This is a genomic window from Streptococcus equinus (assembly GCF_900101445.1).
GTDB classification, from domain to species: Bacteria; Bacillota; Bacilli; order Lactobacillales; family Streptococcaceae; genus Streptococcus; species Streptococcus equinus_B.
In genome coordinates this window covers 1,309,200-1,366,870 of the sequence record NZ_FNKE01000001.1, presented here as the reverse complement: position 1 = coordinate 1,366,870, position 57,671 = coordinate 1,309,200, and the positions used below count along the sequence as shown (strand labels likewise).

Annotated in this window: 55 protein-coding genes and 2 pseudogenes (1 of these 57 only partly in view); 49 read left to right on the top strand and 8 right to left on the bottom strand. The window is 37.3% G+C overall.

Translation table 11 applies throughout. The annotated features are described in order from the left end of the window. The 16 genes from BLR83_RS06820 to bglS (BLR83_RS06750) all read left to right on the top strand — a co-directional run. On the top strand, positions 1-731 hold the 3' portion of the coding sequence (locus BLR83_RS06820; RefSeq protein WP_074560971.1) for an aldo/keto reductase. It extends 196 nt beyond the left edge of the window; only the last 731 of its 927 coding nucleotides appear in the window; its start codon lies off the left edge, out of view; its stop codon occupies positions 729-731. A 38-nt stretch (positions 732-769) separates the two neighbouring features. Beyond that, positions 770-1,267, top strand: coding sequence for an LURP-one-related/scramblase family protein (locus BLR83_RS06815; RefSeq protein ID WP_074560970.1), 498 nt, complete (start codon positions 770-772; stop codon positions 1,265-1,267). 122 nt (positions 1,268-1,389) lie between these two features. Then, positions 1,390-2,847: a glutamate--tRNA ligase gene (gene gltX / locus BLR83_RS06810; protein ID WP_074560969.1), complete on the top strand. Its 1,458-nt coding sequence runs from the start codon at positions 1,390-1,392 to the stop codon at positions 2,845-2,847. A gap of 254 nt (positions 2,848-3,101) precedes the next feature. Next, positions 3,102-4,268, top strand: a complete 1,167-nt coding sequence (locus BLR83_RS06805) for a CynX/NimT family MFS transporter (RefSeq protein WP_074560968.1) — start codon at positions 3,102-3,104, stop codon at positions 4,266-4,268. Between the two features lie 218 nt (positions 4,269-4,486). Next, the gene (locus tag BLR83_RS06800; protein ID WP_074560967.1) at positions 4,487-5,677 is read left to right on the top strand and encodes an argininosuccinate synthase; all 1,191 of its coding nucleotides are present in this window, start codon (positions 4,487-4,489) and stop codon (positions 5,675-5,677) included. A gap of 349 nt (positions 5,678-6,026) precedes the next feature. Next, complete coding sequence (gene argH, locus BLR83_RS06795) at positions 6,027-7,421, top strand: argininosuccinate lyase (RefSeq protein ID WP_074560966.1); 1,395 nt, start codon at positions 6,027-6,029, stop codon at positions 7,419-7,421. Positions 7,422-7,561: 140 nt separating this feature from the next. Continuing rightward, positions 7,562-7,921 (top strand): ribonuclease P protein component, encoded by a 360-nt coding sequence (gene rnpA / locus BLR83_RS06790; RefSeq protein ID WP_006531772.1) that lies wholly within the window; start codon positions 7,562-7,564, stop codon positions 7,919-7,921. After that, entirely contained in the window at positions 7,905-8,720 is an 816-nt protein-coding gene (locus BLR83_RS06785; protein ID WP_039696185.1) for a YidC/Oxa1 family membrane protein insertase, read from the top strand. The genes rnpA and BLR83_RS06785 overlap by 17 nt, the downstream gene beginning before the upstream one ends. A 12-nt stretch (positions 8,721-8,732) precedes the next feature. After that, positions 8,733-9,740, top strand: a complete 1,008-nt coding sequence (jag, locus tag BLR83_RS06780; RefSeq protein ID WP_074560965.1) for an RNA-binding cell elongation regulator Jag/EloR — start codon at positions 8,733-8,735, stop codon at positions 9,738-9,740. A 123-nt stretch (positions 9,741-9,863) separates the two neighbouring features. Beyond that, a complete protein-coding gene (locus BLR83_RS06775) occupies positions 9,864-10,715 on the top strand; it encodes an ABC transporter ATP-binding protein (protein ID WP_074560964.1) in 852 nt (283 codons plus the stop codon). Further along, positions 10,716-11,555, top strand: a complete 840-nt coding sequence (locus BLR83_RS06770; protein ID WP_074560963.1) for an ABC transporter permease — start codon at positions 10,716-10,718, stop codon at positions 11,553-11,555. It begins immediately after the preceding gene. A gap of 13 nt (positions 11,556-11,568) precedes the next feature. After that, entirely contained in the window at positions 11,569-12,024 is a 456-nt protein-coding gene (locus tag BLR83_RS06765; RefSeq protein ID WP_074560962.1) for a LytTR family DNA-binding domain-containing protein, read from the top strand. Between the two features lie 10 nt (positions 12,025-12,034). After that, positions 12,035-12,436: a DUF3021 domain-containing protein gene (locus BLR83_RS06760; protein WP_074560961.1), complete on the top strand. Its 402-nt coding sequence runs from the start codon at positions 12,035-12,037 to the stop codon at positions 12,434-12,436. Between the two features lie 192 nt (positions 12,437-12,628). Next, complete coding sequence (rpmH, locus tag BLR83_RS06755; protein WP_002885866.1) at positions 12,629-12,763, top strand: 50S ribosomal protein L34; 135 nt, start codon at positions 12,629-12,631, stop codon at positions 12,761-12,763. A gap of 268 nt (positions 12,764-13,031) precedes the next feature. Continuing rightward, a complete protein-coding gene (locus BLR83_RS09970; protein WP_200769383.1) occupies positions 13,032-13,205 on the top strand; it encodes a hypothetical protein in 174 nt (57 codons plus the stop codon). Between the two features lie 392 nt (positions 13,206-13,597). Then, complete coding sequence (bglS, locus tag BLR83_RS06750; protein WP_074560960.1) at positions 13,598-14,311, top strand: beta-glucanase; 714 nt, start codon at positions 13,598-13,600, stop codon at positions 14,309-14,311. 378 nt (positions 14,312-14,689) lie between these two features. Here the strand turns inward: bglS (BLR83_RS06750) and BLR83_RS06745 are convergent, their stop codons facing one another. Both BLR83_RS06745 and BLR83_RS06740 read right to left on the bottom strand, forming a co-directional pair. Further along, positions 14,690-17,101 carry a glycoside hydrolase family 94 protein gene (locus tag BLR83_RS06745; protein WP_074560959.1) on the bottom strand — a complete coding sequence of 804 codons (2,412 nt, stop codon included), beginning with the start codon at positions 17,099-17,101 and terminating at the stop codon, positions 14,690-14,692. Positions 17,102-17,121: 20 nt separating this feature from the next. Then, positions 17,122-19,821, bottom strand: a complete 2,700-nt coding sequence (locus tag BLR83_RS06740) for a GH36-type glycosyl hydrolase domain-containing protein (protein ID WP_074560958.1) — start codon at positions 19,819-19,821, stop codon at positions 17,122-17,124. A 379-nt stretch (positions 19,822-20,200) separates the two neighbouring features. Here BLR83_RS06740 and BLR83_RS06735 point away from each other — a divergent pair, with 379 nt between their 5' ends. The 13 genes from BLR83_RS06735 to dltD all read left to right on the top strand — a co-directional run bounded on the left by BLR83_RS06735 (position 20,201) and on the right by dltD (position 33,226). Beyond that, complete coding sequence (locus BLR83_RS06735) at positions 20,201-21,568, top strand: ABC transporter substrate-binding protein (protein WP_074560957.1); 1,368 nt, start codon at positions 20,201-20,203, stop codon at positions 21,566-21,568. 159 nt (positions 21,569-21,727) lie between these two features. Beyond that, a complete protein-coding gene (locus BLR83_RS06730) occupies positions 21,728-22,672 on the top strand; it encodes a carbohydrate ABC transporter permease (RefSeq protein ID WP_074560956.1) in 945 nt (314 codons plus the stop codon). Continuing rightward, entirely contained in the window at positions 22,672-23,517 is an 846-nt protein-coding gene (locus tag BLR83_RS06725; RefSeq protein ID WP_074560955.1) for a carbohydrate ABC transporter permease, read from the top strand. Before BLR83_RS06730 ends, BLR83_RS06725 begins: the two co-directional genes overlap by 1 nt. A 24-nt stretch (positions 23,518-23,541) precedes the next feature. Then, the gene (gene bglS / locus BLR83_RS06720; RefSeq protein ID WP_074560954.1) at positions 23,542-24,969 is read left to right on the top strand and encodes a beta-glucanase; all 1,428 of its coding nucleotides are present in this window, start codon (positions 23,542-23,544) and stop codon (positions 24,967-24,969) included. Positions 24,970-24,996: 27 nt separating this feature from the next. Beyond that, on the top strand, positions 24,997-25,638 hold the full coding sequence (bglS, locus tag BLR83_RS06715; protein ID WP_074560953.1) for a beta-glucanase: 642 nt from the start codon (positions 24,997-24,999) through the stop codon (positions 25,636-25,638). A gap of 157 nt (positions 25,639-25,795) precedes the next feature. After that, positions 25,796-26,581 (top strand): helix-turn-helix domain-containing protein, encoded by a 786-nt coding sequence (locus BLR83_RS06710; protein WP_074560952.1) that lies wholly within the window; start codon positions 25,796-25,798, stop codon positions 26,579-26,581. A 326-nt stretch (positions 26,582-26,907) separates the two neighbouring features. After that, the gene (locus tag BLR83_RS06705; RefSeq protein WP_074560951.1) at positions 26,908-27,597 is read left to right on the top strand and encodes a response regulator transcription factor; all 690 of its coding nucleotides are present in this window, start codon (positions 26,908-26,910) and stop codon (positions 27,595-27,597) included. Next, complete coding sequence (locus BLR83_RS06700; protein ID WP_200796322.1) at positions 27,591-28,751, top strand: sensor histidine kinase; 1,161 nt, start codon at positions 27,591-27,593, stop codon at positions 28,749-28,751. Before BLR83_RS06705 ends, BLR83_RS06700 begins: the two co-directional genes overlap by 7 nt. 9 nt (positions 28,752-28,760) lie before the next feature. Further along, positions 28,761-28,883, top strand: a complete 123-nt coding sequence (locus BLR83_RS06695; RefSeq protein WP_020917506.1) for a teichoic acid D-Ala incorporation-associated protein DltX — start codon at positions 28,761-28,763, stop codon at positions 28,881-28,883. 15 nt (positions 28,884-28,898) lie between these two features. Continuing rightward, the gene (gene dltA / locus BLR83_RS06690) at positions 28,899-30,437 is read left to right on the top strand and encodes a D-alanine--poly(phosphoribitol) ligase subunit DltA (RefSeq protein WP_074560949.1); all 1,539 of its coding nucleotides are present in this window, start codon (positions 28,899-28,901) and stop codon (positions 30,435-30,437) included. Continuing rightward, on the top strand, positions 30,434-31,696 hold the full coding sequence (dltB, locus tag BLR83_RS06685) for a D-alanyl-lipoteichoic acid biosynthesis protein DltB (protein WP_074560948.1): 1,263 nt from the start codon (positions 30,434-30,436) through the stop codon (positions 31,694-31,696). Before dltA ends, dltB begins: the two co-directional genes overlap by 4 nt. A 32-nt stretch (positions 31,697-31,728) precedes the next feature. Continuing rightward, positions 31,729-31,968, top strand: a complete 240-nt coding sequence (gene dltC / locus BLR83_RS06680; protein WP_015695707.1) for a D-alanine--poly(phosphoribitol) ligase subunit DltC — start codon at positions 31,729-31,731, stop codon at positions 31,966-31,968. Continuing rightward, positions 31,961-33,226 (top strand): D-alanyl-lipoteichoic acid biosynthesis protein DltD, encoded by a 1,266-nt coding sequence (dltD, locus tag BLR83_RS06675; protein ID WP_074560947.1) that lies wholly within the window; start codon positions 31,961-31,963, stop codon positions 33,224-33,226. The genes dltC and dltD overlap by 8 nt, the downstream gene beginning before the upstream one ends. Before the next feature lie 61 nt (positions 33,227-33,287). On the opposite strand, the gene BLR83_RS06670 is transcribed toward dltD, so the two are convergent. Next, positions 33,288-34,169: a LysR family transcriptional regulator gene (locus BLR83_RS06670; protein ID WP_074560946.1), complete on the bottom strand. Its 882-nt coding sequence runs from the start codon at positions 34,167-34,169 to the stop codon at positions 33,288-33,290. 157 nt (positions 34,170-34,326) lie between these two features. Here BLR83_RS06670 and BLR83_RS06665 point away from each other — a divergent pair, with 157 nt between their 5' ends. Continuing rightward, on the top strand, positions 34,327-35,949 hold the full coding sequence (locus BLR83_RS06665) for a malolactic enzyme (RefSeq protein ID WP_039696204.1): 1,623 nt from the start codon (positions 34,327-34,329) through the stop codon (positions 35,947-35,949). Positions 35,950-35,970: 21 nt separating this feature from the next. Next, on the top strand, positions 35,971-37,242 hold the full coding sequence (locus tag BLR83_RS06660) for a 2-hydroxycarboxylate transporter family protein (protein ID WP_074560945.1): 1,272 nt from the start codon (positions 35,971-35,973) through the stop codon (positions 37,240-37,242). Positions 37,243-37,365: 123 nt separating this feature from the next. Here the strand turns inward: BLR83_RS06660 and BLR83_RS06655 are convergent, their stop codons facing one another. Both BLR83_RS06655 and BLR83_RS06650 read right to left on the bottom strand, forming a co-directional pair. Next, on the bottom strand, positions 37,366-38,571 hold the full coding sequence (locus BLR83_RS06655) for an L-lactate MFS transporter (protein ID WP_074560944.1): 1,206 nt from the start codon (positions 38,569-38,571) through the stop codon (positions 37,366-37,368). 140 nt (positions 38,572-38,711) lie between these two features. Then, positions 38,712-40,277, bottom strand: coding sequence for an ATP-binding cassette domain-containing protein (locus tag BLR83_RS06650; protein ID WP_200796321.1), 1,566 nt, complete (start codon positions 40,275-40,277; stop codon positions 38,712-38,714). 164 nt (positions 40,278-40,441) lie between these two features. Here BLR83_RS06650 and BLR83_RS06645 point away from each other — a divergent pair, with 164 nt between their 5' ends. The 8 genes and pseudogenes from BLR83_RS06645 (at position 40,442) to BLR83_RS06610 (ending at position 45,717) form a co-directional block, all read left to right on the top strand. After that, a complete protein-coding gene (locus BLR83_RS06645) occupies positions 40,442-41,212 on the top strand; it encodes a TatD family hydrolase (RefSeq protein WP_074560942.1) in 771 nt (256 codons plus the stop codon). Then, positions 41,205-41,774, top strand: a complete 570-nt coding sequence (rnmV, locus tag BLR83_RS06640) for a ribonuclease M5 (RefSeq protein ID WP_074561113.1) — start codon at positions 41,205-41,207, stop codon at positions 41,772-41,774. The genes BLR83_RS06645 and rnmV overlap by 8 nt, the downstream gene beginning before the upstream one ends. Then, positions 41,771-42,295 (top strand): annotated as a pseudogene (locus BLR83_RS06635) (DUF1697 domain-containing protein). Before rnmV ends, BLR83_RS06635 begins: the two are co-directional and overlap by 4 nt. Positions 42,296-42,383: 88 nt before the next feature. After that, complete coding sequence (gene rsmA / locus BLR83_RS06630; RefSeq protein ID WP_074560941.1) at positions 42,384-43,256, top strand: 16S rRNA (adenine(1518)-N(6)/adenine(1519)-N(6))-dimethyltransferase RsmA; 873 nt, start codon at positions 42,384-42,386, stop codon at positions 43,254-43,256. Between the two features lie 369 nt (positions 43,257-43,625). Then, entirely contained in the window at positions 43,626-43,808 is a 183-nt protein-coding gene (locus tag BLR83_RS06625; protein ID WP_074560940.1) for a ComC/BlpC family leader-containing pheromone/bacteriocin, read from the top strand. After that, positions 43,802-44,491, top strand: coding sequence for a CPBP family intramembrane glutamic endopeptidase (locus tag BLR83_RS06620; protein ID WP_074560939.1), 690 nt, complete (start codon positions 43,802-43,804; stop codon positions 44,489-44,491). Before BLR83_RS06625 ends, BLR83_RS06620 begins: the two co-directional genes overlap by 7 nt. A 32-nt stretch (positions 44,492-44,523) precedes the next feature. Then, positions 44,524-45,198 carry a CPBP family intramembrane glutamic endopeptidase gene (locus tag BLR83_RS06615; protein WP_074560938.1) on the top strand — a complete coding sequence of 225 codons (675 nt, stop codon included), beginning with the start codon at positions 44,524-44,526 and terminating at the stop codon, positions 45,196-45,198. A gap of 339 nt (positions 45,199-45,537) precedes the next feature. Then, positions 45,538-45,717 carry a hypothetical protein gene (locus BLR83_RS06610; protein WP_074560937.1) on the top strand — a complete coding sequence of 60 codons (180 nt, stop codon included), beginning with the start codon at positions 45,538-45,540 and terminating at the stop codon, positions 45,715-45,717. Positions 45,718-45,742: 25 nt separating this feature from the next. Here the strand turns inward: BLR83_RS06610 and BLR83_RS06605 are convergent, their stop codons facing one another. Beyond that, entirely contained in the window at positions 45,743-47,125 is a 1,383-nt protein-coding gene (locus tag BLR83_RS06605) for a bacteriocin secretion accessory protein (protein ID WP_074560936.1), read from the bottom strand. A gap of 9 nt (positions 47,126-47,134) precedes the next feature. After that, entirely contained in the window at positions 47,135-49,282 is a 2,148-nt protein-coding gene (locus BLR83_RS06600; protein ID WP_074560935.1) for a peptide cleavage/export ABC transporter, read from the bottom strand. A gap of 239 nt (positions 49,283-49,521) precedes the next feature. On the opposite strand from BLR83_RS06600, the gene BLR83_RS06595 reads away from it, so the two are divergent. The 5 genes from BLR83_RS06595 to BLR83_RS06565 all read left to right on the top strand — a co-directional run bounded on the left by BLR83_RS06595 (position 49,522) and on the right by BLR83_RS06565 (position 53,659). Continuing rightward, the gene (locus BLR83_RS06595; protein ID WP_074560934.1) at positions 49,522-49,686 is read left to right on the top strand and encodes a Blp family class II bacteriocin; all 165 of its coding nucleotides are present in this window, start codon (positions 49,522-49,524) and stop codon (positions 49,684-49,686) included. 40 nt (positions 49,687-49,726) lie between these two features. After that, a complete protein-coding gene (locus BLR83_RS06590; RefSeq protein WP_039696224.1) occupies positions 49,727-49,936 on the top strand; it encodes a hypothetical protein in 210 nt (69 codons plus the stop codon). A gap of 259 nt (positions 49,937-50,195) precedes the next feature. After that, positions 50,196-50,810, top strand: a complete 615-nt coding sequence (locus BLR83_RS06580; protein ID WP_074560933.1) for a thioredoxin family protein — start codon at positions 50,196-50,198, stop codon at positions 50,808-50,810. A gap of 787 nt (positions 50,811-51,597) precedes the next feature. Continuing rightward, positions 51,598-52,329 (top strand): response regulator transcription factor, encoded by a 732-nt coding sequence (locus BLR83_RS06570; protein WP_039696227.1) that lies wholly within the window; start codon positions 51,598-51,600, stop codon positions 52,327-52,329. Between the two features lie 4 nt (positions 52,330-52,333). After that, complete coding sequence (locus BLR83_RS06565; protein WP_074560931.1) at positions 52,334-53,659, top strand: sensor histidine kinase; 1,326 nt, start codon at positions 52,334-52,336, stop codon at positions 53,657-53,659. Positions 53,660-53,675: 16 nt separating this feature from the next. On the opposite strand, the gene BLR83_RS09920 is transcribed toward BLR83_RS06565, so the two are convergent. Next, positions 53,676-53,825 carry a hypothetical protein gene (locus BLR83_RS09920; protein WP_159427755.1) on the bottom strand — a complete coding sequence of 50 codons (150 nt, stop codon included), beginning with the start codon at positions 53,823-53,825 and terminating at the stop codon, positions 53,676-53,678. A gap of 313 nt (positions 53,826-54,138) precedes the next feature. Here BLR83_RS09920 and BLR83_RS06560 point away from each other — a divergent pair, with 313 nt between their 5' ends. The 5 genes and pseudogenes from BLR83_RS06560 to BLR83_RS09915 all read left to right on the top strand — a co-directional run. Then, positions 54,139-55,449, top strand: a complete 1,311-nt coding sequence (locus BLR83_RS06560) for a sensor histidine kinase (protein WP_074560930.1) — start codon at positions 54,139-54,141, stop codon at positions 55,447-55,449. A 244-nt stretch (positions 55,450-55,693) separates the two neighbouring features. Further along, entirely contained in the window at positions 55,694-55,843 is a 150-nt protein-coding gene (locus BLR83_RS06555; protein WP_074560929.1) for a bacteriocin, read from the top strand. A 12-nt stretch (positions 55,844-55,855) separates the two neighbouring features. Continuing rightward, complete coding sequence (locus tag BLR83_RS06550; protein ID WP_074560928.1) at positions 55,856-56,161, top strand: bacteriocin immunity family protein; 306 nt, start codon at positions 55,856-55,858, stop codon at positions 56,159-56,161. Between the two features lie 27 nt (positions 56,162-56,188). Continuing rightward, entirely contained in the window at positions 56,189-56,482 is a 294-nt protein-coding gene (locus BLR83_RS06545; RefSeq protein WP_074560927.1) for a bacteriocin immunity protein, read from the top strand. Positions 56,483-56,838: 356 nt separating this feature from the next. Next, a pseudogene (locus BLR83_RS09915) lies at positions 56,839-57,671 on the top strand (hypothetical protein); the annotation flags it as partial.

Sequence of the window (57,671 nt, the reverse complement as noted above, 5' to 3'; positions counted from 1 at the left end):
AGCGCCGCCCAGACTTGCGTGAGAAGATGTGGATTCAATCAAAATGTGGTATCCGCATGGAAGAATTTACTTATTTTGATTTTTCAAAAGAGCATATTTTAGAAGCTGTGGATGGTATTTTAGAGCGACTTAATGTTGATTACATTGATTCCTTGCTGCTTCATCGTCCAGATGCCCTTATGGAATCTGCAGAGATTGCAGAAGCTTTTGATTTGTTGAAGTCACAGGGAAAAGTTATTGATTTTGGTGTCTCAAATCAAAATCCGATGATGATGGAATTGATTCAAAAAGATGTCAAACAACCTTTGGTGGCTAATCAATTGCAATTGAGTGCAGCTTTTACTCCTAGTTTTGACGCTGGTTTTCATGTCAACATGAAACAAGAGGCTGGGATTGTTCGCGACAGCAGTATTTTTGAGTATTGCCGTTTGCATGATGTGGTGATTCAAGCTTGGTCAGTACTTCAGTTTGATTATTTTGGCGGTGTTTTCTTGGGTTCTGAGAAATACCCTGAGTTAAATCAGGTTTTAAACCGTTTGGCTGAGAAATATCATGTCAGCCCGTCAGCGGTTGCTATTGCTTGGGTGTTGCGATATCCGGCAAAAATACAAGCTGTGATTGGAACAACCAAAAAAGCTCGTGTAGCTGAGGCAGCTAAGGCGGCAGAAATCCAGTTGACACGAAAAGAATGGTATGAAATCTACTTGGCTGCTGGCAATGACTTGCCATAAAAATATCTTTAGTGTTTTGAGTAAATTGGGAGAAGTTTATGCGAAAATTTGAAATCAGCCAAAAATTCTGGTCGCTAGCTGGCAAGTTTGACATCTTTGATGAGGATGGTCGTTTGGCTTATCAGGTTCAAGGTTCTTTTCTGAAACTATTTAAGGAATTTACCATTTTTGATGGGCAAGGAAAGACTGTCAGTCATATCAAGCAGCAGTTTAGTTTTCCATTTCCAAAGTTTATGGTGACTTTTGCGGATGGTAAGGAAATCACGATTCAAAAACGTTTTTCATTGTTGAAAGCTAAGTATGATATTTCTGATTTTGGTTTAGAAGTAGCTGGGGATATTTGGAATATGACATTTAGCCTTCTTGACCAGGGCCGTGAGGTGGCTAAGATTCATCAAGAATGGTTTAAATTTCCTTCAACTTATCGAGTGGAAATTGCTGATGATTCTTTGTCTGACCTTGTCATTTCTTTGGTTATTGCTATTGATTATATCAAGGAAAAAGAGTCCAGTGCTGCTAGCTCAGCATCCAGTTAAAGCTTAATCGCTTCAAATCTTAAATATAAGAAGGAATTCAGCTGATTTCAGCTGAATTTTTTGTTCCAAGACTCAAGATTGTGCTATAATAGAAACGATTGAAATTTTAACAGGAGACGAAAATGCCTAAGAAAATTCGCGTGCGTTATGCACCAAGTCCAACAGGACTTCTACACATCGGAAATGCGCGTACAGCGCTCTTTAATTATCTTTACGCTCGTCACCACGGTGGTGATTTTGTAATCCGTATCGAAGATACTGACCGTAAACGTCATGTCGAAGACGGTGAACGTTCACAATTGGAAAACCTTAAATGGTTGGGAATGGATTGGGACGAAAGCCCACAAACTCACGAAAAATATCGCCAATCAGAACGTTTGGATATTTACCAAAAATACATCGACCAATTGCTAGCTGAAGGTAAAGCTTACAAATCATACGTTACTGAAGAAGAATTAGCTGCAGAACGTGAACGCCAAGAAGCTGCTGGTGAAACTCCTCGTTACATCAACGAATTCCTTGGTATGTCTGAAGAAGAAAAAGCAGCATACATCGCAGAACGTGAAGCAAAAGGAATCATCCCTACAGTTCGTTTGGCTGTTAACGAATCAGGTATCTACAAATGGCATGATATCGTTAAAGGCGACATCGAGTTTGAAGGTGGAAACGTCGGTGGTGACTGGGTTATCCAGAAAAAAGATGGTTACCCAACATACAACTTTGCCGTTGTTATCGATGACCACTTGATGGAAATCTCTCACGTTATCCGTGGTGATGACCACATCGCAAACACACCAAAACAATTGATGGTTTACGAAGCTCTTGGTTGGGAAGCACCAGAATTCGGTCACATGACATTGATTATCAACTCTGAAACTGGTAAAAAATTGTCAAAACGTGACACTAACACACTTCAATTCATCGAAGACTACCGTAAAAAAGGTTACATGCCAGAAGCAGTCTTTAACTTCATCGCTCTTCTTGGTTGGAACCCAGGTGGTGAAGATGAAATCTTCTCACGTGAAGAATTGATCAAACTCTTTGATGAACACCGTTTGAGCAAATCTCCAGCTGCCTTTGACCAAAAGAAAATGGACTGGATGAGCAACGAATACATCAAGAACGCAGATTTCGATACAATCTTTGCAATGGCTAAACCATTCTTGGAAGAAGCTGGTCGTTTGACTGATAAAGCAGAAAAATTGGTTGAACTTTACAAACCACAAATGAAATCTGTTGATGAAATCCTTCCACTTACTGATTTGTTCTTTGAAGATTTCCCAGAATTGACAGATGCTGAAAAAGAATTCATGGCTGGTGAAACAGTTCCAACAGTTCTTGAAGCCTTCAAAGCTAAACTTGAAGCAATGAGTGATGAAGATTTCAAATCAGAAAACATCTTCCCACAAATCAAAGCTGTTCAAAAAGAAACTGGTATCAAAGGTAAAAACCTCTTCATGCCAATTCGTATCGCCGTTTCAGGTGAAATGCACGGTCCAGAACTTCCAGATACTATCTACCTTCTTGGTCGTGAAAAATCAATTGAACACATTGATAACATGCTTAAAAACTTGAAATAATAGATAAAAAAGTCTGAGGTATTCTCAGGCTTTTTATATTTTCCTTTAGACGGTATGTCAGAAAAAGGCGCTGTTATTTTAGAGTAAATCAAGCAAATGTATTAAGTTGTATTTTTATCTAAAATTATGAATTTTTAGAAAGATTTTAATTGCTTGTGAAAAACGTTTTCTTTGCTATTACCTATTCTAAAGTCACTTACTTCTTGTTATAATAGGCTTTAAAATTTTGTTATTTATAAGTTAAGAGGAGTTACATGAAAAAAGACTATTCTATCTTTTTCGTCCCAGGAATTATTCTTGTGGGCGCTGTTATGCGTATCCCATTTACGACAATTCCAACTGTCCTTAGTTACGTTGCGGATGGTTTAGGTGTTTCAGTCAATTCTTTGGGTGTTTTGACAAGTATTCCGTTGATTATGTTTGCCTTTTGTTCATCTTTGGCACCACGTTTAGCGGATAAATTTGGACTTGAAAAATTATTCACCATGGTTCTGATTGCCATGTTTATCGGTTCAAGCATGCGCGTGCTTAACCTTCCAAGTCTTTACATCGGAACAATGATTATCGGAATCAGCATTGCCATGATGAACGTTTTGTTCCCAAGTATCATTTTGGCAAACCAACCTTTTCGTATCGGATTGTTGACAACAATTTATACAACAGCTATGGGGCTCTCATCATCAGTTGCCGCTTCAGTTGCTGTTCCGATTGTTAAAGCAACATCTTGGAAAGGTTTGATTCTGATTCTTAGCTTCTTGATTTTGGTAGCTTTGGCAGTTTGGTTCCCAAATACTTTCCACAATCACATGACAGAGCAAGATGAAGAAAAACGTTCAACATCACTTTGGAAAAATAAAGCCGCTATCGCGCTTCTTGTCTTTGGTGGTTTGCAATCTCTTCTTTTCTACACAGGAATGACATGGTTGCCAACAATGGCTAGCCAAGCTGGTCTTTCAAGCGAAGCAGCAGGTATCTTAGCTTCAATTTATTCATTGATTAGCTTGCCGTTTTCATTGACAATCCCTACTTTGACAACAAATCTATCAAGTAAAAACCGTAAAATCATGCTTGCGATTGTGTCAGCTTGTGCCGTTGTAGGTACAGGAATGCTTCTCTTCCAAACAAGCAGCTTTGCTTATTGGTTGACAGTTAATATTTTAATCGGTATTGCTGTTAGTGCCTTGTTCCCATACTTGCTTGTGACATTCTCAATGAAATCACATACACCAAGTCAAACAGCACAATTATCAGGTATGGTACAATCAGGTGGTTACTTGCTAGCAGCCTTCGGACCAACGCTCTTTGGTTATAGCTTTGACCTTTTTGGTTCATGGACAGTAGCAGCACTTTGTCTATTCATTTGTACAATTGTAATGACAGCAGCGCTATTCTACACAGAACGATTTGAAAAAATTCTATAATTAAGATAATACATATCTCCCTAGCTCAGCTGGGGAGACTTTTTTTGCATAAAACCATTGAATATTTGTATATATACTGTATATTTGTTATAAAATCATAAAAATCGCAAGTTTTTTGAAAAAATATTCAAAAAATTCTTGACAAGGATATTTGGTATGTGTATAATTATACACATAAAGTTGATAAAAACACAAAAATAAGAAAAGAGAGTAGTCCTATGTCAAAAGAAAAAGTTATCCTTGCGTACTCTGGTGGTCTTGATACTTCAGTTGCTATTACTTGGCTTATGAAAGATTATGACGTCGTTGCTGTTTGTATGGACGTCGGCGAAGGTAAAGATCTTGATTTTATTCATGATAAAGCTCTTAAAGTTGGTGCAGTTGAATCTTACGTTCTTGACGTTAAAGATGAATTCGCTGAAGAATATGTGCTTCCAGCACTTCAAGCTCACGCTTACTACGAACAAAAATACCCATTGGTATCAGCACTTAGCCGTCCAGTGATTTCTAAAAAATTAGTTGAAATTGCTCATAAAACAGGTGCGACAACAATCGCTCACGGTTGTACTGGTAAAGGGAATGACCAAGTTCGTTTTGAAGTGGCAATCGCTGCGCTTGACCCAGAATTGAAAGTCATCGCGCCAGTTCGTGAATGGAAATGGTCTCGTGAAGAAGAAATCGAATACGCTAAAGCAAATGGTGTACCAGTTCCAGCTGACCTAGACAACCCATATTCAGTCGACCAAAACCTTTGGGGTCGTGCAAATGAATGTGGTGTTCTTGAAAATCCATGGAACCAAGCTCCAGAAGATGCTTTTGGTATCACAAATTCTCCAGAAGAAGCTCCTGATACACCAGAATTCATCGACATCGAATTCAAGGAAGGTAAACCAGTTGCTCTTAACGGCAAAGAAATGAAATTGGCTGACCTTATCCAAGAAGTGAATGCTATCGCAGGTAAACATGGTGTCGGACGTATTGACCACGTTGAAAACCGTTTGGTGGGTATCAAATCACGTGAAATTTACGAATGCCCAGGTGCTATCACACTTTTGACAGCTCACAAAGAAATCGAAGACATTACATTGGTACGTGAAGTATCTCACTTCAAACCAATTCTTGAAAATGAATTGTCAAACCTTATCTACAACGCTTTGTGGTTCAGCCCAGCAACAAAAGCAATTATTGCTTACATTAAAGAAACACAAAAAGTGGTTAATGGTACTGCAAAAGTTAAATTGTACAAAGGTTCAGCAAAAGTTGTTGCTCGTAAATCACCAAATTCACTTTATGATGAAAACTTGGCAACATACACATCAGCTGATAGCTTCGACCAAGATGCAGCTGTAGGCTTCATCAAACTTTGGGGACTACCAACTCAAGTTAACTCACAAGTTAACAACAAATAAAATATCTGCTTAAGCATTCGATTATGAAAAAGAAAAGAAAAACATGGGCGTGAACAAGTCACAGCCAAATAAACAATAAAAGTATAAAAAGGAAAGAAAATTTCAGATAAAAGGGGACAGGGAGCCCCATCTGAGACTCTTTTCTTATAACTTACCAAACCCTCGTTAATGTCAACAGAGAGTGGCATCGAGCTTAAATAATGATATCCTGTGAGAATCATTTAAGACATTCGCCCCGTGAGGCATCACATCATAAGTCCTTGGTAGCTCCTAGGACTTATTTGTTAATTGAAATAAGAAAAGAGAAAGGCTTTGAACGCCAGCTTTGGTGGTTCATTGTATCAGTGTTATGACAACAGAAAATCATAAATTATGGGGCGGGCGTTTTGAAGCTGGTCTTGAAAAATGGGTTGAAGAATTTGGTGCGTCCATTTCTTTTGACCAAAAAATGGCAGAGTTTGACTTGAAAGGCTCAATTGCACACGTGACTATGCTTGGTGAAACAGGCATTATCACCAAAGATGAAGCCAATCAAATCAAAGCTGGTCTTGAAGAATTGCTTGCTGAGTACAAGGCTGGAAAAATCGAATTTGATGTGTCAAACGAAGACATTCATATGAATATGGAAAGTCTTTTGACCGCTAAAATCGGTCCAGTTGCTGGAAAATTGCACACAGCGCGTTCACGTAATGACCAAGTCGCAACTGACATGCACTTGTATTTGAAAGCCAAGCTTGATGAAGTCATTGCTAAACTTGTAAACTTGCGTAAAACTCTTGTTAGTTTGGCTGATGAGCATGTTTATACCATCATGCCAGGTTACACGCATTTGCAACACGCACAGCCAATTTCATTTGGGCATCACTTGATGGCTTATTACAACATGTTTACGCGTGATAGTGAACGTTTTGAATTTAACATCAAGCATGCGGATATATCACCGCTTGGTGCGGCTGCTCTTGCTGGGACAACCTTCCCGATTGACCGTGAGATGACAGCACAACTTATGGGCTTTGAAAAACCATACAGCAACTCTCTTGATGCTGTGTCTGACCGTGATTTTATCTTGGAATTTTTGGCAAACAGTTCAATTTTGATGATGCACATGAGCCGTATTTGTGAAGAAATCATTAGCTGGTGTTCAAATGAATTTAAGTTTGTGACACTTTCTGATACGTTCTCAACAGGGTCATCTATCATGCCACAAAAGAAAAATCCTGACATGGCGGAATTGATTCGTGGAAAATCAGGTCGTGTTTATGGGAATCTCTTTGGTCTTTTGACGGTCATGAAATCTTTGCCACTTGCCTACAATAAAGATTTGCAAGAAGATAAAGAAGGAATGTTTGACACCGTTGAAACCATTACGGTAGCTATCGATATTTTGGCTGGCATGCTTAAGACCATGACGGTCAATAAGGAACACATGGCTGAATCAACTGAGAAAGACTTTTCAAATGCGACTGAATTAGCTGACTATCTTGCTAGCAAGGGGCTTCCTTTCCGTCAAGCTCACGAAATTGTAGGAAAATTAGTCCTTGAATGCACTAAAGCTGGCTATTATCTGCAAGATGTGCCATTTGAACGTTACCAAGAAATTTCTGATTTGATTGAGGAAGATATTTATGAAACTCTCAAATCTCATACGGCAGTTGAGCGTCGTCATTCTCTTGGTGGAACAGGATTTGACCAAGTGAAATGGCAGATTGCATTAGCCAATGAAGCCTTGCAAAACTTAGATTAATAGACACTTAGGCTTTTCAAGATTTTTAAGCGTATTTTCCAATAAAAATATTTTAAAGATAATGAGCCCAAACTCCTTAGAGGTTAGGGCTTTTTTGAATTTTATGGTATAATAAAAATAATTTAGAATGGAGTCGTACGTTGAAGAAAACCTATCGTGTCAAAAGTGACAAAGATTTTCAGGCGATTTTTAGCAAAGGTACAAGTGTTGCTAACCGAAAATTTGTCCTTTATCATTTAGAAAAAAATCAGAGCCACTATCGAGTAGGGCTTTCTGTGAGCAAAAAACTTGGTAACGCGGTCACTCGCAATAGTATTAAGCGAAAAATTCGACACGTTATCATGGAACTATCACCAAATTTGCTTAATCAGGACTTTGTCATCATTGCGCGTAAAGGTGTCGAGGAACTTGATTACCATGAAGTGAAGAAAAATCTATTGCATGTGTTAAAACTTGCTAATTTATATCAGGAAGGTCTCAATAGTGAAAAGAAAGATTAAATTATTAGGATTAAGTAGTCTTACTTTAATGCTTTTGGCTGCTTGTGGGCGCAGCGAAGTAACCGCTTCATCAACTAACGGTTGGGAACAAATTGTTTACTTCTTTGCCAAAGCTATTCAATGGCTTTCAATTAATGGTCGTATTGGTGTGGGGATTGTTCTCTTTACCATCATCATTCGTGCCATCATGATGCCACTTTACAACATGCAAATCAAATCAGGTCAAAAGATGCAAGATTTGCAGCCAGAGCTTAAAAAATTACAAGAAAAATATCCTGGCCGTGATACAGACAGCCGCATGAAATTGACTGAAGAAAGCCAAGCACTTTATAAAGAATATGGTGTTAACCCATATGCGACAATGCTTCCATTGGTTGTGCAATTGCCAATTTTGATGGCTTTGTACCAAGCATTGACTCGTGTTGCTTTCTTGAAAACAGGTACTTTCTTGTGGATTGAATTGTCACAACCAGATCCATATTATATCTTGCCTGTTTTAGCAGCTCTATTTACATTCCTTTCAACTTGGTTGACTAATAAAGCTGCGCGTGAGAAAAACTTCGCGATGACGCTTATGACCTACGTGATGCCAATCATTATCTTCTTCTTTGGTTTCCGTTTGGCGTCAGGGGTTGTGCTTTACTGGACAGTATCAAATGCCTTCCAAGTGTTCCAAATCCTTTTGTTAAATAATCCATTTAAGATTATTGCAGAACGTGAAGCTAAGGAACGTGCTGAAAAAGAACATGCGGCTAAAATTCGTCGTGCTAAAAAGAAAGCGCAAAAGAGAAGAAAGTAAGAGGATAAAACTATGGTAATATTCACAGGTCGAACTGTTGAAGATGCTATTGAAAAGGGCTTGAAAGAGTTAAACTTGTCACGTCTTAAAGCCCATATTAAGGTTGTTTCTCGTGAGAAAAAAGGTTTCTTTGGCTTTGGTAAGAAACCAGCTCAAGTAGATATTGAAGGAATTAACGAAGTCACTGCTCACCGTGCTAACCAAAAAGCAGTTAAAGGTGTACCAGAAGAAGTTAATCAAAAAAATGAGCCCGTATCATCAAAATTTGAAGATACTATGGAGCTTCGTAAAGTAGCCAGCATCATTAAAAAAATGGAAGAACGTGGCGAAGTCATCGATGATTCTGTCAAAGAAGATATCGTCATGCACAAGAAAAAAACACAAACCATTCTTGAAGAAGCTGGACATACAGAAGTTTTAGAAGCACTTGGAAAAACAGACGATGCTAACGAAGTAGTTGCAGAGCCAAAAGAAGTTTCAGACACACCGAAACCTGTTAACACAGACCAAAGTTTTGAAGAATTTGTGGCCAGCGAATTTCCAGCTCAACGTGAATTGAGTAAAGATATCGAAAAAGCGACAGAAGAAGTGGCTGATTATGTTAAAAAAATCATCTACGAAATGGATATTGAGGCAACTGTGGAAACAAGCCACAATCGCCGTCAAATCAATTTGCAAATTGAAACACCAGAAGCTGGTCGTGTGATTGGCTATCACGGAAAAGTGTTGAAATCACTTCAACTACTTTCACAAAATTTCCTACATGACCGTTATTCAAAGAATTTCTCTGTGATTTTGAATGTTCATGATTACGTGGAACACCGTACAGAGACATTGATTGAATTTACCCGCAAAGCCGCAAGCCGTGTGCTTGAAACTGGTAAAGATTATGTCATGGACCCAATGAGTAATAGTGAACGCAAAATTGTTCATAAAACTATCACAAGCATTGAAGGTGTTGATAGTTATTCTGAAGGGAACGATCCAAATCGTTACGTGGTCGTAACACCTGTTCAATAAGACTTAAAAGCCCATTCGGGCTTTTTTTTAATACCATTTACCGCTTATTTTTAACCGCTTACCAAAAAAGGCTTTATTTCAAGCCTTTTTTTGATAAAATAATGTCAAAAGGGAGGGTTAATTATGCTAATTAGAACAAAAGATTTAATCAAAACCTTCGGAGATAAAACGGTGATTGACCACTTGAATTTGGAAGTGGAAGAAGGGAAATTGCTAGCTTATATTGGGACAAATGGTGCTGGGAAATCAACAACTATGAAGATGTTAACGGGGCTCTTAAAACCAACGTCAGGTGAGATTGAATTGGCAGCAGATTTGAAGATTGGAATGGTTTTTCAAGAGAGTGTTCTTGATGAGGAATTGACGGTTTTAGATAATCTGAAAAGTCGCCAAGCGCTTTACCGTAAACAGGATAAAGCTTGGTTAGAAAAACTTATTCAGCTGACAGGTTTGGATGCTTTTTTGAACCAAACGTATGGCACGTTATCAGGTGGTCAACGTCGTCGTGTTGATATCGTTCGTGCCCTTTTGAATAAGCCTAACTTACTTTTCTTAGATGAACCAACGACAGGGCTTGATATCCAGACACGTCGCGCGATTTGGGAGATTTTACGTCGCTTACAACGTGAAGAAAACTTGACTATCTTTTTGACTACTCACTATCTTGAAGAGGCTGAGAATGCGGATATGGCTTATATTATTGACCATGGGAAGGTTTTAGCCAAAGGCTCTGCTAAGGAACTGAAAGAAAGGTATTCAAAACCATATCTACTGCTTGAAACCGATAATCTTGCTGCCTTTTCGGATATTGATTACAAGCTTTTAGAGAATGGCCAGATAAAAATTTTTGTGGATGATTCAGCGAAAGCTTTAGCTATTTTGGCTGATAAGCGTGATAAGATTTGCGATTTTGAGTATGTAAAAGCAAATATTAATGATGTCTTTTTGAGCATTACGGGAAGGGAGATGGCTTAAATGTGGGCGATGACCAAACGCAATTTAAAACTCTATTTTTCAAATAAAGCGAGCGTCTTTTTCTCATTACTTGGAGCCTTGATTGCATTTATTCTTTATGTTGTTTTCTTGCAAAAAAACATGCAGGATTCATTTGCAGGAACACCGAATTTGGAAGAATTGCTCGATAATTGGGTTCTAGGTGGAACGTTAGCTGTTACGAGTATTACAACAACGTGGACAGGTATTTCTCGCTTGGTTCAAGATAAGGTCAGTCATAAGTTGGAAGATTTTTTACTGACTGATATTTCGCGACTAAAACTTTATCTTGGTTATCTCATTTCATCTAGTGTGATTGGCTTTATCATGCAGCTAGTCATGTTAGTTACCATGAAGCTTTATTTCTACTGGCAAGATGGCATTGATTTTGGTTTTACTCATTTACCTCAGCTGCTTTTAATCATGCTTTTAAGTTCAATCATGGGAGCTGGTTTTGCCCTTCTTGTCTTGCAATTTGTCAAAACACTAACGACAAATGAAGCTTTATCAACTATTGTCGGAACAGTTTCAGGTTTTCTTGTGGGAGTTTACATGCCAATTGGGGCGTTGCCTGATTTTGCACAAAAAGTGGTTAAATTAACGCCAGCAGCTTACGTATCAGCAGCTTATCGTCAGCTTTTGATTGCAAAAGATGCTGTTAACACAGATGCAAAAGAATTTTTAGGCATTGGGTTGAAATTAAAAAACTTAACAACCTTGAATCAAGAAATGCTTTTGGTGAGTTTTGTCATCTGTGGCATCATCGTTCTTTTGGCACTTAGCTTGTACCTTGAGCGATTTTCATTGACTAAGAATAAATAAGAGGAGTTAAAGGGTGCACTACCAGTTTGAAGAGGATAGCAGCTTACCAAAAGAGGCTATTGAAGTTTTGGTACGAAGTGAAAAATATGACCAAGCTGTTCAGGATGTTTTAGATTATTTAGCGAAATTTGAGCAGGACAGAGTGGAGATTTTACCAGTAAAAACAGCTGTTTGTACAGAGTTATTACGCGTGTCAGATTTGATTCTTGTGGATGTTGATGGGACTTCCTTGATTTTGGAGACGACAAAGGGAAGATTGATTACCACCGAGCGTTTGTACAAGTTTCGTGAGCGTCTATCAAATCCAGACTTTGTTCAGGTCTCAAAGCATGCTCTGATTAATATTAATCATTTAAAATCTTTGGAGAATAGCTTCTCGGGAAATATGTTGGCCATGCTTACAAATGATGTGACGACAAATGTTAGCAGACGTTATTTGTCAGCTTTGGAAAAAGCTTTGGGATTGTGAGGTATGATTGATGACTTTTTTGAAACGAGGAATTGTCTATTTTCTAGTTGGCGTAGGATTTGGAGGTCTTCTTTACTTATTCTTTTTATGGCAAAATAACGTGGCTACACAGACGACTCAGCAGATTACCTGCGTTGTTTTGGTCAGTGGTTTGATAGGAATTGTCAGTATGATTTTTGAAGTGGACGCTATTCCGATTACTTGGGAAGTTCTGATTCACTTTTGCTTAGTTTATGGTTTGAATAGCTGGTTAAATATGTTAATTGGCACCACAACATCCTTTATCTGGTCACTACCATTTTTAGGTGAGTTTGTCCTAATTTATTTGATTATTTGGCTCGTGATTTATATTAGCTTTAATAATCGCGTGAAAAATATTAACCAGAAACTACAAGAAATAACTAGAAAATAAATTTCAACTTATTATTATCAGAATTCAGGACCTTTTCTTCTATCTGACAGCTCAAAAGAAAGTCTTTGAAATTAAACAAAAAGTAGAGCTTGACAGTTAGACGGACTTATTATAAAATAGTATGGTATGTTTAGTAACTGATCAAATATAGCCGGCTAAACGAATACGAAAATCTATTAGGAGGTATTCATCGTGAAACGTACTTATCAACCAAGTAAAATCCGTCGTCAACGTAAACACGGATTCCGTCACCGTATGTCAACTAAAAACGGACGTCGCGTGCTTGCAGCTCGTCGTCGTAAAGGACGTAAAGTTTTATCTGCTTAATGATAGACTATCCGCCAGTGCTCGAGTCTGGCGGTCTTTTTTTACAAAAATTGCTTATTGAAAAAAGTCTTTAATTGGGCTACCCGTAGCAACAAGAAAGCACGTGATAAGAAAAAATAGTCTTTAAACCACAGTTTCATGTTGAAATTGTGGTTTTTTATAAAAATTTTTTAAGATTTTATGAAAAAACGGCAAAAAATGTAGTATAATATAGATGAAAGCGGTTTTATAAAAATACATGGGATAAAATAAAGGGAGGTTTTTGTCGATGAAGGAAATTAGCATTTATGTCAGAATTATTGATTTGATTTTGCTGGTTCTAGCATTTTTAGATAGTGGTGTGAAAAGTGTCTTGATTTTAGCTGCAGTTATTTTCATTTTATCAGCATTAATGCAAGTCATTATGTCTTATAAACGAGTGAAATTGAGTCACCATATCTAGTAGATGATTTGTCTTTCTTTATTACTAAGAGGTCTTCTTAGAGCTATTTTTTAACAAAATGGTTCTGAGAAGACTTTTTTAATTTTCTGCCTTCAGGTCACAAATCTGATATTTTTTGTGGGAATATAATATATTATCTAAAATGAAAGCGCTATACTTAACTCATAACGGTGTAAGGAGGATTTTAAAGAGAAACATTTATCGTGTGACTAGCATTCTTTTCGGAATTATGAAAAAGAAAAAATTGCCCCATTTTTGAAGTAACAGTTACTGAAAAGAAAAAGTGAATTTAGCTACGATTGATTAGGCGTTTTCAATCTGTAGTAGAGGAGATTAGTTCTCTTTTTCTGACAGAACTCCTTTTTAAAAATGATTAAAATTGAGGTATTATTATGTGGAAAAAAGTTAGTTGTTTAATTGTTCTCTTATTGGCTTTCTTTGGTTTTCAACAAGGTGTTGATGCGCAAAGCAAATACCACTATAGTCAAGAACTAAATTACTATAATGGTAATGCCATGGAACTTCGTAATGGTTCTAATGGTGGTATGTTTAACTGTAATTTTGTCCCTGGAAATGTCGGCTTTAATAACGGCTTGATGAGTCTTAAAATTGGCAGTGATGGTCGTGGCGGCTACACTGGGGGCGAATGGCGTAGTAAAGAACGCTTTGGCTATGGTCTTTTCCAAGTAAACATGAAACCTATTAAAAATCCAGGTGTCGTTTCTTCATTCTTTACTTATACTGGACCAAGTGATGGTACAAAATGGGATGAAATCGACATTGAATTTTTAGGGAAAGATACAACAAAAGTTCAATTCAACTACTACACAAGCGGTCAAGGTAATCACGAATACCTTTACAATTTAGGATTTGATGCATCTCAAGGCTTCCATACTTATGGTTTTGATTGGCAAGCTGATCACATTACTTGGTATGTTGATGGAAGAGCTGTTTACACTGCTTACAACAATATTCCTAGCACACCTGGTAAGATTATGATGAATGCTTGGCCTGGAACTCATGAAGTGGATTCTTGGTTGGGTGCTTACAATGGTCGAACTCCTTTGTATGCATATTATGACTGGATTAGCTACGATAAATTTTAATTAAGCTAGACAGTAACCAAATAACAATTTGTTTTTACTTAACTGATTATAACTACACTCCCCAAATAAATCGGTTAAAATCTCTCTCAACAAAATAACTCTTTAAAATTCTTTCTTTTTAAAACGTTAAAGATAAAAGGAGCTGAGCTTGTCTCAGTTCCTTTTTGTGATGAGTAAAATCAGTTGATTGGTGGCTTGATAAGTTTAATAAGCTTGTGTAAAGCAGCTATAAAAGGCGATTTGAAGCAGTAATTGCCTTGGCTGAATAAAATGATGCAATCATTCTTAGCAGCTCTTATAGGAGCTGATTTTGCCTTAGAAAAGGGACGTTTTTTTTAATGAAGCCATAAAAAAACTGGGAGCAAGTCCCAGCTTTCTTTATAGAGTAAGAGTGATTTGGTTAGTGTCTTGTAAGAGGTCTTCAGGAAGATAGGCTTGGTCAAGCTCTTGTCCGTTTAGGATGAGTTTTGTGAAGCCTGTTTCCTTGTGATTTGGATTTTCCACAGTGATGTGAAGTTCTTTGCCACGGAAAATCTTAGTCATGCTGAAGTTATCCCATTCTTTTGGAATGGCTGGTGAGAGTTTTAAGCCGCTTAAGTCAGGTCGAAGTCCCAAGATACCTTCCACACAACCAACCATGACAGTTGATGCTGTACCTGTGAGCCAGTGAACGTGTGAACGTCCGAAGTGTGGACTAGCAGGACCTTCTGTGAATTGACCATAGCAGTAAGGTTCTAGTTGGCGAATCTCTGCACGGTCATTCTGACCAGCTGGGGCATTTTCCATAAAGTAAGTAAAGGCTCGTTGACCTTGTCCGCGTAGGGCTTCAGCTAGGATTAACCAGCCTTGTGATTGTGAGAAGATACCTGCATTTTCTTTTGTCCCTTGGTTGTAGATAACGGCAAGGGCTCCATCGAATGCGTGAGCGTGATATGGTGGGTTCATGAGGATGGCACCATAATCAGTGTTAAGTTGCTCGTAGACATTGTTCATGGCAAGTTCAGCTTGTTCTTTATCAGCAAAGCCACTGATAACAGCCCAGCTTTGAGGGTTAAGCCACATGTTAGCTTCTGGGTCATCAGCTGCCCCGATACGTTCGCCAGCTTCGGTAAAGCCGCGAATGAAGCGGTCATTATCCCAGCAGAGGTCTTGAATTTTTTGTCCCATTTTCTCTTGCTCAGAGTCGAGGAAAGAAAGGTAGTCAGTGTCTTCTTTGGCTTTGGCAAATTCGCGCAAGACGCTTAGGGCATAGTAGAATTGCAAAGCAACGAATGATGATTCACCATTGGCACCGAGACGAAGGCAGTCATTCCAGTCGGCGTAAAGTCCAGCAGGCATGCCGTGTGGGCCGAGGTGGTCAAGTGAGAATTGAACAGCGCCTTTTAAGTGTTCGTAAACACTAGCCTCACCTTTATTTGCAAATGGAATCACTTCATCAAGGAAAGCAAGGTTTCCTGTTTCAGAGATGTATTTGTAAACTGTTGGGAAGAGCCAGAGAGCATCGTCAGCACGGTAAGCTGGGTGTCCAGTTTCTTGAACGTAAGAAGCGTCATCTGGTGTGTCTTCATGTCCTGGGTTATGAGTGAATTTTACAAGTGGAAGTCCACCACCATTGTCAACTTGGGCTGACAACATGAAACGAATTTTTTCGGCAGCCATTTCAGGTTTCAAGTGAATGATACCTTGAATATCTTGAACAGTGTCACGGTAACCATAACCGTTACGAAGACCACAGTAAACAAATGATGCTGCGCGTGACCAGATAAAGGTCATGTAACAGTTATAAGCATTCCAAGTGTTAAGCATAGTGTTGAATTCAGGGCTAGGTGTGTTGACTTGCAGGTTAGTCAAGCGGTCTTCCCATTCTTTGCGAAGTTCTTGGATTTCTTCTTCAACGGTTTCTGCAGGGTGTTTGTAATGTTCTAGAATTTCGGCAGCTTCTTGTGATGATTTTTCACCAAGGAGAAAGACAAGGGTTTTGCTTTCTTGAGGTTCAAGAGTGACTTTACTTGAAAGGGCACCACAAGCATTTTCGTTGTAGCTTGTTTGATTGCCGAGGTCTCCTGATGTGACACCAGCAGGTTTGTCGTAGCCGTTGTAGCCACCTAAGAAACCTTTTTTATCTCCACAATATGAGCTGACGCTAGCACCGCCAAGGCCGAAGAAACGTTCGGTAACGTTCTTTTCGTCAACTTGTTCGCTGTCATCAAGGGTATCAAGATTGCCGTGGATTTGTTGGATGATGCGGTTATCTTGGAAAAGTGTGCGTGTGATGAAAAGTGAATATTGTAGGTTAACTTGGTCTTGTTCGTAGTTGCTGTGGTTGGTAAATTCAGCGTAACCTGTTAGTGTTAAATGACGAGTTTGTTCAGAGCGGTTAGTAACGGTAATTGCCCAAACTTCATAGCTTTTATCTTTTGGCACATAGTAGCTGGCTTTTGAATGAATGCCAGAGTAATCAGCAATCATTTTAGTGTAGCCCATACCATGGTGGCATTCGCTGTGGTAGTCTTTAAGGTCTTTACCAACAGGTTGCCATGAGGCAGACCAGAAGTCTTTAGTATCATCGTCTCGAAGGTAGATGTAGCGACCGGGTTGGTCAAAGTTATTGAAGACGTAGCGTAAAATACGTCCGTTTGCTCCTGATTTAGCAAAGCTGTATCCGCCAGCGTTGTTTGAGATAATAGCACCATATTCTGGTGACCCAAGGTAGTTAACCCAAGGTTTTGGTGTGTTTGGGTGGTCGATGACATATTCGCGATTAGCGTCATCAAAATAACCGTATTTCATGAGTGAATCCTTTCTTTTTCTTAATCTAGTGTAATGACAATTTCATGAACCTCGTCGTTTAGGTTAGCAAGATCAGCTTTTGTGATAAAGGCAAAAGCATCATCCGTAATATCGATTTCTTGGTTATCACAAGTAGCTTTTTTGATAATGTATTTTCCAAAATCTTTTTGATTTGGATTATCGTAGTGAATTTGGAAGGTTTTATCAGCAAATTGAGTTGTGATACTTGCACGTCCATTTTCGTCAAATTGTTCTGCAAGAAGTTTTGGATAAAGGACAAGGTCACCAGCTTTACCGTGAACACCAAATGCTTCAGTAACCATTGTCAACATGTACCAGCTTGCTGCGCCAGTTAGGTAGTGATAAACTCCTCGACCATCTGCACGGAAGTATTCAGGAATACCTGGATAGATACGGCTAGTTTCAAAGTTTAGAGCTGTGTCAGACAGTGTCTTAAGAGCTTTCCAACCTTCTTTGGCAAAGCCACGACGGTAAAGTGCATTAGCATACATAACAGTCATGTGAGAGAAGACGGCACCGTTTTCTTTTTCACCGTAAGCAAAACCAAACATACGTCCAAGGTCTGTTTTGATTTCTTTGAAATCTGTATTGAGGCGGTAGCCACCGATTTCTGGGCGGTAGAGATAGTGGTCAGCGCTAGCAGTGATTTTACGGATTTGTTCATCTGTAGCAACGTAGTTCATGATAGGGAAGACTTGTCCAGTCAACATCATGTGCATACGATCATTGTAGAAGCCGTCCGTTGGTTTGCTGCTGTTGTCATAGTAGCTATTGTAGCAACCTTCTTGATCGTTGAAGTCAAGCCATTCTTGTTGTTGAAGGTGTTGACGCAACCAAGCCGCTTTTTGAATAAGGTTGAGAGCAAGTTCAGAAAGTGAAATTCTGATTTTACGTCCTTTGACATTGTGAAGACATTGGTTAGTGTAAGCATCAAGAATTTGGTGTTTGCGTTCGATATTATCGTAGATGTCAGAATCTTTTTTGAGCAAGAGTCCGATTTCTTCAAGGATTTCGACAGATTCTGTATTTGTTTCGCTTTCTAGGAGACGAATAAGGCTTGCTAATTCCATCAAGTTACCAGAGTAAGCAGCGGTAAAAGCAACACTTTCACCATTTTCATCTGCCATATCAAGGGCGTCATTCCAGTCAGCACCGCGAAGACGGTAGATATTGTGCTCACCAACTTCATAGAATCCAGTCAAATGTTGGATTAACAAGTGTTCTAGGATGCTACCAGTGTAGATTGCATCAGTAGAAGTACGCTGTTCATTGCCGTAGGCATCGTTCCAGTCTTGGTCGATTTCAGTACCACGTTTGACGTGTGGGTCTTTAAAGTAAGAAACTTCTTTAGTTAAGATATCGATATCACCAGTTTGGTCGATATAAAGTTTTGTTGTCATCAAAGGCCAAAGCGCGTGGTCCATCCAAACACGAGTGATACCGTTACGGTCAGCAAGGAAGTTACCATCACCTTCACCAATGATTGTAGCGTTGGTACCATCAAGACGAACCCCTTTGTAGTTGTTGACAATCATATCACCAACTGTTTTTGGTTCCATTAAAAGTAGTGACAAGCAGTCTTGCCAAAGGTCACGCCAACCGCGTCCGCCACGTCCATAGTCATGGTGTGGAAGGAATGAACAACCAAAGAGACGACGTAGGAATGGTTGGAAGCATACCCATTTCATATAGCCATCAAAGTCGCTGTCGCCAGTTTTGAAATCAACCCCAACTTTTTCTTGCCAGTAATCTTTTGTTTCTTGCAATGTTTTTTCGACAGTCGCAAGATTTTTATATTTTTGAGCGACTGCTTGGATGTGCTCTTGGTTTTCGTTGATTCCCATTAATAGGATGAAAGTTTTACGTTGACCAGCAGCTAAGGTGAATGGTTCAAATTTGAAGGCACCCATGGCTTCGCGTCCATCGATGCGACTCTCGCTTGCTACGCCGTTTGTTTCTTTATAAACGGCAGCTGGATGAGTAAATGTTCCTCCTTCACCGATAAACATTTCTACGGTTGGATAGAATGTTTCAGGTGTTTTTTCGTTATCATCAAAGCCAAGCACGTAGTAAATTTGGTGGTTGAGTTGGTGACCGCGTTCATCAAATGACATGGTTGGACACACCAAGACACCTTCATCAGTTGTTTTAATACGGTGAAGCATAGATGTTACATTTCGGTGGTCACGGATATTATCAGCACTGCGACCAAAAATTGGAACAGCTCCATAAGCTGTTAAAGTTTGGTCAGTGTCAGATAAGTTTTCAAGTGTTACGAGCATAACTTCAACATTTTCATCTCGTGGAACAAATGATGTAATTGTAGATTTTAAAGGTAGGTCAGCTGATTGACGTTCAATAGTGTGCCACATAAAACCAGCTTCTACAGTATTTTCTTCTTCTTGATCTGAGAAACGAAGAGCTTCTTGTTTGGCAGAAGCGCCTGTTGTAGAATAAATATTTCCTTTGTTGTCACGAACCCAGAAATTTCGAGTTGAACGATTGTTGTGGAGGTTATCCACACTAACAGGTTCTAATAGGAAAGTTTCTTGATTGATTTTTGAATCGCCACCCAAGTTAGGAGTGACTGCACTTTTTAGTCCAACTTCTGATGCAAGTGGAAAGTACAAAGAACTGATATTTTCTGCTTGGGAAAGTTTGAAATCTCCCTTGTTATTAGTAAATGTTAATGGCTTCATAGTTATCTCCTTTATCTTCTGCCCCATATTTTAGTCGAAATTGGCTTTTGAGAAAATAAAAAAGAAGAGAAAAATATCATAATTATGATATTAACTCAAGAAGTGTCATTTTTTTTACATATGGCGTTTTATTAGGGAAGTAGGTGATATAAAGTTAGAAAATCACCTCTAATGCTTGGTATTATAGGAAAAACGCCACTTTTGTTGAAAGGGTTTACCTATTAAAAAGATTAGAAAAACATAATTTTTTGTAAAAATTTTTTCAAACAAGGTCATAAAACTGATATTTTTTAAAATATTATAATATAACACTTCTCGGAATCGCGTTATAATGCAGTTACAAAAAACATGAGGGGAAACCTCAAAAAGGAGAAGGATTATGAACAAAAAAGTAAGCGCTTTTATAGCGATTGCTCTTGCAGCAGGGACAATGGTTGGTTGCTCTTCTAAATCAAGCACATCAGCTTCAGGTGCAGAAGGCAAAGTCATCAACATCTACTCTTGGAATGATGAATTCCGTCAACGTGTGGAGGCTGTTTATCCAGAAGTTAAATCAACTTCTAAAGATGGAACAGTTACTAAACTAAAAGACGGTAGTGAAATTCACTGGATTATCAATCCAAACCAAGATGGTGTTTACCAACAAAAATTGGATGAAGCGCTTGAAAAACAAGACTCAGCTTCTGCTGATGACAAGGTTGATATCTTCTTGTCAGAAACTGACTACGTTACAAAATACACTTCTAAAAAAGCAAACGTTGCGATGCCTTTGAAAGATTTGGGAATCAATCCTAAGAAAGATTTGGCTGACCAATATGATTTCACTAAAGAAACAGCTTCTGATGAAGATGGTGTTCAACGCGGTTCAACTTGGCAAACATGTCCAGGTGTTCTAATCTATCGCCGTGATATTGCAAAAGATGTCTTTGGTACTGATGACCCAACAGCAGTTGGTGAAAAAGTTAAAGACTGGGATACTATGAAAGCAACATCACAAGAACTTCTTAATAAAGGTTACTACACATTTGCATCATATGCTGATACATTCCGTTTGTATGGTAACAGCATTTCTAAACCTTGGGTTGAAAAAGGTTCAACAACTGTACGTGTAGACCCTCAAATCATGAACTGGGTTAAAGATTCTAAAGAATGGCTTGACGCTGGTTACTTCAATAAAACAGTTAAAGGTCAATGGACAGATGACTGGAACAAAGCTATGGGTTCACAATCTAAAGTCTTTGCATTCTTGTTCCCAGCTTGGGGTATTGACTTTACTTTGAAATCTAACTGGGATGGTGCTGATGGAGACTGGGCAGTTACTAATCCACCACAAGAATACAACTGGGGTGGTTCATACATCCACGGTGCCGAAGGTACTGATAACCCTAAACATGTTAAAGAAATCATCAAAGCTTTGACAGCTGATAAAGATAACCTTTTGAAGATTTCTAAAGATTACCAAGACTTCACAAATACTAAATCTGGTATGGAAGCAGCAGCTAAAGATGATAGCTTCAAATCAGACTTCCTTGGTGGTGAAAATGCTTATTCATACTACGCACCAGTTGCAGAAAACATTAAGATTGCACCATTGTCATCATATGACCAAGGTTGTGTTGAATTGATTCAAAATGCCTTTAATGATTACCTACAAGGTAAAGTAAGCTACAACAAAGCTAAATCAAACTTTGAAACAGCCATTAAAGAACGTTATCCAGAAATTACAGATGTTAAATGGCCAGACTAAAAGTAGCTTAATCGTCCTAGACTTAAGTACTATTTAAAAAATTGAGGCATTTAATTGGGATTTTAGAATTTTGGTAGACCTTGCGGGGGCGAGTTAGAAAATCGATTCCAGATGGAAGGTATTCTGACTTGCTCCTCGTATTTTGGAGGAGTGATAAAGATGAAAAAAAGACGTAAGCGTATAGATTATGGGAAATGGGGATATATTTTCATCCTTCCCTTCTTCCTAATTTTCTTCATTTTCTCTTTTATACCTTTGGTGGACACCATTCGGTATAGTTTCTTTGAATATTATCGTTCAGGGATGACAGAGATTGGGCCTAATTTCGTTGGGCTAAAAAACTACGTAAGCTTACTGCATTCAGATATGTTGAAATATGCGGCAAATACCATGATTATGTGGTTGATTGGTTTTATTCCACAGATTGTTATTGCCTTGCTACTTGCCAACTGGTTTGTTGATGCAAGACTTAAAATTCGTGGTCGACAATTCTTTAAAGTTGTCATTTACTTGCCAAACTTGATCATGGCGTCAGCCTTTGCCATGTTATTCTTCACACTCTTTTCAACAAATGGTCCTATCAATTCTATCTTGGAATCACTTGGTTGGATTAAAGAACCGATTGATTTCATGGGATCTGCTCTTGGAACACGTTCATTGGTTGGTGTGATGAACTTCTTGATGTGGTTTGGTAATACCACAATCATGTTGATGGCAGCTATCATGGGAATTAGCCCAGATATTTTTGAAGCAGCTGAAATCGATGGTTGTAACAGTCGTCAACGTTTCTTCTATATCACTTTGCCAATGATTCGACCTATTTTGGCTTATACCTTGATTACGTCAATTATCGGTGGTTTGCAAATGTTCGATGTTCCGCAAATCTTGACTAACGGACAAGGTTCTCCAGACCGTACATCAACAACCTTGATTATGTTCTTGAACAATCACTTGAAGAGCAAGAACTATGGTATGGCCGGTGCACTATCAGTTTACCTCTTTGTGGTTAGTGCGATTCTTTGTTGGTTCGTTTATCGTATGACTAATAATGAACTTAAAGCGACTAAACACCAATTGAAACACAAAGGTAGAAAGGCGAAATAATGTCAACAAAAGCAAAAAATAGATTACGTGTTATTGTGGCGCATTTTGTGTTAATTACCTTATCATTCATGTGCCTATTCTTCTTTTATATCTTGATTATCAATGCGACCCACTCACATGCTGAGTTGCAAAAAGGTTTCTCGGCACTACCTGGTGGTTCCTTATTTGATAACCTGAGCAAGGTAGCTAATGATGGTAGCTTCCCGATGTTTCATGGGATTTTGAACAGCTTGATTATTTCAGGTTTGACAGCTGCTATCTGTACTTATTTCTCAGCTTTGACAGCTTATGGTTTGTATGTTTATGACTTTAAGTTGAAAAAAGTTGCCTTTACGTTCATTTTGGCGATTTTGGTTATGCCAACACAAGTTACTTCAATGGGTTTCTTGCGTTTAATCACTAACATGGGAATGTACGATAGTTGGCTTCCATTGATTATTCCATCAGTTGCTTCACCAGCGGTATTTTATTTCATGTATAGTTACTTGGAATCATCATTACCAATTTCATTGGTAGAAGCGGCTCGTATTGATGGGTCAAATGAATTTAGAACATTTAATACAATCGTTCTTCCAATTATGAAACCTGCTATCGCCGTTCAAGCAATCTTTACTTTTGTTGGTTCTTGGAATAACTACTTCATTCCAGCCTTGGTTATCCAAACGAAGAGCAAGATGACTGTGCCAATTTTGATTGCAACATTGCGTGGTGCAGACTACATGAACTTTGATATGGGTAAAATTTACACAATGATTTTGGTGGCTATTGTGCCAATTATTATCGTTTATCTTTTCCTTTCAAAATACATTATTGCCGGTGTGACACTCGGTGGTGTTAAGGAATAGACTTTAAGAGAAAAAGGAGATTTCATGACTAAGAAAGATGTAGTAAAGTACATTTGCTACGCAACTGCCCTATGCAGTTTACAAGTTGGAGCTGGTTTAGTATCAGCAGACGAAGTGGGTAATGTTTCAACACTTGATAATGTTCCTGCCCTTACGAATACACAAACCACAGATACTAATGACCTTACTAATGAAACAGTAAATACCTCTACAACTGATGACAATACTACTCAGTCAGTGCTTGACTCAACAAATCAAGTGAACACCAATCAAGTAGTAACTCCTGATACTAGTGTGCAAAATCAGGAAAACTTAAGCTTGACGTCTACAAATGACCAGGTAAATCTCACAACGACTACCGAAGACACTAGTCAAGCAGGAACTCAAACTGCACATACAGGCGACTATCATGAAGATTTTAATGCTTACGATGATACGACAATGGAGCGTTCTGACTGGTTCAATGGAAATCCATTTGATTGTCGCTGGGTACCAAAAAATACTGTTGTTAACGATGGCACATTGACGTTAACCATTGATCAAAATACAACGGATGAGTACCGTTACAACGGTGCTGAGTGGCGTACACGCGAGTTCTTTGGTTATGGTATGTATTCTGTTCGTATGCAGCCAATTAGTAACCCAGGTGTTGTGTCGTCATTCTTCACTTATACTGGACCAAGCGATAACAATCCTTGGGATGAAATCGATATTGAATTTCTCGGAAAAGATACAACAAAAGTCCAATTCAACTATTACACTAATGGTGTTGGTGGACATGAATTCCTTTATGATTTAGGTTTTGATGCGTCTGAAGCTTACCATGTGTATGGCTTTGATTGGCAAGCAGACCATATTACTTGGTATGTTGACGGTGTTGCAGTCTACACAGCAACTGAAAATCTCCCAGTGACACCAGGTAAAATTATGATGAATGCTTGGCCAGGAATTGGTGTTGACGATTGGTTGGCACCATATGACGGTCAAACACCGCTTGTCGCTTATTATGATTGGATTTCATATAGTGACCAAGTTGCACAAAATCAAGATAATACGAGATCTAGATCAAGAGCAACAGGTGATGTTGTAGGAGACAACACAACCTCAAATACTGCTAAAGGAGCAGAAGGTGTAACACCTACTAAGAACTCAACTGCCTCTAAGAGTGAAAAACAAACTTTGGTTTTGGACAATCACTCAAAAGGCTCTACCAAAGAAAAACAAGCAGCTAGCCCAGTGATTAAGACTGTTGCTTATTCATCAGTAGCGTCAGCTCAAACAGCGGCTGCAAAAACTGTAACTCAATCAGTAGCAAAAGCAAATCTTGAAGGTAATGCGTTTACAGCTCTACCAAAGACTAACCAAGGTCCAAGTAAATTATTGACGATTTCAGGAGTCTTTGTAGCACTTTTTGGTTTCTTAGCGATGCCTTTTAAAAAGGGAAAACTATAATATCAAGAAAGCGTGAATGGTAAGAACATGAAGATAAACGAACAAGCACATTTTAAGACAAGCTTTGACAGTTATGATGCCTCATACATGGAATTACGCACAGGTGCAAATGGTGATATGTTTGATTGTATCTGGCAGCCTGACAATGTGAATTTTGATGGTGACGGTTTAAGCTTAAAAATCGATCGTGATGCTGATGGCTACACTGGCGGTGAGTGGCGCACGAGAGAGTATTTCAATTATGGCCTTTATCAAGTTCGCATGAAAGCCATTAAAAATACTGGTGTTGTAACATCATTTTTCACCTACACTGGACCAACAGACGGAACAAAATGGGATGAAATTGACATTGAGTTTCTTGGTAAAGATACGACAAAAGTTCAATTCAACTATTTTACAGATGGTGTTGGCAATCATGAATACCTTTATGACCTAGGGTTTGATGCGTCAGAAGAATGGCATACTTACGGTTTTGAATGGCGTGAAGATCATATCACTTGGTATGTGGATGGTAAAGCGGTTCATACGGTGACTGAAAATCTGCCAAGCACACCTGGTAAAATCATGATGAATGTTTGGCCAGGAATTGGTGTTGATGATTGGCTTGATCCATATGATGGTAAAACACCTTTGTATGGATATTATGACTGGATTAGCTATGATGAATAATCTTCTTTATATCTAAGAGTTACGTTTAGCAATAAAGTCTCCGTTGGAGACTTTATTTTGTCTCACTTCTATTTTTTCCACTTTATTTTTATCAAATCTGCAAGAATATGTTAAAATGAAAAGAAAATGGTAATCGTTTACAAAAAGGGGATTGGAAATGAATTATAAGGATGAATGGAGACTTTTAGCGATTAGTGATAATTTGGATGATGTGGAACATCGTCCTTTGACTGAGGAATTTTTGTTCTATCAAGCGGTAGCTACGGGAGATGTTGAAGCGGTCCGCAAAAATTGTGAACAAGAACGGTTTGTATCAGAAGACGGTGTGGGAACTTTGTCACGTAATCCCATTACCAATTTGAAATATCATTTTGTCATTACAACAGCAATGATTACGCGTATGTGTGGTCAAAATGGTATGGAATTAGAACAAGCTTTTAGACTGAGTGACTTTTATATTCAAAAATTAGATGACCTTCACACGGCACAGGAAGTCCAAAATTTGCATGACGAGATGGTTATTGATTACACTGAACGCATGCGACGTGAAATTCAAAAAGATGTGATTTCAAAACACGTTTCAGATTGTAAGGATTATATTTATTGTCACGTGAAAGAACGCATTACGGTTGAACAGTTAGCCAGTGAATTTGGCATTTCAGCAAGCTATTTGTCACGCTTATTCAAGAAAGAAGTTGGCGTGTCCGTAAGCACCTATGTTAAAAATAAAAAAATAGAAGTTGCAAAAGACTTATTGAAATTCAGTGATTATTCAATGATTGAAATTGCGAATCATTTATCATTTTCATCACAAAGTCACTTTATTCAACAGTTTAAAGAGGTTGTCGGCATTACACCGAAAAAATATCGTGACACTCATCATAACGTTAAATGGAATGAAAAGATTTGGTCAGAAGGTAATGGTTCTTCTGAAGCCATGTAATGCATACAAATATAGCATGTGATTGAAATGTAGAGTCTGAGGCATTTGCCCCAGGCTCTTATTTTTGCCAAACTTACAGCTCTGTAAGGACATTTTTTAAGATTGGGTATAAACTAGAATTAAAGAAATTGCCACATTTTTGCCATAAATTTTCATCAGTTTACACGGACTTTCTGGGAGAGGCTTACTTATAATGGTTTGGTATAAGTCCGTGTGAGGATGATATATTTTTTTAATCAGGCAATCTTAAAAATTAAGAAAATTTCAAGGTTAATTCAATTTTGGCGTTTTATACTAGATTTTGAGTAAAAAGGGAGGAGAGCCAGTTGAGAATTTTAGTGGTCGAGGATGAGAAAGGAATTGCAGAAGCGATTCAAGCCATTCTTGAAAATCACCGTTATGAAGTGGATTTGGTTTTTGATGGTGAGTCTGCACTGGATTATATATTAACGGGACTTTATGATTTGGTTCTTTTGGATATTATGTTGCCAAAACTTGATGGTGTCAGTGTTTTGAAGCGCGTGCGTCAAATGGGAATGGAAGTTCCTATCATTTTTTTGACAGCCAAATCTCAGTTAGAAGACCGTGTTTTGGGACTTGATTTGGGTGCTGATGATTACATGACTAAGCCATTTGAGGCAGAAGAATTATTGGCACGGATTCGTTTGCGGACACGTCAATCGTCTATTACGCAAGTGAATCATCTCAAGTTTGGTAATTTGATTTTGAATCTGGACACGAGAGAGTTAAGCGTGGCAGAGCGCGAAGTTAAGTTGTCTAATAAAGAATTTCTGTTGATGGAAACTTTCTTGCGAAATTCCAAGAAGATTATCCCTAAAAACCAATTAATTTTGAAGGTCTGGGGACCTTTAGATGAATCCGATTATAATCAGCTGGAAGTCTTTATCTCCTTTTTACGTAAGAAACTTCGTTTTTTGGCAGCAAGTGCTGTTATTAAAACGACCAAAGGCGTTGGTTACTCACTAGAAGATGGAGAGAAAGAAGGCTCATCATGAAGAATCTTCGGCTAAAATTTGTCTTGCTTACGATGTCCATGTTAACCGCCATGGTTCTGGTGTTATTGGTCATTAGTGAACGTTATGACAAATATTGGGATGAGTATGATACTTATCGGATTGTTAAATTGGTGGCTGCTAATGGTTATGTCAAAGAAAATACTGATGAAGCCATTGCTTTTGTCACCATTGACGAAAATGACAAACCAGATATCCAAGTTAACAACACTTTTTTAACCAATAAAGAGGTTAAAGAAGTCAGCAAGGATTTGTTAAACAGAGGGAAAAAGAGCTGGAAGTGGCGTGATTACATCTATTCTTTGAAAGAAAAGAAAGATGGTACTTGGCAACTTGTCTTTATTGATTTTTCAAGTTATTCAGCTTCCTATGCTCAAGTTTTTCTGGTTACGGTTTATGTTATTTTTGGTCTTCTTTTGCTTACGGGAGTTAGTATCTACTTATCACGTTTTATCGTTCAGCCAGCACAAGCTGCGATTGATCGTGAGAAACAATTTGTATCAGATGCTAGTCATGAGTTGAAGACACCGATTGCTTCTATTCGTGCCAATGCTCAAGTATTGCAAAATCAAATGGCACCTAACCGTTATTTGAATCACATTCTTTCAGAAACCAAACGTATGGAACATTTGATTCAAGAGTTGCTTGGATTGTCTAAGCTTGATGACAAAGATGGCAGAATACCTTTTGAAAAAGTGAATTTATCAGGTATCTGCCAAGAAATGATTCTAAGTTATGAAAGTCTAGCCTATGAAGAGGGCAAATTAATCGAAGATAGAATCGCTGAAAATGTTGAAATCTTCGGGCAAGAATCTCAGTTGAAGCAGTTAATTACCATTCTTTTAGATAATGCCATTAAGCATTCTTTGGACAATGGAAAGATTACCGTAGAGTTGTTGCAAGAAAAGAAAACGGCACTTTTACGAGTATCAAATCCTAGTCAGGTTTATCCAGATGAGGTTTTGAAAAATCTTTTTGAACGCTTCTATCAAGCCGAAGATTCTCGAAATAGCAGCTCAAGTTTTGGCTTGGGGTTGGCGATTGCTAAGGCTATTGTGGAAAAACATAAAGGCAGTATCACTGTCAGTCAAGCCGATAGCCAGTTAACATTTGAAGTACAACTACCACTTAAATAAGGAGTTTAAATGAAAGATACCACTCGATTTGTATTAAAAACCTTGTTTTATTTTGTGATTTTTATGGTTTTAATTTATTTTTTCAGTTATCTTGGTCGTGGTCAAGGTAATTTCATCTACAATGAGTTTTAGAAAGGTAAACGGTTCATGTTACACGATATGATTGAAAGAATTGAGCATTTTGCTCAGACACAGGGAGATTTTCCCGTCTATAATGTCTTAGGGGATGTTCACACTTATCGCGATTTAAAGGAAAATTCGGATTCCCTTGCAGCTTATATTGATTTCTTGAAGTTGGAAGAAAAGTCACCCGTTCTTGTTTTTGGAGGACAAGAGTATGACATGTTGGCTACTTTTGTAGCATTAACAAAATCTGGACATGCTTATATTCCTGTTGACCAACATTCAGCTCTTGAACGCATTGAAGCGATTTTAGAAGTGGCAGAGCCAAGCTTGATTATTGCTGTAGGTGATTTTCCTTTGGAAATAACGAATATTCCAATGATTAAGCTTGACCAATTACAGACGATTTTCGCCCAAAAAACGGACTATCAATTGACTCACTCTGTTAAAGGCGATGACAATTATTATATTATCTTTACGTCTGGGACAACAGGAAAGCCAAAAGGGGTGCAAATCTCACACGACAATCTCTTAAGTTTCACTAATTGGATGATTTCAGACAAAGAATTTTCAGTGCCAGAACGACCACAAATGTTGGCACAGCCGCCTTATTCGTTTGATTTGTCAGTTATGTATTGGGCACCAACGCTAGCACTTGGAGGGACACTTTTTGCCCTTCCAAAAGAATTAACAGCAGACTTCAAACGACTCTTTACAACCATTAATGAATTGCCGATTGGCGTTTGGACATCAACACCATCATTTGCTGATATGGCTATGTTGTCAAATGACTTTAATCAAGAAACATTGCCACATTTGACGCATTTTTATTTCGATGGGGAAGAGTTGACGGTGAAAACAGCACAAAAATTGCGTAGCCGTTTCCCGAAAGCACGTATTGTTAATGCTTATGGTCCGACAGAAGCTACAGTTGCCCTTTCTGCGGTAGCTATCACCGATGAAATGCTAGCAACTTGCAAACGTCTGCCAATTGGTTACACTAAAGCAGATTCACCAACTTTTGTTATTGATGAAAATGGCAAAGCTTTGCCAAATGGCGAGCAAGGTGAAATCATTGTCTCTGGTCCTGCCGTTTCAAAAGGGTATCTCAATAATCCTGAACGTACACAAGCTGCTTTCTTTGAATTTGAAGGCTTGCCAGCTTATCACACTGGAGATTTGGGTGTGATGACTGACCAAGGCATGCTCCTTTACGGTGGACGCATGGATTTCCAAATCAAATTCAACGGTTACCGTATCGAGCTTGAGGAAGTTTCACAAAATCTTAACAAATCAGAATACATCAAGTCAGCAGTCGCTGTTCCGCGTTACAACAAGGATCACAAGGTACAAAATCTCCTAGCCTATGTGGTGCTAAAAGAAGGTGTCGCAGAACAATTTGAACGTCAACTGGACATCACCAAAGCGATTAAGGAAGACTTGAAAGATATCATGATGGATTACATGATGCCTTCTAAGTTCCTTTATCGTGACAGCTTGCCACTCACACCAAATGGGAAAATCGATATCAAAGGCTTGATGAACGAGGTAAATAGCCGATGATAGCATTTCTTCATCAGTTGCCACACTTAGAAGCTTACGGCAATCCGCAGTATTTTCTTTACCTGATTGTGGCTGTCTTACCTATTTTTATCGGACTATTTTTCAAAAAACGATTTCCTGTTTATGAAGCTTTGGTTAGCTTAGCTTTCATTATTTTGATGCTGACAGGGAAAAATCTTTATCAGATTGTTTCTCTTTTAGCTTACGTGGTTTGGCAAATTTTTCTGGTCTTTTCTTACAAGACTTATCGGAAAAAATATAATAACAAGTGGGTATTTTACCTCTGGGTCTTCTTAGCCGTCTTTCCACTAGCGTGGACTAAGATTACCCCTTTGATGACCATTGATAATCATCAATCGCTCTTTGGATTTTTAGGGATTTCTTACCTGACTTTCCGTGCGGTTGGCACAATTATGGAAATGAGAGATGGTGTCTTAAAAGAGTTTAGTTTATGGCAATTTTTGCGTTTCCTTCTCTTTATGCCAACTTTTTCAAGTGGACCAATCGATCGCTTCAATCGCTTTGATGAGGATTATAAAAATATTCCTGACAAAGACGAATTGCTTGATATGCTTGAAGAAAGTGTTCGCTACTTGATGCTTGGTTTTCTTTACAAGTTTATCCTAGCTTATATTTTTGGAACGCTGTTTATGGCGCCGCTAAAAGAAGAAGCCCTTGAAATGGGCGGAGTCTTTAACATTGCTACGCTAGGTGTTATGTATACCTATGGTTTTGATTTATTCTTTGACTTTGCGGGTTATAGCATGTTTGCACTAGCCATTTCAAATCTTATGGGGATTAAAAGCCCAGTTAACTTTAATCAGCCTTTTAAATCACGCGATTTGAAAGAATTTTGGAATCGTTGGCACATGAGTTTGTCTTTCTGGTTCCGTGATTTTGTTTTCATGCGTTTGGTTAAGGTCTTGGTTAAGCACAAAGTCTTTAAAAATCGTAATGTCACATCAAGCGTCGCTTATATTATTAACATGTTAATAATGGGATTTTGGCACGGCTTAACATGGTACTATATCGCTTATGGACTATTTCATGGTGTCGGTCTTGTGATTAATGATGCTTGGGTTCGTAAGAAGAAAAAAATCAATCGTGAGCGCAAAAAACAAGGGCTCTCACCATTGCCTGACAACAAATGGACACAAGGTCTTGGTATTTTCATCACCTTTAATGTTGTGATGTTATCATTCTTACTATTTTCAGGTTTCTTGGACCAATTATGGTTCCCACAACCACCTGTAAAATAATAACAATTCATTATCGTAAAGGAGTTTAGCAAATGGATATTAAATCAGATGTATTAGCAATTATTGATGATCTTTTTATGGAAGATGTTTCAGACATGATGGATGAAGATTTGTTCGATGCGGGTGTACTTGATAGCATGGGAACTGTCGAATTAATCGTTGAATTGGAAAGTCATTTTGATATTGATATTCCAATTTCAGAATTTGGACGTGATGATTGGAATACCGCTAATAAAATCATCGCTGGAATAGAGGAACTTCGCAATGCTTAAACGCCTTTGGCAAATCTTAGGACCAGTTATTTGTGCCTTTTTGCTAGTTGTCATTAGTCTGGGTAGTGTCTCGCTTTCGAATAAATCGCACTCCCTAAAAGTAGAAAAGAAAGACGCGGTTTCGCTAAGTAAGACAGGATTTAAGAGTAAGTACAAAAAAGTACGTGCCTTAACAGATCCAAAGCACCGTTTTGTTCCGTTCTTTGGATCAAGTGAGTGGCTGCGCTTTGACAAAATGCACCCATCGGTCATTGCTGAGGCTTACAATCGTTCTTACACGCCGTATTTGCTTGGGCAAAGAGGCTCTGCGTCATTGACACATTTTTATGGCATTCAACAAATCAATAATGAGTTGAAAAATAAACAAGCCGTTTATTTCATTTCTCCTCAGTGGTTTACGGCTAAGGGTGCCAATGCTGCCGCGTTTCAAACTTATTTTAGCAGTGGACAAGCCATTGATTTCTTGCAAAATCAAAAAGGAACAGCTTATGACCGCTACGCTGCTAGACGTTTCTTGAAACTTTATCCAGATTCTTCTCACAAGGAAATGATGGAAAAAGTAGCTGATGGTAAAAAATTATCAACAGCTGATAAACGAAAACTCAAAACTCAAAGTGTCGTTTACCAAAAAGAAGATGCCTTTTTCAGTCGTGTTTCTCTTATCGACCATTATGATGGTAAGGTTGTCTCTAAGGCGAAGAAATTACCAGATGCTTTTTCATATCAGAAACTAGGAAAACTAGCAACAGCTGATGGTAAAAAAGCAAGTAGTGGTAATACCTTTGGAATCGACAACGGCTTTTACGATATTCGTATCAAACCAAGATTGAAAGATCTTAAAAATTCTCAACGTAAATTTAACTACTTAAAATCTCCAGAATACAACGATTTACAGTTGGTATTGAATCAATTTGCCGAAAATAATACTAATGTTCTTTTTGTGATTCCTCCAGTTAATAGCAAATGGTCTGATTATACTGGACTTAACGAAGACATGTACCAAAAAGCTGTTGCCAAGATTAAATATCAATTGCAAAGCCAAGGTTTTAAAAATATTGCAGATTTCTCAAGAGACGGTGACAAAGCTTACTTTATGCAAGATACCATCCACATGGGCTGGAATGGCTGGGTCGCAATGGACAAAGCTGTTAACCCATTCTTGAACAAAAAACAAAGCAAGCCAAACTACCAAATCAACGACCAATTTCTAAGCAAAAAATGGGCTAAATACACTAAAGAGCCCGATTCATTCTATTAAAAATTCAACAATTCAACATGAAAAAAATCAACCCGAATTCGGGTTGATTTTTTTGCTTTTTTTACGATACTTTTTCAATCAAGTCAATCAATTTTTTAGTTTCTTCTGACAAGACAGCGTGTTTTGAGTGGGCATAGCTGACGTAAAATGTAATGCTATCTTCTTTGACCAAGGGGATTTTGACCAGTTGGTCAGAATCACTAGTTAGAGCAATGTCAGACAGAAGTGAGATGCCCATATTTTCAGCGACCATTTGTTTAATGACTGACACATCATCGATTTTGAAGAGGACAGATGCTTTGTCGTGATAGCGGTGATTTAACTGATTAAAGGCTGTTAGATGAATATTGTGTTCATCCAGCAGAATAAATTTCTCATAGAGAATTTCTTGGAATGACAGCTCTTTTTTATTTGCCAGTGGGTGATTTTTAGAAAGAACAACATAAAAATCTTTGGTAAAAAGCTGACGAATGACTAGCTGATCGTTTTTTAAAGGCGTTAGCGAGCCTAGCAAACTAAAGTCAATTTGCCCATCAAGCAGTTTCATCATGAGGCTTCTTGAGCCACCACGGATGGCTTTAACTTGAGAGAAGGGCTCCAAGTTTTCATTTTGCTCCAGCAATTCAGTCAAAATATAGTTGCAGATAATCGGCGGAAAACCAACGGTCATCATAGGATTTAGTGATTGATGAACCTCGTTAACTGCCGTTTTGATTTGTAGCAAGACATCCTCCACGTGACTTTGGAAAATATCACCTTGTAAGGTTAATTCGGCAGTACGGTGCGAAGGATCTTTGATGACCAAGTCACAGTCCAATTCCTTTTCCAAACGCTTAATCGCGTAAGAAATTGTTGGCTGGCTGACTTTGAAATGCTGCGCTGTCCCAGTGTAGGATTTTGATTTGGCTAACTGGTAAAAATATTCTAAATCACGTAAATTCATGCCTACCTCCTTGACTTATTTTACCATAAACTTTTTGATTCTACTTATAAATAAAATTTATTAAAACTGCTGGGTTTGACTATAAGAAGCTTAGCAGTTTATAATGACCCGCATAAGATCTTTCTACATATTTAATAGCCTATTAGGAGGAAAAATCATGCGTGGACATGAAATTCTAAATAACCCGTTTTTAAATAAAGGGACTGCCTTTACTATGGAAGAACGTAAAGAACTTGGTTTGCTTGGTATTTTGCCACCTTACGTTCAAACAATCGAAGAACAAGCTGAACAAGCTTACCAACACTTCTTGCGTAAACCATCAAATCTTGAAAAACGTCATTTCTTGATGGAAATCTTCAACACTAACCGTACACTTTTCTACTACCTATTCAACCAACACATCGTTGAATTTAACCCAGTTGTGTACGATCCAGTTATCGCTGAAACAATCGAAGAATACAGTGAATTGTACGTTGACCCACAATACGCTGCATACCTTGATATCAACCACCCAGAAAACATTGAAGAAACTTTGCGCAATGCTGCTGGTGATCGTGACATCCGTTTGATCGTTGTAACAGATGCTGAAGGTATCCTTGGTATCGGTGACTGGGGTGTTCAAGGTGTTGACATCTCTGTTGGTAAATTGATGATCTACACTGCAGCTGCTGGTATCGACCCTGCTTCAGTTATGCCACTTGTTATCGACGCTGGTACAAACCGTAAAGAACTTTTGGAAAATCCAATGTATCTAGGTAACCGCCACGAACGTGTAACTGGTGATCAATACTACGAATTCATCGAAAAATTCGTTCAAACAGCTGAAAACATGTTCCCTAAATTGTACCTTCACTGGGAAGATTTCGGTCGTTCAAATGCTGCCAACATTCTTAACAAATACAAAAAAGAAATTCCAACATTTAACGATGACATCCAAGGTACTGGTATCGTAGTTCTTGGTGGTATCTTCGGTGCTATGGACATCACTGGTGAAAAACTAACTGACCAAGTTTACCTATGCTACGGTGGTGGTTCTGCTGGTGCTGGTATTGCTGACCGCGTTCACGCTGAAATGGTTTCAGAAGGTTTGACTCCAGAAGAAGCTTATAAACACTTCTTCATGATTGACAAACAAGGTCTTCTTTTCGATGACATGGAAGATTTGACACCTGCTCAAAAACCATTTGCTAAAAAACGTGAAGACTTCGCTGACTGTGGTGACATGACTAGCCTTCTTAACGTTATTAAAACAGTTAAACCAACAATCTTGGTTGGTACATCAACTGATGCTGGTGCCTTCACTAAAGAAGTTGTTGAAGCAATGTGTGAAAACACTGAACGTCCAGTTATCTTCCCAATTTCAAACCCAACTAAGAAATTAGAAGCAACTGCTGAGCAAGTTATCGAATGGTCAGACGGTAAAGCCTTCGTTGCTACTGGTGTGCCTTCAGGTACAGTAAGCTACAAAGGTGTTGATTACCAAATCGGACAAGCTAACAACGCTTTGATCTACCCAGGTCTTGGTCTTGGTATGTTGGCATCTGAAGCTTCACTTCTTACAGACGAAATGATTGGTGCGGCTGCTCACTCACTTAGCGGTCTTGTAGATCCAGGTCAACCAGGTGCACCTGTTCTTCCACCATTCCAATACGTTGCTGAAGTTTCTATCAAAGTTGCGGAAGCTGTTGCCAAAAAAGCTCAAGAACAAGGTTTAGCTCAAGCTGAAGAAAAAGACATGGCTAAAGCTGTTCGTGACCTTAAATGGTATCCAAAATATTAATGAAGGAGGATAACCATTCGTATGAAAAAATTCTCTAATATTAAAATTGCAGGTGTTTCTGCTCCCCTTTATACGGCCCTGGTTATCATTTTAGCTGCTGTAATTGCTATGGGTAAATTACCACTAAACATGGTGGGAATTACTTTTCTGCTTGTTGTTTTAGGTCACCTCTTTTACTTCATCGGTGAAAGATTACCGTTTTGGAACACTTACCTCGGTGGTGGCTCAGTATTTACTCTTCTTTTAGCAGCGGTGCTTGCCGCAACAGGTCTCGTGCCAAAATCTGTTGTTGAAGCAACATCGACTTTTATGAGTGATTGGGGCTTTCTAGATTTTTATATCGCTGCCCTTATCTGCGGTTCAATTTTGGGAATGAATCGTAAACTTTTGGTGAAAGCCTCTGCTAAGTTCATCCCTGTTGCACTTTTATCAATGGTTGTCGGATTCTTTGCAACAGGTGCTGTCGGAGCTCTTCTTGGTCAGGGCTTTGGACATTCTGTCATGTATATCTCCTTTGCGCAAATGGCAGGTGGTATGGGAGCAGGGATTGTTCCTTTATCAAAAATCTACGCAGCAGGACTTCACACAGATGCCTCAAACGTCTTGTCACAATTAGCTCCAGCTACAACACTTGGTAACATTTTTGCCATTATCGGAGCTATCGTGATTGCGCGTGGCTTTGCTAAAACAAAATTCAACGGACACGGTGTGCTTATCCCTGTGGATAAAGATGATTTGAAAAAATCAACCGCACCACTTGACCCAACTAAGGTTGGTGTCGGAATGATGCTTGCTTTTGCCCTTTTCCTTGTTGGTGTCATTCTAAATGTCCTTGTACCAAAAGTGCATAGCTATGCCTTTATGATTATCATTGTCTTTATTCTAAAAGCTCTTGATATCGTGCCTAAAGAGTTGGAAGAAGCAGTTGTCATGTTTAACCGTGTTGTTATGGTGAATTTGACACATGCCGTTCTTGCAGGTATCGGACTTGCTATGATTGACTTGTCATCACTTGCACAAGCCATGACATGGCAATTCGTCCTTATCAGCTTAACATCAGTAGTATCAATGGGACTTGCTAGCTGGATTTTAGGTCAAGTGCTTGGCATGTATCCAGTTGAGACAGCTATCGGAGCTGGTATGATTAACAATTCAATGGGTGGTACTGGTAACATTGCTGTGCTTTCTGCGGCAGATCGCATGGAAATGATTGCCTTTGCCCAAATGGCAAACCGACTTGGCGGTGCAATTGTCCTCATCCTTGGAGGAATCCTAATCCAATTTTTACATTAATTCAACACTTTACTCCTTAAAATGTATTGAATACCCTTTTAAATTTGTGTTTACTCTGAAAAAATAGACAATATTATTACACAGAACCCCCTAGCTTGCTCACCACAGGCTAGGGGGTTATTTTTATGACAAATATTTATTTTCTTTTTGTGATTTTAGCCAAAGTGTAATAGCTAGCGCAAGTAGATAAAGTAGGATGAAGACGACAAGAGTGCTTGTGTATGATTTGGTTGCTGAGTATGTGACAGCAAGCAGCATTGGACCTGCTAGCGCAGCCATTCCCCAAGCTGTTAAAATATAGCCGTGCATGGTTGCTAGCTCTTTAGCACCGAAAATATCGCTAAGATATGGTGGAATGAGTGAGAAGCCAGCTCCGTAGCAAGTCATGAGGACAGCCATAGCAATGGTGAACAATGCTGGCGCGTGAAGGAACATGAGCGATACAGTCATGAGGATATTAACAACAAATAAAATAAGGAAAGTCAGCGGACGACCGATATAGTCTGATAAGCTAGCCCAGAGTAATCTCCCAAAGCCGTTGAAAATTCCCATAAGCCCAACGATAATGGCAGCTTGGTTGGCAGTCATGCCAGCTACATCTTGTGCCATAGGTGAGACAACAGAGATTAAGGCAAGACCACAAGAAATGTTGATGAAGAGAATTAACCAGAGCAGGTAAAATTCAACCGTTTTTAAGGCTTTTTTAGCCCCAATACCTTGACTTAATTGCTTATGACTGTCGTCAGTATCTTGTTCACTGTAGGATGGAAATTTGAGAAATTGTGAGACGATAAGCATAACCAGAAAATAAGCTACCCCTAATAGGTAAAAGGTGTTGATAACATCATATTTGGTGATTAAGAAATGCGCAATTGGACTGGTTAAAAGAGAGGCAAAGCCAAATCCCATGATAGCTAGCCCAGTTGCCAGCCCTCGTTTATCAGGAAACCACTTGATAATCATTGATACGGGTGTGACATAGCCCGTACCAAGCCCGATACCGCCAAGGACACCATAACCAAGATAAAGCAGAAAGATACTATGCTGGGCAATAGCAAAGCCTGTCAGGACGTTTCCAGAAGCATACAAGATAGCAGAAATGGTACCAGTAACACGAGGTCCGAATTTTTCCACAACTTGTCCCATAAATGCAGCCGACATACCCAAACAGAAAATGGCAAGCGAAAAAGCAAAGGCAATCGCTGATTGATTCCAGCCAGTCTCAGCAATAATAGGATTACGATAAACACTCCAAGCGTAGGTAGAGCCTAGCATTAAATGCAGGATAACACCACAACTTGCGATGACATAACGATTGTTGGTAGACATTACTTCTCCTTTTTACGAATATTAAGACACAATGTCTTAAATAATGTTAGGGTATTATTGTATCTTATTTTTGAATATAAGTAAAATAGTATTTTGGTTATATAAAAAACGAATAATAAAAAGAAGATAGCTAAGAACGTTCAGAGTTTTATAATTTGGTCAAATAAAGTTCTATTTTCATCGTATAAGTGGTGAGTAATCATGATGACAGTGAGTTCGTTTGCCTGCAGTAGCTTTCTTTCAATATCAATAGCAGTTGCCTTATCAAGATTAGATACCGCTTCGTCCATAATGACAATTGGTTTATTACCAAGTAATTCTCGAGCAATTGCAATTCTGGCAGCTTGACCTCCAGATAAATCATCTTGGAAAGTAGTATCTAAACCTTTGTCGATAAACTTATCCACATGTGCAAAAGTCAAAACCTTTTTAAAAACGTCCTTATCCACAGAACGACCAAGCGTGAGGTTAGTACGTAATGTATCTTTAAAAAGATGAGCTTTCTGCGGAATTAAAGCAAAAATATTTTGTAAACTTTCTAGTGAGATTTCTTGATAGTTATGGCTATCTAAATAAATGTCACCGTCATAATCTGTTAATTCTCCAGTTAAAATACGAATGAGTGTTGACTTTCCTGCACCTGATCTGCCAATAAGTGCAACTTTTTCGCCTTTTGAAATTGTAAAGTCGGGATAGGTAATTTGTTTTCCGTTATCGAAACGGAGACTTAACCGATGACAAGAGATATTTTGGGTAAAATCTGTTAGACTAATAGTTCTTTTGGTTGAAATTGGTTTAGGGTATTTGTCAATTAGTTTAGTAGTTGCTTTATATGTGACGATATTGTATGCAGCTCCTCTAGTGTAATTAAATAGGCAGCTAGTTAGATTAGCAATTGAAAAGATAACCCCCGTAGTGATTTCACCCTTGATAACTAAATAACCTGTTGCAATGAAGATTATAACTTGTGCGATAATACTTGACATCATGGAAAGGGAATTAGCGCTACTTGATTCTCTAGTTAGCTTGACTTTAGCTTTGATAAGTTTACTAAAATCAGTTAAAATACAATTTTTAAAAAAGTCGGTTTGATTATTGTGATAGAAGATTTCAAAGCCCTCTAGGTAGTCACTCGTTCTATTTAATGCTTGATTAGAGGTATTGGATACTTCTTCGGTTCTTAGAGCGATTTTTCCCTCAAAAACTTTAGGAATAAAATAAACGAAGGTTGTCATTATAATACTGACAATGAGTAATAACCAGTGGAAATAGATAATGGCAAAAGCATTTAAAATGACTGTTACAATACTTTCAATAGCATCATAAAATTGTTTGAATCCATTATCTTTTAAAAGATTCATATCATTAATTAACCATGAGTTGTATTCAGATTTGGTGTGATGGTTATTGCCAGAGTAAGTGTTAACAATTAAGGAATTTAGTAAATCATCTCGTATGAAATTCACTTCTTTTTGGCAGAGCTTTTCTTTCAGACTATCTTTCCAAATTTGTAGGAGACTGTAGCCAGCCCAACAAAGAACATCAATGCAAGACCAAAAAATAAATTGGTTCCAATTGCTTTTTATTAAGGCATCAAGCATCCATGTTAAAGACAATGAACTCATAACATTAGTTGCAACCCAAAGCAAAATAACAATAAGTAAAATAAGATTTTCTTTTTTTAATTTCCACAAGTAAGATAGCATAGCCAAGATTTCCTCTTTTGTTGAATATACCTTTATTATAAAGAATTATCACCACAAAGCAAGCGATTGCATAAGGACATTTTTATTGAATATTATATCTAACTTTCCCTTATTTTCCTGGCACTTGCTTTGGTGTCTCTTGCGGTCTGTGTTATAATAAAACCATGGAAATATTTGATACACACACGCATTTGAATGCTGATAATTTTGCTGGGCGTGAAGCAGAAGAATTGGCACTTGCAAAAGAAATGGGCGTCACTCGACACAATGTTGTTGGATTTGATGCACCAACTATTAAACGCGCTATTGAGTTAGCTGAAGAATACCCAGAAATTTACGCCACAATTGGTTGGCACCCGACAGAAGCGGGTTCTTATAATCAAGAAATCGAGGACATGATTGTCTCAAATCTCTCACACCCAAAAGTAATTGGTCTAGGTGAGATTGGTCTTGATTACTACTGGATGGAGGACCCTAAAGAGGTTCAAATCGAAGTTTTCAAACGCCAGATTCAACTTTCAAAAGACCACAATTTGCCATTTATTGTTCACACACGCGACGCTATGGAAGATACTTACAAAGTGATTAAAGAAGTCGGTGTAGGACCACGTGGCGGTATTATCCATTCATTTTCAGGCTCTTTGGAAATGGCAGAGCGTTTTATTGAGCTTGGCATGATGATTTCATTTTCAGGTGTTGTGACCTTTAAAAAAGCTCTTGATGTTCAAGAAGCTGCACAAAAATTGCCGCTTGATAAGATTTTAGTTGAAACGGATGCGCCGTACCTTGCACCTGTACCAAAACGAGGTCGTGAAAATCGTACCGCTTATACACGCTATGTTGTGGATAAAATTGCAGAGCTACGTGGATTGACTAGTGAAGAAGTAGCAAAAGCAACATTTGATAATGCAAAGAGGTTATTTGACTGTGACTGAAAAAATTAAAATTCAAGAAGTGCTTGTTGTCGAAGGAAAAGATGACACTGCTAATCTACGTCGTTTTTATGATGTTGATACCTATGAAACACGCGGTTCAGCTATCAACGATGATGACCTCGAACGCATCGAAAAATTAAATAATCTTCGTGGTGTTATCGTCTTTACTGACCCTGACTACAATGGCGAGCGCATTCGTAAAATCATCATGAATGCTATTCCAAACGTCAAACATGCCTTTTTAAATCGTGGTGAAGCCGTTCCAAAATCAAAAAGCAAAGGACGTTCACTTGGTGTCGAACATGCCAGCTTTGAAGATTTACAAAAGGCTCTTAAAGGTGTTTTAGGAAACTTTGATGATGACAATCAATTTGACATCACAAAAGCTGACTTGATGCGCATGGGGCTGTTAATGGGTGGCGATAGCCGTAAACGCCGTGAATACCTCGGAGAAGAGCTACGCATTGGCTACAGCAACGGTAAACAGCTCCTTAAACGCTTAGAACTCTTTGGCATCACTTTGGCTGAAGTCGAAGAAGCGATGGAGAAATACGAAGAATGAAAAAAGTCGCACTCTTGCGAGGTGTCACACCAGTTGGTCAAAATCGGATTCCTAAAATGACTTATCTTGTTGAGATTTTGACAGAAGCAGGGCTTGAAAACGTCAAGACTTATATTCAAAGTGGCAATATTGTTTTTGAGACGTATTTAGCTGATAATGCTATTTGCACCTTGATTCATGATACGATTAAGGAAAAAATCGGAGCTGATTTATCTGTTGTTCTTAAAGAGCAACCGCAGCTTACAACGGCAATTATTGAAAATCCCTTTGATGAAAGCTATGACGCTTCACGTGTTCACCTTGTTTTTACAAATGACCAGTTTTCGCAGGATAAGTTAGCTGACCTGTTAGAAACTGACTTTGGTGATGAAATCCTGTGAGCAGGAAGTGAATGCCTCTATCTCTATTTACCAAGAGAAGCCAAGAAAAAACGACTGAATACCAATTATTTAGAAAAACAATTACACATCACAGCTACCATGCGAAAGCTCAGAAGTGTTTCACGTTTAAGCCAGATGTGATACAATAGTAACTTGCATTGACAGAAACGAAAGGAATGACAAAACCTTATTCTGGGGATAACTTGTGGATAAGGTAGTTAAATAAATTATGAGAATTGCTGATTACAGTGTGACGCGTGCTGTCCTTGAGCGTCATGGATTTACTTTTAAAAAATCATTTGGACAGAACTTTTTGACAGACACTAACATCCTACAAAAAATTGTGGATACTGCTGAGATTGATAAGAATGTCAACGTTATCGAAATTGGTCCTGGTATCGGTGCTTTGACAGAATTTTTGGCTGAAAATGCTGCTGAAGTTATGGCATTTGAAATTGACGACCGTTTGATTCCGATTTTGGCTGATACGCTCCGCGATTTTGACAATGTCAAAGTCATCAATGAAGATATCTTGAAATCAGACCTTCAAAGCCGTATCAAAGAATTTGCTAACCCAGACCTTCCAATCAAGGTTGTGGCAAACCTTCCTTACTACATCACAACACCAATCTTGATGCACTTGATTGAATCAAAAATTCCATTTGCAGAATTTGTCGTGATGATGCAAAAAGAAGTGGCGGACCGTATTTCAGCAGAACCAAATACCAAAGCTTACGGCTCACTATCAATTGCGGTGCAATACTACATGACAGCAAAAGTTGCTTTCATCGTGCCTCGTACAGTCTTTGTACCAGCGCCTAACGTTGATTCAGCCATCTTGAAAATGACACGTCGTGAACAACCACTTGTTCAAGTTAAAGACGAAGATTTCTTCTTCCGCATTGCTAAAATTAGTTTTGTTCACCGTCGCAAAACCCTTTGGAATAACTTGACAAGCCACTTCGGAAAAGCAGAAGAAACAAAAGCTAAACTTGAAAAAGCCCTTGAAATGGCAGAAATCAAACCATCAATTCGTGGTGAAGCTTTATCAATTGCAGCCTTTGCAAAATTAGCTGACGCCTTGAAAGAAGTCGGTTTATAATAAAAAAACAACTCGAAAGAGTTGTTTTTTTTATGCTTAAAATAGCTGATGAGCTAAACTTGTCACCACTGTTGAAAAGTCATGCCAAGGCTGTGACATCACTAATTTATAAAATATAATCAAACTCATTGTTAATCTCCTAAAAATTTCAGTTACCAATATCGCTCTTATTATGCCATAAAATGTGTAGCTGTGAACGCTCAAGTCATAAACGGTTAATATTCAGTCGCAAACGGTAAAGATTATTGAAAAGTTTACCGTTTACGATGAAAAAACAACTGTTTACGACATAGACGGTTGTTGTGCGAAAATTCTGATAAAATAAAATTTATCAATCGCGATGACAAAAACAATTTAGGAGATATTAAAATGAACAAAAAAACGATTGAACAATTTGCCCCAATGACAGCTGAAGCCCTTGCGCGTGTTGAAGGCGGAAATCAAGTCTTTGCTGGAGGCGGGGGAAAATTCACCCCTGATCAACCTTGGTGGACAAAAGTTGATTGGTGCTCAATCGCAAGTGGCGTTAATGGGGGAATGATTGTGTGTTAAATCATCTTTTAGATGATTATAGAGGAAAGCGAGTTTTATTATTGGCTTTTCCTTTTATTTTTTATGTTATCTTTTTTAACCTTTTGCCAGTCTTATTAAGACAAGTATTTATAAAATATGCTACCGATGATTTTCACAAACTGATTTTTTTGTGTAGCTATTTTACTTTTGTATTTTTGTTGATGGTATCTTATTTGCTTAAGCAAGAGGGGAAAAAGTTTTTTAAAGTAAGTTTCAAGCGTCATTATATTGTGATAATTATTTTATTGTCTTTGGGAAACATTGTTCTTTCTGCTGTGCTTGCTTATTACTTGCCGTTGCCAATGAACCAGCAATTACTGAATAATAGCAGGTTAGGTGCATCAGAGAGTAGTCTATTTGTGAAGCTTTTGTGGGGAGGCGTGATTACTCTTATAAATGAAGAACTATTTTATCGCGGTATTTTGATGACAACTTATTTTAATAAATCACGTTACTACCTGGATATTTTAGTATCTACTATTTGTTTTGCGTCTGTCCATGTTATCTGGTCAGCGTGGTCGTGGTTAGATTTTGTTCAATATATTCCTGCGGGACTTTCTTTAGGTGTGACTTTTAGGTGGACAAAATCAATTTATTATCCCATATTACTGCATGCTTTGGTAAATTATCTTCCAAGAATTATTTTGGCTTTACTAAATTAAATGTAAAATTTAATTTCTAAAAAGGAGTATTTATGATAGAAAAAGTAAAGAACTCACTTGCTCCAAAACTGTTAGCAATATTTTTTATTTATTATCATCTATTTGGGTTGAAGTTTGTAATGTTTACTATTTTAGAGCGACTTGATTTATCATTAACGGAATATCATTACCCTGTTCTTAATATTTTTACCATCCTATTTGTTATTGTACTGGTGATATACCTAAGACGAAGAAGACCAGAAATATTTCAAATAAGGCCGCTAAAACCTTTAGACTATTTACTAACCCTACTTGCTTTTGGGGTGATATACGCTTACTTCAGTAATCTTTTATTTGTTGGTGGAGATATAAAAAATGATTTATTATTTTTCCGTGATTCCCCATTGGCGTTTTTGGTCGCATTACAACCCTTTATTATCGGACCAATCCTAGAAGAGTTAGTTTATCGTGGTGTTTTGATGACTAACTTTTTTGAGAAATCAAAATTTTACCTAGATTGCTTACTATCTGCTGTAATGTTCTCAGTAGCTCATCTATCTTCTTATGGTTTGAGTTTAGAGGTATTTAAAAACTATGCTTTTCTTGGTTTCATTTTAGCGATTCTTTTTAGAAAAACACGCTCAATCTATCCATCAATTCTTGTTCATATGGCATGGAATATTTATCTTAGTTGGCATCTGATTACATTTATTTTCTTTGAAAGGTAGTAAAAATCATGAAAAAATTACCGTTTACGACGAAAAAACGACCGTTTACGACATAGACGGTTATTTTGCAAAATTTCTGCTACAATTAAATATGTCAGTCACATGACACGTCATTTCCAGGAGATTTAAATGACATAAGGACTTTAGTCGCAGTGTTACTAAGAAGTGTTGTTGCAATGTAAAAAGGGAATCTTAGGCACTTGCGAGATATTATGGGAGAAACCTATCTTTGAAAATTCATCGTTTTCAAGATGATATTAGAGGAAAGTAAGTTAGGATGCTTACTTCCCTTTTCTTTTTACACTTAAAAAAGAAAATTAAGGACAATGGGAGGATTTTATGAAAAACTCGCAGCAAAAATTTAGCTGGCTAGTAGCAGTAAGTGCTGTTTCAGTGATTTGGATAAAAAATTTTATACTAGAGTCGAACGATTTATCGGAAAAACTTGTCTATACAGGAATTTATCTTCTTTATTTAGTCTTAGTTTTTGTTAAAGTGTTCAAACCAAGAAAAAAATAAAACCAGCCAATTTGGCTGGTTATTCTTATTGAAAATCTTTTAAGAGTTTGTCTTTGTAGTAGTTAAAGAAGGATTTTTTGCCGATAACACTGATAGTTTTGCCTTGTAAGCCATATTTTAGCTTAGAGCTGTCTTTTTCAGTAACCTCTGCAGTTGCTGTGACTTTAAAGAAATTTCCGTTTTTTGTTTGGGTAGCAGAGCTAGCAATTTTACTAATTTTTCCGCTAACGACGATGGCGTGATTGCTAATCTTTTCAAGAGTCAGACGCACTTGCTGTCCTTTTTTCAGTTGGCTAACATGAGTTGAATCAACGTAGTATGAAATGGCAACTTTTTTGGTTTTAACAATATCAGGATAAATTTCTGCAATTTGGCTTCCTTGAGGAAGAAGAGTTTTCCCTTCAAATTCATCAGAAACATGTAAAATCCCATTTTCTTTAGCTTTTAGGATAGTATCAGATTTTGACAGGCTTGTTTGATCAAGCTGCGCTTGTAAGCTTTCTTTTTCCTGAGTTACTTGAGCTAGCTGTGTTTCAGCTTGGGTCAGTTCTTGCTGGCGCAGACTTTCAATTTGGCTAGCTGCACTGGTGTCGTAACTGCCAGTTGAGTAATTTGAAGCAGCTTGCGTTTGTAGGCTTGAAATGGAAGAATTAATGCTATCAATTTGCCCTTGGAGGTCAGCTATAAACTGATTTTTAAGGCTTTCTTTGCTACTAGTAGCAGCATCGCTAGGAAGAGCTTGGAGTTGGTTTAAATAGCTATTAAGAGTAGCTGTGTACGGATTACCACCAGAAACACTTGTTTGATTGTTTTGAATGGCATCTTTGACTTCTATGTATTGGCTAGCTTGTGTTTGAAGTTCACTGATTTGTTTGTTAACCGCAGCGTTAGCTCGATTGACCCCTGCTTCTTGTTTGGCAACCGAATCATTAGCCTGAGAAACTTGAGCCGTAATGGTTTTACTTTGGCTAAGAAAACGATCGATAGTTGCAGCACAGCCAAATTCATCATCACCTGAAAAAAGATTTTTATTCTGATTGAGGCTGTCTTTTAGTGTGTTTAGGGCATTTTGCTGACGCTCATCTCGCTCGATTTGGGTCCGAATAGCTTTAATTTGACTTTCTTCTAATTTATCCGAGTACTGGATAAGCAAATCTCCTTTTTTAACCGTTTTGTTTTCGCTCAGGTGATTAACAAGAACGGTGTTATTGCTAGTAGATTGCACGACATCGATAATTTTTGTAGGACGAAGGCTACCAACAGAAGTGACAGTGATTTCTTTTTTTCCAATGAGAGAAAATAGCAATAAAAAAAGCACGAAAGCTGTCATTGGAAGAACCAAGAGTGTCGCAAAATTATGGTAACGTCTGTGGTAGAATTCAGCCGATTGAAATAATTTAGGGTTCATGATTCCTCCTTATTCTTGAAATAGCTGAGCGTAAAAGCCAGGATTTTGCATGAGTTGCTCGTGATGACCTTGTTCGATAATTTGTCCTTTATCTAGGACGATGACACGGTCAGTTTGTTTGGCAATGCTTAAACGGTGAGCAACAAAGATAATGGTTTTGTCTTTTAAAGCTAACAAATTGTGGATAACACGTTTTTCGGTCAGCACATCAAGACCACTTGTCGCTTCATCTAAGATTAAGACAGGTGACTTAGTCAGAAGAGCTCTGGCAATAGCTAATCGCTGTTTTTGACCGCCAGATAAACCAGCCCCATCTGATAACTCAGTGTGGTAAGCCATTGGCATAGCTTCAATGTCAGCACGAATTTCAGCAATTTCACAAGCCTTGATAATGTCTTCTTGAGTAATCGCATCAGAAGCACCTAAAGTGAGATTATCAAGGATACTTCCAGAAAAGACGTAAGATTGTTGTGGAAGGTAGTTGATGTGTTGACGAAGAACTTTTTTATCGATAGTTTTATAGTCGTAGCCTCCCAAGGTGATTTGACCTTGATTTGGACTATAAAAGTTTACCATCATCTTAGCCAAAGTCGTTTTCCCAGAACCACTGACGCCGACGAGACTAACTTTTTCACCTTCCTTGATACGAAGTTTAATGTGACTAAGAGTATCGCGTCCAAAGCCGTATTTATAAGAAACATCATCAAAGACAAGATCACCTTTGAGAAACTCTTGATTATCGATCACTTGTTTGTTATCAAATTCAGAAGATACCAGATAAACTTCGTTAAGACGCTTGTTAGCCACTTTCGCCGACTGTAACTTAGTTTGCAAGTTAATAATATTTTCCATTGGTTTTGTGAAGTAAGATAAAAGGGTGTTGTAGGTAATCAACTGCCCAACAGAAATCTTCCCTGTCATAACGAGACGTGAACCGTACCAGAGAATAGCCACGTTTAAAATCAGCTGCGCCCCTTGCTTAAGTGAGGCTTGCATCGCTTCGTATTTATTAAGCGTGAAACTTTTATCCAAGTATTCCACGAATTCGCTATCGATATTGCGATAACGTGTTTCCTCGCTAGTTAGTGATTTAATGGTTTCAATCCCGTTGATATCTTCAATAATGGCAGAGCTGACCATAGAATTGGCTTGCATGACGTCATGATTCATTCGCTCAAAAGGCTTCATAAAAGCAAAGATAATGATGGCATAAACAGGCAAAGCAATTAAGGTTATCAAGAAGAGCTTAGCATTTTGCAAAATCAAAACACTGCCAACGATGAAAAGAATACTCACATCGAGAAAAAGCGATAAGATTGTTGAAGCAAGAGCATCGATGATAGAGTTAGCGTCGGTAAAGCGGGAAATCACTTCCCCAGTTCGCCTTGTCGCAAAAAAGGACATAGGCAATTCAAAAATATGACGAATATAAGATAAAATGACATCAATCGTCAAACGTTGACTGAGCACAACTAACAAATACTGTTGTGAAAAGCTCATAATCTGTTGCATGATGTAAGTCACGACCAAGCCGATTGAGACAATTCCAAGGGTGGATTGCAGTTGATTGGGAATATAGTCGTCCAAGATTCCTTGAAGATAATAAGAGCCGACAATATTAATCAAGGTTACAAGTAGGCTGGCAAGGATTATATATGTTAGTAGTGCTTTTTGCTTAAAAATAATCGGTAAGAAACTCATCAAGCCATTTTTCTTATCCTTATGTGGTTTATAGCTAGCTGCAGGAGCTAGGAAGATTGTAACCCCTGTCCATTCTTTGGCAAAATCAGCTTTAGCCATTTTTGTGACTCCCACACTTGGGTCAGGATCACCGATGATTAGATAATCTTTTTTAGCCTTATAGATGACATAATAGTGTTGCAGTTTTCCTTGCTTATTCACATGGACAATGCAAGGATACGGGATATCATCCATCTCAAAAAGTGCCATATCAGCTTTTACAGCGCGCGTTTCAAAGCCAATCTTTTTGGCTGCCTCGACGATTCCAAGAGCAGTTGTTCCTTCTTTATTAGTCTTAGCCAGTTCCCTCAAGTGAGCAAGCGAAAAGTGTGAGCCATAGTGTTTAGCGACTGATGCCAAAGCAGCTACCCCACAATCTCGCATATCAATCTGACTAACGTATTTGTATCTCCTCATAAAACCATTCCTTCTAAAACAGAGTCAAAAAATATTATGCCACAAAAAGCTAGCTTGTAACACCCCAAGTCATAAACGGTCGTTTTTTCGTCGTAAAAGGTCATTTGCTTATATTGATTTTACCGTTTGCGATTGAATATTAACCGTTTACGACATTTACATTCACAAATAAAATTCTATGCTAAACTAAGAATTGTCAGTTGCAACGACAAAATAAAAAGGAAAATGGAGAAGAAAACATGAAAAATTTGGAACAATTTGAAGCATTGACATCAGCAGAACTTTCAACTGTTGAAGGTGGGAGTGCAGAGGTTGTTGGTATTGTGTTAGGTGCTGCTTGGGCAATTTATTCATTTGGCGAAGCTGCTGGTAGAACAGCCTATTATGTGACACATTCAAAGTAGCTTTAATAAGTTTGGATACTATATTATTGGGAGGATAAAAATGGAAAAAGGTGTTATTTATGAAGGTTCGTCATTTAAAAATTTAAATGAAGTTGATTTATGTGAGATATCTGGTGGTGGTATTGACCCTGTTCTTGTTGCTGGAGCTTGTATGATTGGAGTTGCAGGTGCTGGTCCTTTAGGTTGTGCTGGAGTGGCAGTATTCACTTGGGGATTCTATAATGGGTACGAAGGAGCTAAAAGAGGTTAATTCTATGAAGTCTGATATTTACAAAAATATTTTAATTAGTATGCTTGTGTTGGTACTTATTGGAATTGTCATGATGCTAATTGATTATTTTGTATACGGTAAGAGCTTTTGGAATTCAACAACTTGTAAATTAATTTTTGCTGGACTATTTGTTTATTATTTATACAGATTTTATTTAAAAAAATGATAGTCAATTTTAGAGTTATTATTTTCACGGCTGATAGATCAAACTATCGGCTGTTTTTTGAAGGGAGATTTTATGAAAAAGAATGTTTTGAAAACAACAATTTTGTTATCGGCAGCGGTTTTATCAATGGCTACCGTTTCTGGTTTTGCTGATGATGAGCTTGTGTCTGCAACTGAAGTGACAGAAGTTGTGGATAATACTGTGGAAAATTCAGCTGATCAGGCAAGTGATGTTCAAGAGACACAAACGAGTGCGACTAATTTAGAAACATCAGATGAGGCAGAAGAAGCTGAAGTCACTATTCCTCAATATGAAGAAAATGTTGCTGACTTTAACCAAGTTCCAATGACTGATGTTTATTCTATGTTTACAGAAGATGGCAAAGAGCACGTGATTTATTTTGGTAGACCAACTTGCTATTATTGTCGCCAGTTTTCATCAGAGTTAAAAGACTTCAACACTCTTATGAATAATCGTTTAGAATATTACAATACTGATAGTCAGGATTTTGATGAGGCAGCAGCGAATTTTCTGTTTAGAACAGTTGGCATCCCTGGAACGCCGACTATTATTCGCTTACAAAATGGTCAAATCGTGAGTGCCTGGGTTGGTGGGGGAATTTTTGGTCAAGAACTTTATGATTATCTTTTTACTGGAAAAATTCCAGCGATTATGGCAGAAGAATAATTTAAAAGAGTTAAGAAAAAATTTCTATTCTTCTAAGTTTGTTAGTAGTGATTCTCATATCTTAAAATGCCAGATTGTTTTATCTTATTTACCGTTCGCGACTGAATTTTAACCGTTTATGACATTAACGTTTATCAATTAAAATTTATGCTAAACTAAGAATTGTCAGTTGTAACGACAAAATAAAAAGAAAATTAGAAAGAAAACATGACAAATTGGAGAACTGTTCTAAAAAATATACTGTTTTTAGCATTGGGAGTGAAGGCAGTATTATCGATGGATGGTATGTTAGTAAAAGGAGTTCTCGTTTTTTTCACAATGTTTATATTGTATGATATTAATAAAGTAAATTAGTTTTTATGTGTTATTCTATTTTTATTATTTTATATTGTGTTATTTTGGCAATAATTGCTATTGATGGCTTTAGTATCAAGAAGAGTAGAAAAACGTCTACTTATGTTTGTTTTTTGATTTTTTATTCTTTAACTCAAAAAGAAGGTACTACTACTCCATTGTCAATAGTTTGTTTACTTGTTTTGATGTTGATCTATTATGAAAATAGGGATATCAACTGATAACAATTTAATTGAAGTAATTTATTAGGTATTACTATTATGATAGGTGAAGCTGATAGTTTATTCTGTCAGCTTTTTTAGTTATAAATGCCGTTTACGACGAAAAATTAACTGTTTACGACATAGGTGTTTTTTTTCCTAAAATTTCCTTTATAATAGAAAATGTTAGTCTTTAAGATAATCAAAAGAATAGTTTAGGTAGGGAGAGGTTTATGTTAGATATTTTTATCCTTGAGGATAATATCACGCAACAATTTCGAATCGAACGTCAGATTGAGACAATTATGGAAAGGAACCACTGGGAGTATCAGCGTTTAGAGGCTTTTGCGGCATCTAAGGATATTATAAAAAAGGCAGATGGGCAGGGAAATCACCAGGTTTTCTTTCTTGATTTAGAAATCAAAGGGGATGAAAAGCAAGGCTTAGATGTTGCTAGATCTATTCGTGAAAAAGATCCGACAGCCATTATCGTCTTTGTGACAACCCATTCTGAGTTTATGCTTCTAACTTATCAATCACTAGTTGGTGCGATTGATTTTATTGATAAAAATATGAATGATGAAGCTTTTGGAGGGCGCATTGAATTGTGCTTGAAAGAGGCGTTGAAATATCAAACTGGTAGTTTTGGTGAGAATTCTTACCTGTTTGAAACAGCAAAAGCAAGAATCCGCGTGGCTTATGATGATATTTTATATTTTGAAACATCGCCAACCGTGCACCGTGTGATTTTACACACTAAAACAGGTCAAACAGAGTTTTATGGCACAATTGCTGAGGTAGCCAAATCAGATAAACGTTTGTTGAAATGTCACCGCTCATTTGTGATTAATGTTAATAATGTCACTGAATTTGATAAAAGCACCCGAACAGCTTATTTCGAAAACGGCTCTTACTGCCAAGTCTCAAGAGACAAAGTCAAAAAACTGATGGCAGAAATGAGGTGATGGGATGATAAAAGCAATTTTAATTTTTTATGCTTCACAACTTACTTATTATCCTGTTATCATGACAATTTTTGCGAATGTAAGAGGAGAAAAACTAAACTTACGGGAAATTATAACAATATCATTGTCATTTTTTGTTATTGATATTACACCGTTTCCTACCATTATAGGGAGAATCCTAATATTATTTTTAATATCTTATTTTAGTAGAAAAGATTTGCCGCTATCTTTGCATATGTTTAATGGTAGTTTCCCGTGGGTTATTGATAGCATTATTATTAGGACTATTGGTTTTTGTATTCTTCCAATCTTTGGGTTAGATTATATTGACGTAAGTAAAAATAATCTATTGTATGTTATTGTACAATTTTCTGTATTATTGGTTTATCTTTTAATTATCAAAATATCAAAAATCAATTTTCAAACTTTTGTTGAGATTAGTGAAATTAAATCATTGCGTAAAAAGATGTTTTTTACAGATGTGACGATGATTTTTTACTATGTGGTGATTGAAACTTTAACTGCAGTAGAATTTCTGGGAAATTTTTCAACATTGATCTATCGACAATGGCTAGTAGTCATTTACTTTGCTTTCTTTATCTTAATGTTATTTTATATGAATCATTCTTACCAAAATAGACTTGAAAAAGAGATTGCTAGTGCTCGTGAGCAAGAATTAAGATATTTATCAGCTTATAGTAAGAAAGTTGAGGGGCTATATGAGGAGTTACGCGCCTTTCGTCATGATTATGCGAATATCTTGGTCAGCTTAAAAGAGGGAATTGATCAAGATGATATGGGGCTGGTTCGAAAAATCTACGATTCTGTCCTGGAGGATTCGGCAGATTTTATTCGAAATAGCAAATTTAATATTGGGCGCCTGGCTAATCTTGAGGACGATGCTATAAAGAGTCTCTTATCAGCTAAATTTTTAGAAGCAGAAGCCAATCATATTGAAGTAAATTTAGAGGTTAAAGACAGGATTGGAGTACCCGATATTCCGCTACTAGATTATATTCGTTTGTTGGCTATTTTGTGTGATAATGCCATTGAAGCAGCACTTGAAGCAGAAAATCCAGCTATCACGATTGCTTGTTTTTATCAAGATGGTGACTATGTGCTAATTGTAGATAATACAACTAAGGAAGAAAGTGTCCCAGTTAATTTGATTTATCAAAAAAATTATTCAAGCAAAGGACATGGTCGGGGTATTGGTCTTACAACAATCCATCAGATGATGCGAAAATATCCAAATCTCTCTGTTCAAACAAATAGTAAAAATTACCATTTTAGCCAAACTATTCGTATTAAAAAAGCATTCGACTTTTAGTCGAATGCTTTTTGGATTACATGTGATTTTTAGTTTTATTAAAAACTTTAAACCAATCAACAACACCAGTAAGTAGAGGAATATTATCTCCTCCAACTGTCTTCTCCAAATCAGAATCAGTCAATTCTTTGACTGATTCTAACTCTGACATTTTCCATTCTGTCATAACTGTTTTACCTCCAGTCGAAGATTATTTTATCAGAAAAATGCTTTAATAGCTTCTTGATGTCCTAAGAGGTTAAAAAACATTCCTGAAATGTCGATTTTTTGTGTATATTGAAAAATATCAGTTTATGATTAAGGTGTTTTTTTATACAATTTCTTTTATAATAGAGATTGTTGATTTTTAGATAATCAAGAGAATAGTTTAGGTAGGGAGAGATTTATGGTAGGTATATTTATTCTTGAGAAGAATCCCACACAAGGATTTCGTGTAGAACATCACTTTGAAATGATTTTGAGCGAAATGAGGTGATGGGATGCTGGATTATTTAATTTTATGTTTAACGGTTTATCCGATAATTTTATATATTTATTCGAATGTTAGAGGAGAGAGATTAAACTATGTAGAAAAAATCATAGCTGTTGTCACTTTTGTGGTTGTTGCATATTCTTGGTTCTATTTTATTGTTGGAAATTTTATCGTCCTTATTTTATTATCTTATTTCAAAAATAGGGAATTACCAGTGTCTCTACATGTTTTCTATGGGGTATTTCCATGGCTTGTTGAAGGTGTCTTTAGACGATTGACAGCTTTCTTCTTTTTGCCTATTATAGGTTTAAATTATATAGATATTGATCGTAATAATTTTGTTTTTGTAACCGTTGAGTTAGTATCGCTAATTATTTATATTGGACTTGTAAAAATGTCTAAATTCAATTTTCAAGCTTTTATTGAAATGGTTAGTGTCAGAAAGTTAAAAGTATTTTTAATAATCACTGATATAAGTATGGTACTTTTTTATGTGGCTATGGAATTTTTAACTGGTATGGAGTTCCAAGGTGGAGTATCGACACTATACTATAGAGAATGGCTAGTAGTCATTTACTTTGCTTTCTTTATCTTAATGCTATTTTACATGAACCGTTCTTATCAAAATAGACTTGAAAAAGAGATTGCTAATGCTCGTGAGCAAGAATTAAGATATTTATCAGCTTATAGTAAGAAAGTTGAGGGACTATACGAGGAGTTACGTGCCTTTCGTCATGATTATGCGAATATCTTAGTTAGCTTGAAAGAGGGAATTGATCGAAAAGATATCGGAATGATTCAGAAAGTCTATGAATCCGTTCTGGAGGACTTGTCTGATTTCATTCAAAGTAGCAAATTTAACATTGGACGTCTGGCTAATATTGAGGACGATGCCATAAAAAGTCTTTTATCAGCTAAATTTTTAGAAGCTGAGGCCAATCATATTGAAGTTGATTTGGAAGTAAAGGAAAAAATTGGGGCGCCTGATATTCCACTGTTAGATTACATTCGTTTATTGGCTATTTTGTGTGATAATGCTATTGAAGCAGCGCTTGAAGCAGAAAATCCAGCTATTACGATTGCATGTTTTTATCAAGATGATGACTATGTGTTAATTGTGGATAATACGACTAAAGAGGAGCAGGTTCCTATTGATTTGATTTATCAAAAAGATTATTCAAGTAAAGGTTACGGCCGTGGTATTGGGCTAACCACGATTCATCAGATGATGCGAAAATATCCAAATCTTACGGTTGAAACGGATAGTGTAGCTCATCATTTCTGTCAGACGATACGTATTAAAAATACGCTAAACTAGAGATTGTAATAATGAGAAGACTGAATCTTACGGGATTCGGTCTTTTTGTTTTATGATGAGTAAATTTCCTGAAACGATGATTTTTACCGTTTACGACGAAAAAACGACTGTTTGCGACTTGCTCCGTTTTAGTGACGAAAAAAGGGTATAATATAGCTGAGAAATGAAAAAGAAAATCAGAGCGACATCTAGCTTGGTAATAAGTAGATTTTTGGCCCTGCATTAAAACTAGAAAGAATGAGATATGCTTAAGACGTTATTTTCAAAATACAAAATTACAATTACGGTCATTGGATTTGCTTTATTAATCATCGCTTATCCTGTCATTTTTGAACATGTCTATTCAACTGGGCGATATTTTGGCCGTAGTCTAGTAAATGCTTTAATGCCATAGGAGGAAATTTTTATGGGAAAATTAGTCAAGGAAGATTTGTTAAATGACGTTTATAACCTTGTTTTATCTATTGATATCAAAGAAGAAGAGCGTCAAGTTTTACTGAAGTTTAAAAATGCTGTCGAAAATGGCAAAGATTTTGACAAAGCTGTTGTGAGCCTTGCATCTGATTTACGCCAGATTGGCATTGCAAATGTTGCTAAAAAAGAAAAAATGTCTTCAAGTGTCAACGACTTTTACAAAAAAATCTCTAGTTATGGATTGTTTGAAGGAAATCTTGCGCGTGGATTAGCTGCAACTGGGGTTATTTTTCATTGAGATTAAGTGGGAAAAGGAGAATTTTAGATGGCAAAATTAAAATGGTTTTCAGGTGGAAAAGAAAGAAGAGAGGAAGCTATTTCCATTATTGAGGAGTTGCTTCTGGATTTACAAGCAAATGATTCTGCTGCAAGTGTGAAAAAGACATTGACACATTATCTTAATGAATTTAAAACAAACGGAACATCATTTCCTTTTCTTATGAATCGCATGAGTTTAGAATTAACAGATACCGTTTTACACAGCAATGTCCACTTCACTCCTGAACAATCTGAAAAATTAAAAGAACTTAGAAAATTAATGGAGATTAGAATCTTCTAGTTAACATCGAATAATACAAACAAAAAAGGCTTCACAGCCTTTTTATTTTTTATAAAAATAAGTATATCCAATATTCTTCCAACATGATACAATTAAAAAAGTCACAATTTTTAAGATTAAAATCTTTAGATAGTAAATAATAAATGAGAATAGGGAGAAGTAAGTGAGCATTTCAGCCGAATGTCTAGCCTTTTTAGCAAACTTGTTGAGTCTAATAATATTTGGAATTCTATTTCAAGAAATCACCAAAAATAAATTGAGTGTGATATATGGTTATGTAAATTATCGTTTAAAACAGTCTGCTTGTATTACACATTTACACAAGTTGTTAGAATTTATGAAGAAGGAAGGTCAAAATGTTGGGTAATTTAACGCTATTTTTTGCTTTTATTGTTAATTTTATAAGTTTTGTTTTATTAGGATTATTATTTCAACAAATTACTAAATATAAATTATCTTTAAAAGAATGGATTTTCTTTTTATTTGAGGTTGAAGTCTTATTACCGATAGTGAATGGTATTTTTCTCAGTACACTAAATTTAAATCCTTATCTGGTTAAAGAAGTTACTATTTATTTAGTTGTATTATATCTTATTGTTATTTCTTATAAGCGTGATCCTAAAATAGAATTTAGATACCATTTCTTTTACGGCTTATATCCTATTGCATTTTATATTGTTTTGCATAATTCTTTCTTCATTATTTGCCAATCTATTTTTTCAATAAAGATAAACCCTACAAATCCATCATTGGTGGTCGTATTATCGGGAGCTGAACCATTTATTGTGTATTATCTGGTTTCACGATGGTTAAATATTGATATTTCAAATGTAAGTCAAAGTTTAAAAAAACACATCGAGCCAAAAATTTTTAATATTATTAATATCTTGATGGTCTCTTATTTTTTATTCATGGATGCCATTGCTATTGTAAAACCTTTTCATAATGCTGATAACGATGTAATAAGGGGAATTGTTGCTTTCATTTATCTCATCCTTCTTTTTGTCTTCCTCTTTTACCTCAATTTTCGTCATGGGCAGGAGCAGAAAAATGAATTGCTTCGCAATCAGGAGATGGAGCTTGTGGCACTTGAAAATTATAGCAAGCACGTGGAAAGTTTGTATCAGGAAGTTCGCAGTTTTAGGCATGATTACGCCAATGTTTTGATGAGCTTAAAAATGGGGATTGA

Excerpts from the sequence above, each read along its gene's own strand:
- BLR83_RS06815 (WP_074560970.1), top strand. The coding sequence starts at position 770 with ATGCGAAAATTTGAAATCAGCCAAAAATTCTGGTCGCTAGCTGGCAAG.
- gltX (WP_074560969.1), top strand. The coding sequence starts at position 1,390 with ATGCCTAAGAAAATTCGCGTGCGTTATGCACCAAGTCCAACAGGACTT.
- BLR83_RS06805 (WP_074560968.1), top strand. The coding sequence starts at position 3,102 with ATGAAAAAAGACTATTCTATCTTTTTCGTCCCAGGAATTATTCTTGTG.
- BLR83_RS06800 (WP_074560967.1), top strand. The coding sequence starts at position 4,487 with ATGTCAAAAGAAAAAGTTATCCTTGCGTACTCTGGTGGTCTTGATACT.
- argH (WP_074560966.1), top strand. The coding sequence starts at position 6,027 with ATGACAACAGAAAATCATAAATTATGGGGCGGGCGTTTTGAAGCTGGT.
- jag (WP_074560965.1), top strand. The coding sequence starts at position 8,733 with ATGGTAATATTCACAGGTCGAACTGTTGAAGATGCTATTGAAAAGGGC.
- BLR83_RS06775 (WP_074560964.1), top strand. The coding sequence starts at position 9,864 with ATGCTAATTAGAACAAAAGATTTAATCAAAACCTTCGGAGATAAAACG.
- BLR83_RS06770 (WP_074560963.1), top strand. The coding sequence starts at position 10,716 with ATGTGGGCGATGACCAAACGCAATTTAAAACTCTATTTTTCAAATAAA.
- BLR83_RS06760 (WP_074560961.1), top strand. The coding sequence starts at position 12,035 with ATGACTTTTTTGAAACGAGGAATTGTCTATTTTCTAGTTGGCGTAGGA.
- BLR83_RS09970 (WP_200769383.1), top strand. The coding sequence starts at position 13,032 with ATGAAGGAAATTAGCATTTATGTCAGAATTATTGATTTGATTTTGCTG.
- bglS (WP_074560960.1), top strand. The coding sequence starts at position 13,598 with ATGTGGAAAAAAGTTAGTTGTTTAATTGTTCTCTTATTGGCTTTCTTT.
- BLR83_RS06745 (WP_074560959.1), bottom strand. The coding sequence starts at position 17,101 with ATGAAATACGGTTATTTTGATGACGCTAATCGCGAATATGTCATCGAC.
- BLR83_RS06740 (WP_074560958.1), bottom strand. The coding sequence starts at position 19,821 with ATGAAGCCATTAACATTTACTAATAACAAGGGAGATTTCAAACTTTCC.
- BLR83_RS06735 (WP_074560957.1), top strand. The coding sequence starts at position 20,201 with ATGAACAAAAAAGTAAGCGCTTTTATAGCGATTGCTCTTGCAGCAGGG.
- BLR83_RS06730 (WP_074560956.1), top strand. The coding sequence starts at position 21,728 with ATGAAAAAAAGACGTAAGCGTATAGATTATGGGAAATGGGGATATATT.
- BLR83_RS06725 (WP_074560955.1), top strand. The coding sequence starts at position 22,672 with ATGTCAACAAAAGCAAAAAATAGATTACGTGTTATTGTGGCGCATTTT.
- bglS (WP_074560954.1), top strand. The coding sequence starts at position 23,542 with ATGACTAAGAAAGATGTAGTAAAGTACATTTGCTACGCAACTGCCCTA.
- bglS (WP_074560953.1), top strand. The coding sequence starts at position 24,997 with ATGAAGATAAACGAACAAGCACATTTTAAGACAAGCTTTGACAGTTAT.
- BLR83_RS06710 (WP_074560952.1), top strand. The coding sequence starts at position 25,796 with ATGAATTATAAGGATGAATGGAGACTTTTAGCGATTAGTGATAATTTG.
- BLR83_RS06695 (WP_020917506.1), top strand. The coding sequence starts at position 28,761 with ATGAAAGATACCACTCGATTTGTATTAAAAACCTTGTTTTATTTTGTG.
- dltA (WP_074560949.1), top strand. The coding sequence starts at position 28,899 with ATGTTACACGATATGATTGAAAGAATTGAGCATTTTGCTCAGACACAG.
- dltB (WP_074560948.1), top strand. The coding sequence starts at position 30,434 with ATGATAGCATTTCTTCATCAGTTGCCACACTTAGAAGCTTACGGCAAT.
- dltC (WP_015695707.1), top strand. The coding sequence starts at position 31,729 with ATGGATATTAAATCAGATGTATTAGCAATTATTGATGATCTTTTTATG.
- dltD (WP_074560947.1), top strand. The coding sequence starts at position 31,961 with ATGCTTAAACGCCTTTGGCAAATCTTAGGACCAGTTATTTGTGCCTTT.
- BLR83_RS06670 (WP_074560946.1), bottom strand. The coding sequence starts at position 34,169 with ATGAATTTACGTGATTTAGAATATTTTTACCAGTTAGCCAAATCAAAA.
- BLR83_RS06665 (WP_039696204.1), top strand. The coding sequence starts at position 34,327 with ATGCGTGGACATGAAATTCTAAATAACCCGTTTTTAAATAAAGGGACT.
- BLR83_RS06660 (WP_074560945.1), top strand. The coding sequence starts at position 35,971 with ATGAAAAAATTCTCTAATATTAAAATTGCAGGTGTTTCTGCTCCCCTT.
- BLR83_RS06655 (WP_074560944.1), bottom strand. The coding sequence starts at position 38,571 with ATGTCTACCAACAATCGTTATGTCATCGCAAGTTGTGGTGTTATCCTG.
- BLR83_RS06650 (WP_200796321.1), bottom strand. The coding sequence starts at position 40,277 with ATGCTATCTTACTTGTGGAAATTAAAAAAAGAAAATCTTATTTTACTT.
- BLR83_RS06645 (WP_074560942.1), top strand. The coding sequence starts at position 40,442 with ATGGAAATATTTGATACACACACGCATTTGAATGCTGATAATTTTGCT.
- rsmA (WP_074560941.1), top strand. The coding sequence starts at position 42,384 with ATGAGAATTGCTGATTACAGTGTGACGCGTGCTGTCCTTGAGCGTCAT.
- BLR83_RS06625 (WP_074560940.1), top strand. The coding sequence starts at position 43,626 with ATGAACAAAAAAACGATTGAACAATTTGCCCCAATGACAGCTGAAGCC.
- BLR83_RS06615 (WP_074560938.1), top strand. The coding sequence starts at position 44,524 with ATGATAGAAAAAGTAAAGAACTCACTTGCTCCAAAACTGTTAGCAATA.
- BLR83_RS06610 (WP_074560937.1), top strand. The coding sequence starts at position 45,538 with ATGAAAAACTCGCAGCAAAAATTTAGCTGGCTAGTAGCAGTAAGTGCT.
- BLR83_RS06605 (WP_074560936.1), bottom strand. The coding sequence starts at position 47,125 with ATGAACCCTAAATTATTTCAATCGGCTGAATTCTACCACAGACGTTAC.
- BLR83_RS06600 (WP_074560935.1), bottom strand. The coding sequence starts at position 49,282 with ATGAGGAGATACAAATACGTTAGTCAGATTGATATGCGAGATTGTGGG.
- BLR83_RS06595 (WP_074560934.1), top strand. The coding sequence starts at position 49,522 with ATGAAAAATTTGGAACAATTTGAAGCATTGACATCAGCAGAACTTTCA.
- BLR83_RS06590 (WP_039696224.1), top strand. The coding sequence starts at position 49,727 with ATGGAAAAAGGTGTTATTTATGAAGGTTCGTCATTTAAAAATTTAAAT.
- BLR83_RS06580 (WP_074560933.1), top strand. The coding sequence starts at position 50,196 with ATGAAAAAGAATGTTTTGAAAACAACAATTTTGTTATCGGCAGCGGTT.
- BLR83_RS06570 (WP_039696227.1), top strand. The coding sequence starts at position 51,598 with ATGTTAGATATTTTTATCCTTGAGGATAATATCACGCAACAATTTCGA.
- BLR83_RS06565 (WP_074560931.1), top strand. The coding sequence starts at position 52,334 with ATGATAAAAGCAATTTTAATTTTTTATGCTTCACAACTTACTTATTAT.
- BLR83_RS09920 (WP_159427755.1), bottom strand. The coding sequence starts at position 53,825 with ATGACAGAATGGAAAATGTCAGAGTTAGAATCAGTCAAAGAATTGACT.
- BLR83_RS06560 (WP_074560930.1), top strand. The coding sequence starts at position 54,139 with ATGCTGGATTATTTAATTTTATGTTTAACGGTTTATCCGATAATTTTA.
- BLR83_RS06555 (WP_074560929.1), top strand. The coding sequence starts at position 55,694 with ATGCTTAAGACGTTATTTTCAAAATACAAAATTACAATTACGGTCATT.
- BLR83_RS06550 (WP_074560928.1), top strand. The coding sequence starts at position 55,856 with ATGGGAAAATTAGTCAAGGAAGATTTGTTAAATGACGTTTATAACCTT.
- BLR83_RS06545 (WP_074560927.1), top strand. The coding sequence starts at position 56,189 with ATGGCAAAATTAAAATGGTTTTCAGGTGGAAAAGAAAGAAGAGAGGAA.